We start from the raw sequence: 57,671 nt of genomic DNA, 5'->3' as shown, positions 1-57,671 counted from the left end.
GACCGTTTGCTCACTGTGCAACCACCACAAGCCATCGCCCAGCGGCAACGCGTCGACCTGTTGCAGCACCGCGGAGAAACCGTTGCTCACGCAGTCGGCCTGACGCAATAAACGCGCACCGCGCCAGACCAGCTCTTCGAAATCATCGGCAGACACTCCGAGCCCGATCATCTGCGCATCCAGCGCCAGCTCTTGCGGCGCGCCTTGCAGCAGCTTCAACAAGGCTTCGGCGGAACTGGCGCGGCGCAGTGCCTGGCCCAGGTCGGTCTCGCCGAGGGCACGGGTCAGCAGTTGCAACAGGCGCAGGTGTTCGTCGGATTTGGCAGCAATGCCGATCGCCAGGTAGACGATCTGTCCGTCGCCCCAGTCCACGCCCTCGGGAAATTGCATCAGCCGCACCCCGGTGGAAAACACCTGATCGCGGGTTTCCGGAGTACCGTGGGGGATGGCAATACCTTGACCGAGAAAAGTCGAGCCCTGGGCTTCACGCGCCTGCAAACCGGCGAGATAACCCTCGTCCACCAGGCCATCGGCGACCAGGTGCCGGGCCAGCAAATGCAACGCTGCGCACTTATCCACAGCCGACTGGCCCATGGAAATCTGCTCTATGGTGAGCTCGAGCATGCTTTCTCCTTTTTGGCGTCTGTTGGCGCCAGGTATTGTTTTGAATGATTCCAGTTTAGGCGCTTGATAGCCCCTTTTCAGGAGCAGCTCGGCAGTTTCGCGGCAGAATCGGCCAAGGGCGCCTCAAACGTAGAAAATACGCTTGCTGAAACGATTAATCTAGAATGTTTGGCACGTTACTCGATAATGTCTCATCCTTGAAGTCCAATTGTCGGATGCGTCGAGGCGATGGTCGTCTGCCGAATCGGGTAGGATTGGCGAAAATGTCGAGGCAAGCTCGAAAAAACAAGGAAATACCGGGTTGAAACTCAGTGATATTGCACAGTTGGCCGGTGTGTCCGTCACCACCGCCAGTTATGTCATCAATGGCAAGGCCGAACAGCAACGCATCAGCAGTGCCACCGTCGAACGCGTGCGCGCGGTCGTCGAACAACATGGCTTCACCCCCAACCCCCAGGCCGCCGGATTACGCAGTCGGCACACTCGCACCCTGGGCTTCATTCTGCCGGACCTGGAAAACCCCAGTTACGCACGGATCGCCAAACTGCTGGAACAAGGCGCCCGGGCGCGCGGCTATCAGTTGTTGATCGCCAGCTCCGACGATGCGCCGGACAGCGAACGGCAGTTGCTGCAACTGTTCCGCGCCAGACGCTGCGATGCACTGATCGTCGCCAGCTGCCTGCCGGCCGGCGATGACAGTTACCGTCAGTTGCAAGCCAAAGGCATTCCGATCATCGCCATCGACCGGGTGATGGAACCTGAGCATTTCTGCTCGGTGATCAGCGACGACCGCGAGGCCAGCCTGCAACTCACGCGCAGTCTGCTTGAACCGTTGCCCAAGCAGATCGCGCTGATCGGTGCCCGTCCGGAACTGAGCATCAGCCAGGAGCGGGCGGCCGGTTTCAAACAGGCGTTGGCCGGGTTCGAAGGCGAAATCCTGATCGAACACGGCGAATCGTTCAGCCGCGAGTGCGGCAAACAATTGATGGAGGAATTGCTCCAGCGCCTGGGCCATTTGCCGGATGCGCTGGTCACCACGTCCTATGTGCTGCTTCAGGGCGTGTTCGATGCCTTGCATGACTTCCCGCTGAAATCCCGCCCGCTGCGCCTCGGCACCTTTGGCGACACGCAGTTGCTGGACTTCCTGCCCTTGCCGGTCAATGCCATGGCCCAACAGCATCAACTGATTGCCGACAAGGCCCTGGCGCTGGCGCTGGCCGCCATCGAGCAGTCTGATTATCAACCCGGCGTGCAGGCCATCGCCCGGACGTTCAAGCAGCGTATTCGTCAGGACTGAATCGTGGAGCTGATCGACAGCCACACTCACCTGGATTTTCCGGACTTCGACGAGGACCGTCAGGCGCTGCTGGCCGAGAGCCGCGCCCTCGGTGTGCGGCGGATGGTGGTGTTGGGGGTTTATCAGGACAATTGGCAGCGGGTCTGGGATCTGGTGCAAAGCGATCCCGACCTGCATGCGGCGTTCGGCTTGCACCCGGTGTATCTGGATGATCACCGCCCCGAAGACCTGGCGGAACTCGGCGACTGGCTGACTCGGCTGGCCGGTCATCGGCAGTTGTGCGCGGTGGGTGAGATCGGCCTGGATTACTTCATCGAGACCCTCGACCGTGAGCGTCAGCAGGTGCTGTTCGAGGCACAGCTTGGGCTGGGCAAGGACTTCAATCTGCCAGCGCTGATCCATGTCCGGCGCAGCCACGCAGCGGTGATTGCCACGCTCAAACGGTTCAAGTTGAAACGCGCGGGGATCATCCACGCCTTCGCTGGCAGCAAGGAAGAAGCCCGCGAGTACATCAAGCTCGGTTTCAAACTCGGTCTCGGCGGCGCCGCGACCTGGCCACAGGCATTGCGTATGCACCGTGTCCTCGCCGAACTGCCGCTGGACTCGGTGGTATTGGAAACCGACTCACCGGACATGGCGCCCGCCATGTTCCCCGGTCAACGCAACAGCCCGGCGCATTTGCCGGCGATTTGCGAGGCGCTGGCCGGGATCATGGCGATCAGCCCTGAACAGTTGGCGGCCGCCAGCACTGCCAATGCCTGCGAGTTGTTCAACTGGTAACTCGCTGATTCACACAACACCTGTGGGAGCGGGCTTGCTCGCGAAGACGGACTCACATCCAACATCTACTTTGAATGACAGACCGCTTTCGCGAGCAAGCCCGCTCCCACATTGTCCGCGGTGTGTCATTGAACGCGGAACGGACTGATCAGCTGCTTCAACTCCACCACCTGGGCCGACAACGCACGGCTGGCATTCTCGGTCCGGTGCGCACCAGAGCTACGGCAGGACGGTCCACAACGCAAACCCCGCATACCAGAGCACCGCCGCGCGCAGCAGCAGTTCCCAGATCCGGTCAAGGCTGTTGATGCCATCCGGTCCGACCACCGGCGCCGGAATTTCACCCGCCACCAGTCCGACCTTCTCGATCAACCGGGCGGCGCTGATGTTCCAGTTCAACAGCTCGTGCAACATCACCCGGCTGACCGCGACAAAGTTGCCGACCATTGCAAAACTCGCCGCCAGCAACCGCACCGGCACCCAATCGAACGCGTGACGCAGTTGTGCCGCGCGCTCGACCACCGCCGGGTTCTGCCCGTGCTCTTCGGCCAGCGCCAGCAGTCGATAGCTCAAGGCGGCGACCGGCCCCAGCAGGAAATACCAGAAAATCACCGCAAAGAAGCTCTGGTAGGCCTCCCACAAAAGATGCCCTTGTACTCGTTCCAGCAATTGGTAGGCGCTGTCGGCGCAGATATTCAGATCGCGCTCCGCCACATGGGCGGCGGCCTGCAGGTCTTCCCGACGCCAGGCATCGCGAAACGGGCCGAGGCCGGCCAGCAGGTCGCCGCGACCCAGGCTGTAGATCACCACCAGCAAATGCACCGGCAATGCCAGCAGACCATAGGCCACCGGCTCCAGCACCAGCAACAGCAAGCCCAGCAGCGCCACCGGCAGCAGTACCAGCACCACCAATATCAGCCATGGCCGATTGACCAGACGCCCGCTGACCTCAAGCTTGTTCAGCTCGCGCACCCAACCGCCATCACGTTGGACCCGATGGCGCAGGGCCGAGAATTTCTCGATCCAGACCGCCAACAGCAACACCAGAAAACTCATTGTTGTTCCTCTTTATCCAGAGCGGCACGATAGCGTGCCCAGTCGAACGCCGGCCCCGGATCGGTTTTGCGACCGGGGGCGATGTCGCTATGCCCGCAGATGCGCTGTGCGGTGATGGCCGTGAAGGTGCTTTGCAGCTGCCGGGTCAGGGCCGTCAACGCGTCATATTGCGCGTCGGTGAATGGCAGATCATCCGTGCCTTCGAGCTCGATGCCCACGGAAAAATCGTTACAGGTTTCCCGACCTTCAAAACACGAGACGCCGGCGTGCCAGGCGCGCTCAAGACAAGAGACAAACTGAGTGACAGCGCCGTCACGTTCGATCAAGAAGTGCGCAGACACCCGCAGGTCGGCGATCCCTGCAAAGTAGGGATGCTCCGTGACATCCAGACGATTCTGGAAAAATTCCTGCACCTTGCCGGTGGCGAACTGTGCAGGCGGCAGGCTGATGTTGTGGATCACCAGCAGGGAAATTTCGCCTGGGGGGCGCGCATTGAAGTTGGGCGAGGGGCATAAACGCACGCCCTGGCACCAACCGCTCGCGGGGTCCAACTGCATACAGATTCCTTCAACGACGACTGTGTTGGCGCCCAGTATGCCGCGATAGACCCTCGGGGCGCGATCACTTGCGAGTGTTGATTGATCCGGCGAATCGACCGAATGCAGGTTTCGAGTGATCGGAAGACGCCGATGCCTTGGGTTGCTCCCCGCCATGGCCCTATAATCGAACCACTTTGTTTGTGGAGTCCGTTATGCCGAATCTACGTCTCGCCGATCTGACCGCCGAAATCGAAGCCAACGTGCGCCGTGCGTTGCGCGAAGACATCGGCAGCGGCGACATCACCGCACAGCTGATCCCGGCCGAACGGCTGGCCAAAGCCACCATCATCACTCGCGACGCCGCCGTCATCGCCGGCACCGCGTGGGTCGATGCGGTTTTCCTGCAACTGGACCCACGGGTTGCAGTGCATTGGCAAGTGCGCGATGGCGAACGGGTGAAGCCCAATCAGGCACTGTTCCATCTCGAAGGCCCGGCACGCTCGCTGCTGACCGGCGAACGCAGCGCGTTGAACTTCCTGCAATTGCTTTCGGGGGTTGCCACCCGTGCGCAGGACCTGGCGGATTTCGTTGCCCAAACTCAAGTCAAACTGCTCGACACCCGCAAGACCCTGCCTGGGCTGCGCCTGGCCCAGAAGTACGCCGTGACCTGCGGCGGTTGCCACAATCACCGCATTGGCCTGTATGACGCGTTCCTGATCAAGGAAAACCATATTGCCGCCTGCGGGGGCATCCCTGAGGCCATCAACGCCGCGCACAAGATTGCACCGGGCAAACCAGTGGAGATCGAAGTGGAAAGCCTGGATGAGCTCAAAGAGGCTCTGGCAGCCGGTGCGGATATCATCATGCTCGATGAGTTGAGCCTGGATGACATGCGCGAAGCGGTGCGCCTGAACGGCGGCAAGGCAAAGCTGGAGGCCAGCGGCGGTATCAACGAAAGCACGTTGCTGCCGATTGCGCAGACCGGGGTGGATTACATTTCGATCGGCGCGATGACCAAGGATGTGAAGGCTGTCGATCTGTCGATGCGGCTCAGTCTCTGACTCAAAAACGCACTGCACATGTGGGAGCGGGCTTGCTCGCGAAGGCGTCGTGTCAGGCAACATCAATGTTGGATGTGCCGGCCTCTTCGCGAGCAAGCCCGCTCCCACAGGTCTTGCGTTGATCTGTCAGACCACCAGATTATTCATCTCGCAGTACTCTTCCCATTCGACGCCCAGGACCTCGGCCGCCTCCTTGTGCAGCACCAGGCGCGCAGCCTCGAACTCTTCAGGGCTTGAGGTGTACTTGAGCGTCAGCTCCCAAGGCTGCAAGCCTTGGGATTCCGCTTCATCCTCGAACGCCCACTGGATCTGGTCTTTCTGATCGTCGGCGGGCAAGTCCTTGATCTCTTCGGCTAGCTGGGGGGATTCCAGCAAGTACTTTTTCAGCGCTTCTGCGTGACGGGCTTCTTGAGTCAATTCTTTAACGGTCATGTCGTTCTCTCTGATCTTGGGGAATGGAAGATGGATCTGGATCATCAAGGATCTCTCTGACGCAAAAAACCGCGTAAACCCGGTTTATCTGGCCTTCAGAACCATTCGGGATCATCTGAAAACAAAGTGTCGCTGGTGCCCGAGACAGGAATCGAACCTGCGACCTTCGCGTTACGAGTGCGCTGCTCTACCGGCTGAGCTACACGGGCGGTCGGCTAAACCTAGCACTGACCATGGAGTCAGGCAACTTAACACACCGTTAAAATCAAAAGATCGCAGCCTGCGGCAGCTCCTGCATTGAACGCGCACGCTCTGCCGCAGGCTGCGATCTTTTGATCTTTTTCTACAGCGCAAAAAAATGCCCCGCAGCTTTCACTGCGGGGCATTTCTACAACGTTGGAACGGTCAGGCGTGGGGAGTGATTAAACGCCCGAAGCCTTGGCCGCTGCCACGTCTTTGATGGACAGCTTGATACGGCCGCGGTTGTCCACGTCCAGTACCAGCACTTCCACTTCCTGGCCTTCTTTGAGGATGTCGGTCACTTTCTCAACGCGAGCGTCGCTCAGCATCGAGATGTGAACCAGACCGTCCTTGCCAGGCAGGATGTTGACGAATGCGCCGAAGTCGACGATGCGCTCAACCTTGCCGACGTAGATCTTGCCGATCTCGGCTTCAGCGGTGATGCCCAGAACGCGCTGACGTGCCGCTTCAGCCGCTTCCTTGGTTTCGCCGAAGATCTTGATCGAGCCGTCGTCTTCGATGTCGATCGAAGCCTTGGTCTCTTCACAGATCGCACGAATGGTCGCGCCGCCTTTACCGATGACATCACGGATTTTGTCGGTGTCGATTTTCATCGCGATCATGGTCGGAGCGTTTTCCGACAGCTCGGTACGGGACTGAGCAATGATCTGGTTCATCTGGCCGAGGATGTTCTGGCGCGCTTCCAGGGCTTGGCCCAGAGCGATTTCCATGATTTCTTCGGTGATGCCTTTGATCTTGATGTCCATCTGCAGCGCGGTCACGCCTTTGGCGGTACCGGCTACTTTGAAGTCCATGTCGCCCAGGTGATCTTCGTCACCCAGGATGTCGGTCAGGACGGCGAATTTCTCGCCTTCTTTAACCAGACCCATGGCGATACCGGCAACCGGTGCCTTCATTGGAACGCCAGCGTCCATCAGAGCCAGGGAGGCGCCGCAGACCGAAGCCATGGAGCTCGAACCGTTGGACTCGGTGATTTCCGACACAACACGGATGGTGTACGGGAACACGTCGGCAGCCGGCAGCATGGCCTGGATCGAACGACGGGCCAGACGGCCGTGACCGATTTCGCGACGACCGGCGCCACCCATGCGACCACACTCACCGACCGAGAACGGAGGGAAGTTGTAGTGCAGCATGAACGGGTCTTTTTTCTCGCCTTCCAGGGTGTCCAGCAGCTGTGCGTCACGGGCGGTGCCCAGTGTTGCAACAACCAGGGCCTGGGTTTCGCCACGGGTAAACAGCGCCGAACCGTGGGTCTTTGGCAGAACACCGACCTCGATGTTCAAAGGACGTACGGTCTTGGTGTCGCGGCCGTCGATACGTGGCTTGCCGTTAACGATGTTTTCGCGAACGGTGCGGTATTCGATTTCGCCGAAAGCAGCTTTGACTTCGCTGGAGGAAGGCTGACCTTCTTCACCGGACAGCTTGGCAACCACTTGGTCTTTCAGTTCGCCCAGACGAGCGTAACGGTCGGCCTTGATGGTGATGGTGTAAGCCTGGGAGATCGCGTCGCCGAACTCGGCACGGATAGCGCCCAGCAGAGCGGTAGCTTCTGGTTGTGGAGCCCAGGCCCAGGTTGGCTTGGCAGCTTCGGCAGCCAGTTCTTTAACAGCGTTGATCACAACCTGGAATTCGTCTTGAGCAAACAGTACCGCGCCCAGCATCTGGTCTTCGGTCAGCTCTTTGGCTTCCGATTCAACCATCAGCACGGCATCCGACGTACCGGCAACGACCATGTCCAGGCTCGATGCTTTCAGTTGTTCGTAAGTCGGGTTCAGCAGGTAGCCGGTGCTTTCGTGGAACGCAACGCGGGCAGCGCCGATCGGGCCATCGAAAGGAATGCCGGAGATGGCCAGCGCAGCCGAGGTACCGATCATCGCAGCGATGTCCGGATCGGTCTTCTTGCTGGTGGAAACGACGGTGCAGACAACCTGCACTTCGTTCATGAAGCCTTCAGGGAACAGCGGACGGATCGGACGGTCGATCAGTCGGGAAGTCAGGGTTTCTTTCTCGGAAGGACGGCCTTCACGCTTGAAGAAACCGCCAGGGATCTTACCGGCAGCGTAAGTCTTTTCCTGGTAGTGAACGGACAGAGGGAAGAAGCCCTTGCCTGGATCGGCTTGCTTGGCACCAACGACGGTCACCAATACGCTGACGTCGTCGTCAACGGTGACCAATACTGCGCCGGAGGCCTGACGGGCGATACGGCCAGTCTCGAGGGTAACGGTCGACTGACCGAACTGGAATTTTTTGATTACCGGGTTCACGGTGTCCTACCTTCTTTGTGGCTCTTGGGGAACTTGTCTTCTTGCGAAATTCTTGGGCAATGTCGGGAATCGGCCCAACGCCTGTCCAGGGTAAAACGTGTATCCAGATAAAACTTGAGGCTGGGAGCCTGCCATGTGCCGGCGGGAAACCCGCTGACACACAGCAAACAACCAACCTCTAGCGCAATCGCTTATTAGCGACGCAGACCCAGGCGACCGATCAGAGTCTGATAGCGACCCAGATCCTTGCCTTTCAGGTAGTCCAGCAGCTTGCGACGCTGGTTTACCATGCGGATCAGACCACGACGGGAGTGGTGATCTTTACCGTTGGCCTTGAAGTGACCTTGCAGCTTGTTGATGTTGTGGGTCAGCAGTGCAACTTGCACTTCTGGCGAACCAGTGTCACCAACAGCTTGCTGGTAGTCAGCTACGATTTGAGCTTTTTCTTGAACGTCGAGAGCCATGAGGCAATCCTTTTATCAGGAAACTGTTTCAGAAAAACAGTTTCAACAGGCCAGGGACAAATCCCTGTATCTAAAAATGAGTAGTGACCGTGCCTGTTGACAGCCACCCTCGTCCGGTCATTCTGACCGAATCAGTCGACGCGGCGCGATGCGCCCGTCTTCGCTCACTTCACCGATACCGATGAAGCGACCGTTGTGATCCTGTACGCGTACCATGCCGAACTTCGGTGCATCCGGGGCCCGTACCGGTTGGCCGTTAAGCCAGTAGAACGAGCTGTGCTCCGAGAACTGCAATAGCGGCCAATCCAGCAAGCCACTGTCCGATGGCATCAGGAAGCGGTCGACCGCTTCGTTGCCGCCTTCGGCATGCACGGCTTCCAGCTCTTCCAGTGTGACAGTCTGCGCCAGCGTGAAAGGCCCGGCCTGGGTACGTCGCAATTCAGCAACGTAAGCGCCACAGCCGAGTTGCTCACCGATATCCTCCACCAGGGTGCGGATATAGGTGCCTTTGGTGCAATCCACTGCAAGCCGCGCAGTATCACCTTCAAAAGCCAGTAATTCCAAGCGCGCAATAGTAACAGAACGCGGTTCGCGCTCCACTACCTCACCTGCCCGGGCCAGCTTGTACAGCGGCTGGCCATCACGCTTGAGCGCCGAGTACATGGGCGGTATCTGACTGATTTGCCCACGAAATTTCGGCAGTACCGCTTCGACATCGGCGCGACCAACGGTCACCGGACGCTCCAGCAAAACTTCACCTTCGGCATCGGCCGTGGTGGTGGTCTTGCCCAGTTGCGCCAGGGTTTCATAGGCTTTATCGGAATCGAGCAGGTATTGCGAGAACTTGGTGGCCTCGCCGAAGCACAACGGCAACACGCCGGTGGCCAGCGGATCGAGACTGCCGGTGTGCCCGGCCTTCTCGGCGTTCAGCAGCCAGCGAACCTTCTGCAACGCGGCGTTGGAGGTAAACCCCAGCGGTTTGTCGAGCAGAATGATGCCACTGACGTTACGACGGATGCGTTTGACCTGAGCCACCGATTACTCCTTGGCGTCTTCGGGTTCAGCGGCTACCGGGCGCTGACTGTCTTCAGCCACCGCACGCTCGATCAGGGCCGACAGGTGCGCGCCACGCACGACGCTTTCGTCGTAGTGGAAGTGCAACTGCGGAACGCTGCGCAACTTCATTTCGCGGGCCAACTGCATGCGCAGGAAACCGGCGGCGGAGTTGAGCACCTTGATGCTTTGCGCGATGTCCTCGGCGTTGTCCTGGCCCATCACGGTGATGAAGATCTTGGCGTGACCGACGTCACGGCTGACTTCAACAGCGGTAATGGTGACCAGGCCGACGCGCGGGTCTTTGACTTCACGACGGATCAGCTGTGCCAGCTCACGCTGCATCTGATCGCCGATACGTTGGGTACGGCTGTATTCTTTTGCCATGTCTTGTTACCTGTTACTGCCTCACGGCGAAACCCGCGGGGTCTGAAAGCGGCAAACGCCCGGCCTGACAAAAGCCAGACCGGGCGTTGCGTTTAGAGTCCTGACGCTGTGCCGCGCATCTGCATGCGGCGGCTCACCGTGGCCCTTGAAGTGCGCGAGTCAGAGGCTGCGAGCAACCTGAACCTTCTCGTAGACTTCGATCTTGTCGCCAGCTTTGACGTCGTTGTAGCTCTTGACGCCGATACCGCATTCCATGCCGGCACGTACTTCGGAAGCGTCATCCTTGAAGCGGCGCAGGGATTCCAGCTCGCCTTCGAAGATAACGATGTCTTCACGCAGTACACGGATTGGACGGTTACGGTGAACGACACCTTCGATAACCATGCAACCGGCGATCGCGCCAAACTTCGGCGAACGGAACACGTCACGCACTTCAGCGGTACCCAGGATGTTCTCGCGAACATCGCTGCCCAGCATACCGGTGAGGGCTTTCTTGACGTCTTCGATGATGTCGTAGATCACGTTGTAGTAACGCATATCCAGACCTTCCTGCTCGACGATCTTGCGAGCGCCGGCATCGGCACGCACGTTGAAGCCAAACAGTACAGCGTTGGAGGCCAGTGCCAGGTTGGCGTCGGATTCGGTGATACCACCGACACCGCCACCGACCACGCGCACTTGCACTTCGTCGTTACCCAGGCCGTTCAAGGCACCGTTCAACGCTTCCAGCGAACCACGGACGTCGGATTTGAGGACGATGTTGAGCGTCTTCTTCTCTTCCTGACCCATGTTCTCGAAGATGTTTTCAAGCTTGCCGGCGTGAGCACGGGCCAGTTTGACTTCGCGGAACTTGCCTTGACGGAACAGAGCCACTTCACGGGCTTTCTTCTCGTCAGCCACTACGCTCATCTCGTCGCCAGCGTCCGGGGTACCGTCCAGGCCGAGAATCTCGACAGGGATGGAAGGACCGGCTTCCTTGATTGGCTTGCCGTTCTCGTCGAGCATGGCACGTACACGGCCATAGTTCGAACCGACCAGCACCATGTCGCCTTGGCGCAGGGTACCGTCTTGAACCAGAACGGTTGCAACCGGGCCACGACCTTTGTCGAGACGCGATTCAACCACAACACCACGACCTGGGGCCGAAGGCGTCGCTTTCAGTTCGAGAACTTCAGCTTGCAGCAGGACAGCTTCGAGCAACTCGTCCACGCCAGTACCGACTTTCGCCGACACCGAGACGAACGGGGTGTCGCCGCCCCACTCTTCCGAGGTCACGCCGTGAACCGACAGTTCGCTACGGATGCGATCGAGATCGGCGCCCGGCTTGTCGATTTTGTTCACAGCTACAACCAGCGGAACACCGGCAGCCTTGGCGTGCTGAACGGCTTCAACGGTCTGCGGCATGACGCCGTCGTCCGCTGCAACCACCAGGATCACGATGTCGGTCGCCTTGGCACCACGGGCACGCATGGCGGTAAACGCGGCGTGACCAGGGGTGTCGAGGAAGGTGACCATGCCGCGTTCGGTTTCAACGTGGTACGCACCGATGTGCTGGGTGATACCACCGGCTTCGCCAGCAGCTACCTTGGCACGACGGATGTAGTCGAGCAGCGAGGTCTTACCGTGGTCAACGTGGCCCATTACGGTCACGACCGGTGCACGGGAGAACGCTTCACCTTCAAACTTCAGGGACTCGGCCAGGGAATCTTCCAGGGCGGTGTCGCTGACCAGGGTCACTTTGTGGCCCAGTTCCTCAGCCACGAGCTGGGCAGTTTCCTGATCCAGTACCTGGTTGATGGTCGCTGGAGTACCCAGTTTGAACATGAACTTGATGATTTCAGCAGCCTTGACCGACATCTGCTGGGCGAGATCGCCAACAGTGATGGTCTCGCCGATCTTCACTTCGCGCACTACAGGGCCGGTCGGGCTCTGGAAACCGTGAGCGTTGCGTTTCTTCAGCTTGGCCTTGCCGCGACCACCACGACGGAAGCCATCGCTTTCTTCGTCGGTAGTACGTGGGGCAACGCGTGGAGCAGGCGCTTTTTCCTTGACCGAAGCACGATGCGGAGCGTTTTTGCGCTCGCCATCGCCACTGCCACGACGATTGCTATCGTCGGCGCGTGGTTTGTCCGGACGGCGCTGTTCGTTCTGCTTGTTGCGAACGTCTGCAGACGGTGCTGGTGCAGCCGCCACAACCGGCGCGCTTTCGCGTACGGGTTCGGCCACTGCAGCAGGAGCTGCGACAGCGTTGTTGGTCGCAGGTTGCGCAGCAGCAGGCTGGCGACGCGCTTCTTCTTCGGCGCGACGCTTGGCTTCTTCTTCAGCCTTCTGGCGTGCAGCATTTTCTACTGCGCGACGTTCTTCCTGTTCGCGTTTGCGCTCGGCTTCGATTTCTTCCGGGCTGCGCTGTACGAAGACTTTCTTCTTGCGTACTTCAACGCTGATGCTTTTGCTGCCAGCGACCCGCAGGGTGCTGGTGGTTTTACGCTGCAGCGTGATCTTGCGTGGTTCTTCCACTTTCGCCTTGTGGCTGCTTTTCAAGTGAGTCAGCAAAGATTGCTTCTCACTGTCAGTCACATGTTCTTCGGCGGCGGTGTGCGGCAGACCTGCCTCACGCATCTGCTGCAACAGGCGCTCTACCGGTGTTTTGACCTCATCGGCCAGTTGTTTCACCGTGACTTGCGTCATGCATTTCTCTCCTCAGGCCGCGCCTAATTACTCGAACCAGTGGGCTCGGGCGGCCATGATCAACTTGCCGGCACGATCATCGTCAATGCCGTCGATGTCGAGCAGGTCGTCAATAGACTGCTCGGCCAGGTCTTCGCGGGTAATTACGCCGCGCACCGCCAGTTCCATCGCCAAATCCTTGTCCATACCCTCAAGCGAGAGCAGGTCTTCGGCCGGATGGGCGTCTGCCAGCTTTTCCTCAGTAGCGATGGCTTTGGTCAACAAGCGATCCTTGGCACGAGCGCGAAGCTCGTTGACGGTATCTTCGTCAAAGCCGTCGATGTTGAGCATTTCTTCCAACGGTACGTAGGCAATCTCTTCCAGGCTGGTAAAGCCTTCATCAACCAGCACCTGTGCCAGGTCTTCGTCGACTTCCAGCTCGTCGATGAAGTTGCGCAGGATGTCGCCGGTTTCTGCTTGCTGCTTAGCCTGGATGTCCGATTCGGTCATCACGTTCAGGGTCCAGCCAGTCAACTGGCTGGCCAGACGCACGTTCTGACCTCCGCGACCGATGGCCTGAGCCAGATTGTCTGCGCCAACGGCGATGTCCATGGCATGGGCATCTTCGTCAACGATAATAGCCGCCACTTCAGCCGGCGACATTGCATTGATCACGAACTGAGCCGGGTTGTCGTCCCACAGGACGATGTCCACGCGCTCACCGCCCAACTCTCCCGACACTGCCTGGACGCGCGAACCGCGCATGCCGATGCAAGCGCCTTGCGGGTCGATGCGTTTGTCCTTGGAGCGGACCGCGATCTTGGCACGCGAACCCGGGTCGCGGGACGCAGCCATGACTTCGATCAGGCCTTCAGCGATTTCCGGCACTTCGATGCGGAACAACTCGATCAGCATTTCCGGCGCGGTACGCGACAGGATCAGCTGCGGGCCGCGGTTCTCGGTGCGGATTTCCTTGAGCAGCGCACGCAGGCGCACGCCAACCCGGAAGGTTTCGCGAGAAATGATGTCTTCGCGCGCCAGCAACGCTTCAGCGTTGTTGCCCAGGTCGACGATCACGTTGTCGCGGGTCACTTTTTTCACGGTGCCGGAAATGATCTCTCCCAGGCGCTCGCGATAGGCATCGACGACTTGAGCACGCTCGGCTTCGCGAACTTTCTGCACGATGACTTGCTTGGCAGTCTGTGCAGCAATGCGGCCGAATTCGATGGACTCGATCTTTTCTTCGACCACGTCACCGACCTGAGCTCCAGGATGCGTTTCTGCAACCTTGCTCGGCCAGGTTTCGATGGCCGGATCGTCCAGGTCTGCTTCTTCGACGACCGTCCAGCGACGGAAGGTCTCGTAAGCACCGGTGTGGCGATTGATTTCCACACGCAGATCGACTTCGTCCTCGAAACGTTTTTTGGTAGCAGTGGCCAGGGCCAGCTCCAGCGCTTCAAAAATTACGGTTGCCGGTACGCCCTTTTCATTGGATACCGACTCAACAACCAGCAGTACTTCTTTGCTCATCGTACGCCTCGCCTTTCGCAAGCCATTGGATCCGCGGGATCCGCGTCTCAGTCAAAACTGGGAATAATGTTGGCCTTGTCGATCATATCGATCGGCAACAGGAACTCATGGTCTTCAACCTGCACCACGACGTCCTGCTCTTCTACACCGCGCAGAAGGCCCTGAAAGTTGCGTCGCCCTTCGAAAGGCGAGCGCAGCTTGATCTTCACTTGTTCACCGGCAAATTTTGCAAACTGCTCAATAGTGAACAGTGGGCGTTCCATGCCAGGCGAGGAAACTTCAAGGGTGTATTCAACGGCGATCGGATCTTCAACATCCAGGACACCGCTGATCTGACGGCTGACGATGGCGCAATCGTCGACCAGCACGCCGCCTTCTTTATCAATATAAACGCGCAACATTGAGTGACGACCTTGAGCCGAAAACTCGATACCCCAGCATTCATAGCCCAGGGCCACGACCACCGGGGCCAACAAGGCCTGCAACTCTTCTAGCTTGCTCGACACCTGAACCCCCTCGTGCATGTATGTGCATGCTATGCAAAATAAAAAAATGGGCGAAACGCCCATCCTTGAAACGCCGTCGAACAGCGGCGCAGAAAGTGTCCAGCTAACAAAAAGCCCCTTAAAAGGGGCTCCTGAAACTGGTTGCGGGGGCCGGATTTGAACCGACGACCTTCGGGTTATGAGCCCGACGAGCTACCAGACTGCTCCACCCCGCGACAAAGCTGGGGCGGAAGTATACGACCGATCCCTGACAGGGTCAATCTAACCTTCCACCTACAAGAAAGCCCGCAACAGCGGGCTCTCCTGATAATTGGTACCGAGAAGGGGACTCGAACCCCTACACCCTATGGGCACAACCACCTCAAGGTTGCGTGTCTACCAATTCCACCACCTCGGCAATACTGCGTTTGAAACCCTTCTTACTTTTGCTCTTGAGCTGGAGGCACGTCAGTCGCTGGAGTAGCCGACTTTTGCTCTTGAAGCACCGGAACATCATCAGAAGCCGGTTGTTGCTTTGGAACTTCCAACACTGCCGGGTTTGGCAAACCTACTTGAGTCAGCTGGTGAGCTTTCTCTTTAGCAAAGTAACCTAACCCTAAGCTGGTTATGAAAAAACCTGCGGCAAGTATAGCAGTAAACTTACTAAGAAAGGTAGAGGAACCTTGGCTTCCGAACACAGTATTTGAAGCACCTGCTCCGAAAGACGCACCAGCATCCGCACCTTTACCCTGCTGCAGCAAAACCAGAGCAACTACGCCCAATGCACCCAGCAGATGAAAAACGACTACGACTGTTTCCAGCATTTTTTCAGTTTCCCGCGGCGCGACAAATCGCACCGAACTCATCTGCATTCAGGGAAGCTCCACCAATGAGCCCCCCATCGATATCCGGCATGCCGAACAGTTCGACCGCATTGGCCGCCTTCACGCTGCCGCCGTATAGAAGCCGCACACCTTGTGCGATTTCAGAATTCTCTGCCGCCAACTGGGCGCGAATGGCTGCGTGCACATCCTGCGCCTGTTGCGGCGAAGCAGTCAGCCCGGTGCCAATGGCCCAGACCGGCTCGTAAGCTATGACTGCCTTGGCAAAGACACCAACACCCAGCTCCTCAATGATACTGCCCAGCTGACGCCCGACAACCTCAAGAGTTTTTCCGGCTTCGCGCTGCTCAAGGGTTTCCCCTATGCACAACACCGGAATCAAGCCACATGCCTGTGCCGCTGCGAACTTGCGAATCAGCATACCGTCCTGCTCGCCCATTATCTGGCGGCGTTCGGAGTGCCCGACAAGCACCAGGGAACAACCTGCATCCACCAACTGACTCGGTGCAACTTCACCAGTCAATGCGCCTTGCATGGATTCCACCGCAGAATTCTGCGCGCCGATCGAAATCGACTGGTCTTGCAAGCCATCAATCACTTGATTGATATGCAGGCAAGACGGGAATACCGCAACGTCAACATCGCTCGGCAAGTCCAGACGACGAAGGCCGTCAATCAGCTCAGCGACGCTGGTGCGGGTACCGTGCATCTTCCAGTTACCAGCTACCATAGGGCGACGCATGCTGTACCTCGTCGGTCAAAGTGGGCGCAGATGTTACCCAACACAATCATGGCTGGCAAGCCGAATTCAGGCAGAAACTTCAGTAACCAGGTTTGCCAGCTCTTCGGCATAGCCGCGAACCTGTGTTTCGTCTTCGCCTTCGACCATTACCCGCACCAACGGCTCCGTCCCGGACTTGCGCAACAGCACACGCCCGCGACCAGCCATGGCCTGGGTAACGCGCTCACTGGCCTCTTTGACCTCCGGATGATCCAGGGGGCTTGCACCACCGCCGAAACGCACATTGATCAGCACCTGAGGGCACTTGCGCAATGGCTGACGCGATTGCGCCAGCCCTTCGGAGCGTCTCTTCAGCGCCATCAGCACCTGCAAGGCGGCAATGATCGCGTCACCGGTGGTAGTGTGACTGAAGCAGACAATGTGCCCCGAGTTTTCACCACCCACCAGCCAATCGCGCTCCTGCAACTCGGCGATGACGTAACGGTCGCCGACGTTGGCCCGCACAAAGGGTATGCCCAGGTCCGCCAGGGCCAGCTCCAGCCCCAGGTTACTCATCAGCGTACCGACCACACCGCCCTGCAATTTGCCACGCTCCTGCAGATCGCGAGCAATGATAAACAGCAATTCGTCACCGTCGACGACAGCACCGGTGTGATCGACCATCTGCACCCGGTCGCCATCGCCATCGAAAGCGATGCCCAAATCGGCATTCTCGGCCAATACGGCAGCCTGCAGCGGCTCCATGTGGGTCGAACCGCAATTTTCATTGATGTTCAGGCCGTTGGGATGGGCAGAAAGCACAACGACTTCGGCGCCCAACTCACGAAACACACTAGGCGCCACCTTGTAGGTCGCACCGTGAGCGCAGTCGAGCACGATCTTCAGGCCGGCGAAGCTGGTGCCGGTCGGGACGCTGCTCTTGCAGAATTCGATGTAGCGACCCGAAGCATCGTTGATGCGCGAGACCTTGCCGATCTTGCTCGACTCGACCACGGTCATCGGAGTGTCGAGCAACTCTTCGATCATATGTTCGACTTCATCCGGCAGCTTGGTGCCCTTTCCGGAGAAAAACTTGATGCCGTTGTCGTCGTGGGGATTGTGCGAGGCGCTGATCACGATGCCTGCTTCGGCATGGAAAGTGCGCGTCAGGTAGGCGATGGCCGGCGTCGGCATCGGGCCCAGGAGCATGACATCGGCACCCGCCGACGTCAGCCCGGCCTCGAGCGCCGATTCGAACATGTAGCCAGAGATCCGGGTGTCCTTGCCCACCAGCACCTTGCAGGCGCCCATTTTCCGGAACGCCATACCCGCAGCCCAACCGAGCTTGAGCATGAAATCAGGGGTAATCGGGTATTCGCCGACGCGACCACGAATGCCGTCGGTGCCAAAGTATTTCTTAGTCATAAGCGCTCCATCCTTCTTATTCGGCTGATTCCACTGCGGCGATCATCCGCACGACATCGACTGTTTCGGCCACATCATGGACGCGCAATATACGCGCTCCCTTGAATGAGGCCAGCGCCGCGAGCGCCAGACCGCCATACAGGCGCTCTCCGACCGGGCGATTCAAGGCATGACCTATCATGCTCTTTCGCGAAACTCCGACCAGCAGGGGTCGCCCCAAGCCGTGCAAGACTTCCATATGCTTGAACAAGCTTAGATTGTGTTGCAAGGTTTTGGCGAAGCCGAAGCCCGGATCAAGAATGATCCGCTCGGCGGGAATCCCCGCCGATGCACATTGAGCCATACGCCCGGCAAGAAACTCACCCACTTCCCGGGTCACGTCCTGGTACTGCGGATTGTCCTGCATGTCGCCCGGCTCACCGAGCATATGCATCAGACAGACCGGCAAGCCGGTGGCCGCGGCCGCATCCAGCGCGCCATCGCGCTGCAACGAACGCACGTCATTGATCAACCCCGCCCCAAGCCGGGCGGTTTCGCGCATGACCGACGGGGTAGAGGTATCAACCGAGATAATGACATCCAGTTCGCGATGAATTCGCTCGACGATGGGTGCTACACGCTCGAGCTCCTCCAGCGGTGAAACCGCCCTGGCACCCGGCCGGGTCGATTCGCCACCGACATCGATCAGCGTCGCGCCGGCCGCCACCATGGCTTCGGCGTGGCGAAAGGCCGCATCGAGCTGGCTGTATTGGCCACCATCGGAAAAGGAATCGGGAGTGACATTGAGAATACCCATGACATGCGTCTGGGCCAAATCAAGAACCCGGTTGCCGCAAGGCAACCGGGTCGAGGACTGAACAGAAGTCATTTCAAACCTTAAACGTCAGCAGCAGGACCGCCGATAGGTGTTTCCGGACGCTCGCCCTGCACCACCGGAGGTGTTCCGGAAGTACCGGTGCCACCCGACCAGTCGCGAGGTTCGCGAGGCGTACGACCGGCCATGATGTCATCGATCTGATCGGCATCGATCGTTTCGTACTTCATCAAGGCATCGGCCATGGCGTCGAGCTTGTCACGGTTATCCGTGAGGATCTGCTTCGCGGTGCCGTAGCACTGGTCGATGATGCTGCGCACCTCGGAGTCGATCAGCTTCGCCGTCTCGCCCGAGAAGCTTGTGCCTTGACCGCCGCCACCGCGACCGAGGAACACTTCACCCTCTTCTTCGGCGTACATCAGCGGGCCGAGCTTTTCCGACAGGCCCCACTTGGTCACCATGTTCCGTGCAATCTGGCTGGCACGCATGATGTCGTTGGACGCACCGGTGGTGACACCATCGAAGCCAAGGGTCATTTCTTCAGCGATACGGCCGCCGTACAGCGAGCAGATCTGGCTGATCAACGCCCGCTTGGACAGGCTGTAACGATCTTCTTCCGGCAGGAACATGGTCACACCCAACGCACGACCACGCGGGATGATCGACACCTTGTAGACCGGATCATGCTCGGGCACGACGCGACCGACGATGGCGTGGCCGGCTTCGTGATAAGCAGTGTTCTGCTTCTCTTTCTCGGACATGACCATGGATTTGCGCTCGGCACCCATCATGATCTTGTCTTTGGCCAGTTCGAACTCTTTCATCTCAACGATGCGCTTGCCGGCACGGGCGGCGAACAGCGACGCCTCGTTCACCAGGTTCGCCAGGTCCGCACCGGAGAAACCAGGGGTACCCCGCGCGATCACGGCCGGAGCGACGTCGTCACCCATTGGCACTTTGCGCATGTGGACCTTGAGAATCTGCTCACGGCCACGGATATCCGGCAGACCGACCACCACCTGACGGTCGAAACGGCCCGGACGCAGCAGCGCCGGGTCCAGTACGTCCGGACGGTTGGTGGCGGCAATGACGATGATGCCGTCGTTCATTTCGAAGCCATCCATCTCGACCAGCAACTGGTTGAGTGTCTGTTCGCGCTCGTCGTGACCGCCACCCATGCCGGCGCCACGATGGCGACCGACGGCGTCGATTTCATCGATGAAGATGATGCATGGCGCGTGCTTCTTGGCCTGCTCGAACATGTCGCGAACACGGCTGGCACCGACACCGACGAACATTTCGACGAAATCGGAACCGGAAATGGTGAAGAACGGCACTTTGGCTTCGCCGGCAATCGCCTTGGCGAGCAAGGTTTTACCGGTACCCGGAGGACCGACCATCAGCACGCCGCGGGGAATGCGACCGCCCAGGCGCTGGAACTTGCCCGGATCACGCAGGAACTCGACAAGTTCGCCGACTTCTTCCTTGGCTTCGTCGCAACCGGCAACGTCACCCAGGGTGGTTTTCACCTGGTCTTCGGAGAGCAGGCGCGCCTTGCTCTTGCCGAAGCTCATCGGCCCACCCTTGCCACCTGCACCGCCCTGCATCTGCCGCATGAAGAACATGAACACGGCGATGATCACCAGGATCGGGAAGCTTGCGACCAGGAGTTGAGTCCAGATGCTTTGCTGTTCAGGCTGTTTGCCTTCGACCACGACGTGGTTGTCCACGAGGTCGCCGATCAGACCGTTATCCTGGATTGCCGGACGGATGGTCTTGAAGCTGTCACCATCGTTGCGCTTGCCGGTAATCACATAGCCATCGACGGCTACGCGCTCGACCTTGCCATCCTTGACCTGCTGGATGAAGTCGGAATAGTTGAGGGTCTGCGGCTCGTTAGGGCTGGAGAAGTTGTTCATCACCGTCACCAGGACTGCCGCGATGATCAACCACAGGATCAGATTCTTTGCCATATCGTTCAATTAACTACCCTCTGAAGCAAGCGCCGCTGGTGGCGCGCGCTTCGCATGATATTCACCGGCCTAACTTACTACATTACCTACGACTCTGGCAGGCGCCGTCTGTAACCCTTTGTGAAGCACTTTCTACACAATATTCGCTAATGCTCACGGGGCGAAATACGAAAATCCTATCGACCCGCAAAAAAACCTCGATTTACTCACTACGGCCGCGGTAGCCCCAAGCCAGCATGTATTGCTCGCGGGAACTGCCACGGGAAGAGTCCGGCTTGATCATCTGGACCTTGTCGAATTTCTGACGAGCGTCCTTCACGTAAGCATCAAACCCTTCGCCCTGAAACACCTTGATCACGAAATTACCACCCGGCTTGAGTATCCGAGCCGCCAGATCAAGAGCCAGCTCACATAGAAACATGGCTTTTGGCATGTCCACCTCAGGCGTACCACTCATATTGGGGGCCATATCGGAAATCACAAGGTCCACCTGCGAATTACCCACGGCTTCAAGGATCTGAGCGAGCACTTCGTCCTGGGTGAAGTCACCCTGGATGAAAGTCACGTCCGGAATGCTGTCCATTTCCAGGATGTCCGAGGCGATCAGACGCCCCTGACCACCGATCAGCCGACTAGTGACCTGCGACCAGCCGCCGGGCGCCGCACCCAGGTCGACAACGCTCATACCCGGACGGATCAGCTTGTATTTCTCCTGGACCTCCAGAAGCTTGTAACTCGCACGCGAGCGGTAACCATCCTTCTGCGCCTGCTTCACATAGGGATCATTGACATGTCTTTTCAGCCAACCAAGGCTTGTCTTGGAACGCGCCATTGGGCACCTCGATGATAAGGGTCGTGATTAATTGGGCGGATCCACGAACCCTCGGGTAAAATGGCCGCCATTTTACAGAATCCAGACTAAAGGGTCAGATTATGCCGCTCACTCAAGAGCAGAAGAAACAGTACAAATCCATTGGCCACCATCTGAAACCAGTTTTGATTGTGGCTGACAACGGTTTGACTGAAGGTGTGTTAGCCGAACTTGAACGCGCTTTGGCGGATCACGAGCTGATCAAGATCAAGCTCAACATCCTCGATCGCGAATCGCGCCTGGCGTCCATTGCGGAACTGTGCAAGGTCGGCAAAGCGGATCTGGTTCAGGTCATCGGCAAGATGGCACTGATTTACCGCAAGAACTTCAGCGTCAACAAGCAGCTGTCGAACGTTCATCGCTTCAAGTGATCACAAGGGTCAAGGGTGTGCTTCGCGCACCCTGCCACTCCATCCCGGCACCGGCTGCAATACCAGCACCAACCCGGAAAACCCCAGGACAAGATAGCTGAACACCTGCCAGCGCCCCGCATCCGGCCAGCCGAAGCGTACCGCGAAGTACATCGCACACGCATACAGCGCCGTCATCAGCAGTTGCCCGCGAATATCGCGCCATAGACTGGCAAGGCCCTTGGCCTGAACCAGCACCAAAGCCTGAAAAATCACACACGCTGCGGCGAATCCCACCATCAGCGTATTCAGCATGCCCACAATTTCGTCGATCAGCAGCGGCGCCAGGCCGATATGACCCAGCACCGGCAGCAGACCGATATGCAACAGCCACAGGCCGCCCACCCATAACATCTGGGTCAGCTGCCAAAGCATGGCGCCCGCATGCAGCGGACGCCTTCTTTCAGATGTGACGAACTTCGACAATCTCATACTCGATAACGCCACCAGGCGTTTTGACGGCAACCACATCACCCTCTTCCTTGGCGATCAAGGCGCGGGCCAATGGCGAGCCCACCGAAATCTTGCCGAGCTTGAAGTCAGCCTCATCCTCACCCACGATGTGGTAAGTGACGCGTTCATCAGTCTCGACATTGGCGATTTCAACGGTGGTGCCGAAAATCACTTTGCCGGTATGAGCAATGGACGTGACATCGATGATGACCTGGTTCTGAATCCGGCCCTCGATGTCACGAATCCGCGCCTCGACCATGCCCTGCTGCTCACGGGCAGCGTGGTATTCGGCGTTTTCCTTCAAGTCACCCAACTCGCGGGCCGTACCGATGTCCTGGCTGAGCTTCGGACGGACGACCTTGGTCAGGTGGGCGTGTTCTTCTTCCAGGGCTTTGGCGCCCTGGACGGTCATTGGGTATTTGATCATGCCTTCAATCCTGCGTGTAGATCCTGCAAGCGGCGCACGGTCTTCTCGGGACCGAACTTAAGCGCTTCGCAGATGGCTTCGCCAGCAGCAATAGTCGTGGTGCAGTAGATCTTGTGCTGCAGGGCATTGCGACGAATGGAGTACGAGTCAGCGATCGACTGACGGCCTTCGGTGGTGTTGATGATCAAGGTGACTTCGTCGTTCTTGATCATGTCGACCACGTGCGGACGCCCTTCGGTCACCTTGTTCACACGACGCACTTTCAGGCCTGCGGCTTCGATCAGCCTGGCAGTACCGGCAGTGGCGACCACATCGAAACCCAAGCTGATCAGATCACGGGCCACGCCTGCAACCAGTGGCTTGTCGTCGTCACGTACGCTGATGAACGCGGTACCGCCGGTCGGAAGCACTTCGCTGGCGCCCATCTGAGCCTTGGCGAATGCTTCACCGAAGGTGTCGCCGACGCCCATCACTTCACCGGTGGACTTCATCTCCGGGCCCAGGATCGGGTCCACGCCAGGGAACTTGGCGAATGGGAACACCGCCTCCTTCACGCTGTAGAAGTTCGGGATGATTTCCTTGGTGAAGCCGATTTCCTTCAGGGTTTTACCGGCCATCACGCGAGCCGCGATCATTGCCAGGGAAACACCGATGCACTTGGACACGAACGGTACGGTCCGGGAAGCGCGCGGGTTGACTTCGATGACGTAGATGTCTTCGCCTTGCAGCGCCAACTGAACGTTCATCAGGCCGACCACGCCCAGTTCCAGGGCCATTTTCTTGACCTGTTCACGCATCTCGTCCTGGATGTGCGCAGGCAGCGAGTATGGCGGCAGGGAGCACGCGGAGTCACCGGAGTGAACACCGGCCTGCTCGATGTGCTGCATGATCGCGCCGATCACCACGTCGGTGCCGTCGCAGACCGCATCCACGTCCATTTCGATGGCGCAGTTGAGGAAGTGGTCCAGCAGCACCGGGCTGTCGTTGGACACTTTCACTGCATCGCGCAGGTAGCGCTTGAGTTCTTCTTCTTCGTAGACGATTTCCATCGCACGGCCGCCCAGTACGTAGGACGGACGCACCACCAGCGGGTAACCGATCTTGCTGGCCGCACGGATCGCTTCGTCTTCGCTGCGCACGGTGGCGTTTGGCGGCTGACGCAGGTTCAGGCGCTCGACCATCTGCTGGAAGCGCTCACGGTCTTCGGCACGGTCGATGGCGTCAGGGCTGGTGCCGATGATCGGCACGCCGGCTTCTTCCAGGGCACGGGCCAGTTTCAGCGGGGTTTGGCCGCCGTACTGGACGATCACGCCTTTTGGCTTCTCGACGCGGCAGATTTCCAGCACGTCTTCCAGGGTCACTGGTTCGAAGTACAGGCGATCGGAGGTGTCGTAGTCGGTGGAAACGGTTTCCGGGTTGCAGTTGACCATGATGGTCTCGTAACCGTCTTCGCGCAGGGCCAGTGCCGCGTGTACGCAGCAGTAGTCGAACTCGATGCCCTGGCCGATACGGTTTGGACCGCCGCCGAGGATCATGATCTTGTCGCGGCCCGACGGCGCGGCTTCGCACTCTTCCTCGTAAGTCGAGTACATGTAAGCGGTATCGGTGGCGAACTCGGCCGCGCAGGTGTCAACGCGCTTGTAGACCGGGTATACCTCGAGCTTGTGGCGGTGGCGACGCAGGCTCTTCTCGGTCACGCCCAGCAGCTTGGCCAGACGCATGTCGGAGAAGCCCTTGCGCTTGAGCTTGAACATCATGTCGCGGTCGATGCTGGACAGGCCCAGGGTCTTGACCTTCTCTTCTTCCTTGATCAGATCTTCGATCTGCACCAGGAACCACGGGTCGATCATGTTCATGCCGAAGATGTCTTCGACCGACAGGCCGGCGCGGAAGGCGTCAGCCACGTACCAGATGCGCTCGGCACCCGGCACGGTCAGTTCGCGCTTGAGGATGCTCATGCTTTCCGGGTTGCCCAGGTCGAGCTTCTCGTCCAGGCCGCAAACGCCCACTTCCAGGCCGCGCAGGGCTTTCTGCAGGGATTCCTGGAAAGTCCGGCCGATGGCCATGACTTCACCGACCGACTTCATTTGCGTGGTCAGGCGTGCGTCGGCTTTCGGGAATTTCTCGAAAGCGAAGCGTGGCAGCTTGGTCACGACATAGTCGATCGACGGCTCGAAGGACGCAGGAGTAGCGCCGCCGGTGATTTCGTTCTGCAACTCGTCCAGGGTGTAGCCGATCGCCAGCTTGGCAGCGATACGCGCAATCGGGAAACCAGTGGCTTTCGAAGCCAGTGCCGAAGAGCGGGATACACGCGGGTTCATCTCGATCACGACCATACGGCCAGTGTCCGGGCAGATGCCAAACTGAACGTTGGAGCCGCCGGTTTCAACGCCGATCTCACGCAGTACCGCCAACGAGGCGTTACGCATGATCTGGTATTCCTTGTCCGTCAGGGTCTGTGCCGGAGCAACGGTGATCGAGTCACCGGTGTGCACGCCCATCGGGTCAAAGTTTTCGATCGAGCAAACGATGATGCAGTTGTCCTTCTTATCGCGGACAACCTCCATCTCGTACTCTTTCCAGCCGATCAGCGATTCGTCGATCAGCAGCTCTTTGGTCGGCGACAGGTCCAGACCACGGGCACAGATCTCTTCGAACTCTTCACGGTTGTAAGCAATACCGCCACCGGTGCCGCCCATGGTGAAGGACGGACGAATGATGCACGGGAAGCCGAGCTTTTCGAGGACCGCGTTGGCCTCTTCCATGCTATGGGCGATACCGGAGCGCGGGCAATCCAGGCCGATGGACTTCATCGCCTTGTCGAAGCGCGAACGGTCTTCAGCCTTGTCGATGGTGTCAGCGTTGGCGCCGATCATCTCTACGCCGAACTTCTCCAGAACGCCTTCGCGCTCCAGGTCCAGGGCGCAGTTCAGAGCGGTCTGGCCGCCCATGGTCGGCAGCAGCGCGTCCGGACGCTCTTTCTCGATGATCTTGGCAACGGTCTGCCACTTGATCGGCTCGATGTAGGTGGCGTCGGCCATGTCCGGGTCGGTCATGATGGTGGCCGGGTTGGAGTTCACCAGGATGACGCGGTAACCCTCCTCGCGCAGGGCTTTGCAGGCCTGGGCGCCGGAGTAGTCGAATTCGCAGGCCTGGCCGATCACGATCGGGCCAGCGCCGAGAATCAGGATGCTTTTAATGTCTGTACGTTTTGGCATGGGTTGTCACTCAAATCCGCAGGTCAGTCGGCAAGCCGTCTTGTTCAATCTGTGAAGGCTCGAGGGGGTCACCGGTGCCGGGACCGCCCTCAAGCTTTGCCGCATCAAGGCGAGCGATCAGCGTCGCTTGGCCATTTCGTTGATGAAGCGATCGAACAATGGCGCTACGTCGTTCGGGCCAGGGCTGGCTTCAGGGTGACCCTGGAAGCTGAAGGCGCTCTTGCCGGTAAGCTCGATGCCTTGCAGGGTGCCGTCGAACAGCGATTTGTGGATCGCGCGGACATTGCCTGGCAGGGTGGCCTCGTCTACCGCAAAACCGTGGTTCTGACTGGTGATCATCACTACACCGCTGTCCAGGTCCTGGACCGGGTGGTTGGCGCCGTGGTGGCCGTGCCCCATTTTCAGGGTCTTGGCGCCGGAGGCCAGGGCCAGCAGCTGGTGACCGAGGCAGATACCGAAGACCGGGATATCGGTTTCCAGCACGTCCTTGATCGCCTGGATCGCGTAGTCGCATGGCTCGGGATCGCCAGGGCCGTTGGACAGGAACACGCCATCGGGATTGAGCGCCAATGCGTCAGCCGCTGGCGTTTGCGCTGGCACCACGGTCACGCGGCAACCGCGCGCGACCAGCATGCGCAGGATGTTCAGCTTGACGCCGTAGTCGTAGGCAACCACGTGGTAGGGCAGCTCGGAGGCTTCAATGGTCGCGTGGCTGTCGGTTTTCAGATCCCAGACAGTCGAGCGCCATTCGTATTGCTCTTTGGTGCTGACGACTTTCGCCAGGTCCATGCCTTTCAGGCCAGGGAAGCCTTGCGCTGCGGCAATGGCCGCTTCTTCGGAAATGTTGTCACCGGCCATGATGCAGCCGTTCTGCGCGCCTTTCTCACGCAGGATGCGCGTCAGGCGGCGGGTGTCGATACCGGCGATTGCCACCACATTGTTGGCTTTCAGGTAGTCGGACAGCGACAGCTTGTTACGCCAGTTGCTCGCAACCAGCGGCAGGTCACGGATGACCAGGCCAGCGGACCAGACGCGATCGGACTCGGCGTCTTCCGGCGTGGTGCCGGTATTGCCGATGTGCGGGTAAGTCAGGGTAACGATCTGTTGGGCGTAGGAAGGATCGGTAAGGATTTCCTGATAGCCGGTCATGGCGGTGTTGAACACCACCTCACCAACGGTTTGACCGTCGGCTCCAATGGCTTCGCCGCGAAAAATGCTGCCATCAGCAAGGGCGAGTATGGCTGGCTTAGTCAAGAAGACCTCCCGTAAATAAAGCCTGAAAGGGCGATCGCAGGTTGTAAAAAAGCGGAGTGACGTATGGACACGTCACCCCGCTTTTTCACCGAATAATTCTGCGCGCTTTTAGTGGACACACTAAAGCTGTAGCTTACAGAAAAAGGCATTTTTGGTCTACCGCCAATGAGCCCTAAAGGCCGGAGAATGCGACAGGATGTCGCTTGGCGGGATAAAACCGGGCCCAAACACTTGGCTTGAACCCGATTTCGGGCGCATCTTAACGCAGATCGAGCACGTCTTGCATGTCGTAAAGGCCTGGCCCACGCCCGTCCAGCCACAAAGCCGCACGTACCGCGCCCTTGGCGAAGGTCATGCGACTGGAAGCCTTGTGCGTGATCTCGACTCGCTCACCGTCGGCGGCGAACAGCACGGTGTGATCACCGACGATGTCACCGGCACGCACCGTGGCGAAGCCGATGGTTTCGCGAGCACGGGCTCCGGTCTGACCTTCGCGACCGTACACCGCCACGTCCTTCAGGTTGCGACCCAACGCATCGGCAATCACTTCGCCCATGCGCACGGCAGTCCCCGACGGCGCATCGACTTTATGCCGATGGTGGGCTTCGGTGATTTCGATATCGACGTCATCACCCAGCACACGGGCAGCGGTGTCGAGCAGCTTCAGGCACAGGTTGACGCCGACACTGAAGTTGGCCGCGAAGACGATCGGAATATCCTTGCCCGCTTCGGCCAGCAATTGCTTCTCTTCAACACTGAAGCCAGTGGTGCCGATGATCATCGACTTACCGTGCTTGCGACAGAACGCGAGGTTCTTCAGGGTCACCGTCGGGTGCGTGAAGTCGATCAGCACGTCGAACTCGTCGACCACCCGATCCAGATCACCGGACAGTGGCACGCCGATCCGACCGAGCGCCGCCAGCTCGCCGGCGTCGGCACCGACCAGGGTGCTGTCCGGACGATCCACCGCCGCCGTCAGACCGGCACCCGGCGTGTGCTGCACCGCCTCGATCAGGGTTTTGCCCATGCGCCCGGCGGCGCCCATCACTGCAATACGTCGCATGCCTGTCTCCTTACAAATCGCCGAAGAAGCGCTTTACGCCTTCGAACCAACCAGTGGTTTTCGGCGAATGACTGTTATCGTCCGCCAGCGAGCGACGGAATTCTTCCAGCAGTTCGCGCTGGCGACGCCCCAGGTTGACCGGGGTTTCGACCGCCACGCGACACATCAGGTCACCGGCACCGCCGCCACGCACTGGCGCGACGCCTTTGCCGCGGACACGGAACTGCTTGCCGGTCTGGGTGCCCTCGGGGATCTTCAGCTTGACCCGACCATCGAGGGTCGGAATCTCCAGCTCGCCACCCAGCGCCGCATCGACAAAGCTGATCGGCACTTCGCAGAACAGGTGTTTGCCGTCACGCTGGAAGATGGCGTGCTCGCGCACATTGATCACCACGTAGAGGTCGCCGGTCGGGCCACCCTGCGCACCCGCCTCGCCTTCGCCGGACAGGCGAATGCGGTCACCGGTATCGACGCCGGCCGGCACTTTCACCGAGAGCGTCTTGTACTCTTCGACACGGCCTTCGCCCTGGCAGGAATCGCACGGATCGGAAATGATCTTGCCCTGGCCATGGCAGCGCGGGCAAGCCTGCTGCACCGAGAAGAAGCCCTGCTGCATGCGGACCTGGCCAATACCGCCACAGGTCGGACATGTGACAGGCGCAGAGCCTTTCTTGGCCCCCGAACCGTCGCACGGCTTGCAGTTGACCAGTGTCGGAACGCGGATATTCACGGTAGTACCGCGTACCGCTTCTTCCAGGTTCAGCTCCAGGGTGTAGCGCAGGTCGCTGCCGCGCTGAGCGCCGCCACGGGAACCGCCGCGACCGCCACCGAAGAAGTCACTGAAGACATCACCGAAGATGTCGGAGAAGTTCTGGCCGCCAAACCCGGCACCGCCGCCGCCCATGCTCGGATCGACACCGGCATGGCCGTACTGGTCGTACGCCGCGCGCTTGCTGGAATCGGACAGTACTTCGTAGGCCTCGTTGGCCTCCTTGAACATCTCTTCCGACGCTTTGTCATCGGGATTACGGTCCGGGTGGTGCTTCATCGCCAGGCGACGGTAGGCCTTTTTCAGGTCCGCTTCGCTTGAACCGCGCTCAACACCCAATACTTCGTAATAGTCACGCTTTGCCATAAGTCTTTGCACTCTTAAGGACGTTCGGCAAACCCCTCCTGAGCCTCGCCAAACTCGTTGAGCCCCAATACAGGCCCGGACCCAACTCACGTCAATTCAACGATCCTGGTCTTTGATTCAATACGGTACTTGCGGCTCGAAAAGCAGGAGCATTCCCGGCCATACCCTCAGCACCCGAGCGGTTGTCGCATGCTGTAAAAATTCGCTAACTCCAGACACGCCAACGCGGGAGCAAGCTCCCGCGCGGCGACATCCTACCAGTCACCGCCTGAAGGCAGTCAACCGGGCGACCAACAACTTACTTGTGGTCTTTGACTTCTTCGAACTCGGCATCGACGACGTCGTCGGCTTTTTCAGCTTTTTCGTCTTTCGGTGCCGCGCCTTCAGCCGGCTGAGCCTGTTCGGCGTACATTTTCTGAGCCACTGGCGCGGAGACCTTGGACAGCTCTTCAACCTTGGCGTCGATCGCCGCCTTGTCGTCGCCTTTGATGGCGGTTTCCAGGGCAACGAGTGCAGCTTCGATTGCAGTCTTCTCTTCAGCGCTCACTTTGTCGCCGGCATCAGCGACCATTTTGCGCGTCGAGTGAACCAGGGCGTCGCCCTGGTTGCGGGCGCTGGCCAGCTCTTCGAACTTGCGGTCTTCTTCAGCGTTCACTTCAGCATCACGAACCATCTGCTGAATTTCTTCCTCGGACAGACCGGAGTTGGCCTTGATCACGATCGACTGAGTCTTGCCGGTGGCCTTGTCTTTCGCGCCGACGTGCAAGATGCCGTTGGCGTCGATGTCGAAGGTCACTTCGATTTGTGGCACGCCACGTGGCGCTGGTGGAATCTCGGCCAGGTCGAACTTGCCCAGGGACTTGTTCTGTGCGGCTTGCTTGCGCTCGCCTTGCAGCACGTGAATGGTCACTGCGCCCTGGTTGTCGTCGGCAGTCGAGAACACTTGCGATTTCTTGGTAGGAATCGTGGTGTTTTTCTCGATCAGCGCAGTCATCACGCCACCCATGGTTTCGATACCCAGGGTCAGCGGGCTGACGTCGAGCAGCAGGACGTCTTTCACGTCGCCGGCCAATACGGCGCCCTGGATAGCAGCACCCATGGCAACGGCTTCGTCCGGGTTCACGTCTTTACGTGCTTCTTTACCGAAGAATTCGGTCACCAGCTTTTGAACCAGTGGCATACGGGTCTGGCCGCCGACCAGGATCACGTCATTGATGGCGCCAATGTCGATGCCAGAGTCTTTCAGAGCGATGCGGCAAGGTTCGATGGTGCGTTGAACCAGGTCTTCTACCAGCGCTTCGAGCTTGGCGCGGGAGATTTTCACGTTCAAGTGCTTAGGACCGGTGGCGTCTGCAGTGATGTACGGCAGGTTCACGTCGGTCGACATGCTCGAGGACAGTTCGATCTTGGCTTTTTCAGCGGATTCTTTCAGGCGCTGCATGGCCAGCGGGTCACCCTTGAGGTTCATGCCGCTTTCTTTCTTGAATTCGTCAACGAGGTAGTCGATCAGACGAATGTCAAAGTCTTCACCGCCCAGGAAGGTGTCGCCGTTGGTGGCCAACACTTCGAACTGGTGCTCACCATCGACTTCAGCGATTTCGATCACGGAAACGTCGAAAGTACCGCCGCCCAAGTCGTAAACGATCACGGTGTGATCGCCCTTCGCCTTGTCCATACCGTAAGCCAGAGCGGCTGCGGTTGGTTCGTTGATGATACGTTTTACGTCCAGACCTGCGATGCGGCCGGCGTCTTTGGTGGCTTGACGCTGGCTGTCGTTGAAGTAGGCCGGAACGGTGATCACCGCTTCGGTCACTGGCTCGCCGAGGTAGTCTTCGGCGGTCTTCTTCATTTTCTTCAGAATTTCAGCCGAGATTTGTGGCGGCGACATTTTCTGGCCGTTCACTTCAACCCACGCGTCGCCGTTGTCAGCCTTGGCGATTTTGTACGGGACCATCTGGATGTCTTTCTGTACGACTTCTTCGTCGAAACGACGACCGATCAGACGCTTCACCGCGTACAGGGTGTTGTGCGGATTGGTCACTGCCTGACGCTTGGCGGACTGGCCCACCAGGATTTCGCCATCGTTGGCGTAAGCGATGATCGACGGCGTGGTGCGCGCGCCTTCAGCGTTTTCAATAACTTTGGCCTTGCCGTTTTCCAGCACGGAGACGCAGGAGTTGGTAGTCCCCAGGTCGATACCGATAATTTTGCCCATGTTCACTCTCCCGAAACTTTTGATTTGGATGCCGCAGCAGTGGTGGCTAACTGCGGTAGCACTTAAACGCTTGACTTCTAAATGGGGGCCTTGCGGCTGATTTCAAGCCTGCTCGTCAATAGAAGGCGAAACCGGCGCAGGGGCCTTGCTGACCACAACCATGGCCGGGCGCAGCAGACGACCGTTGAGCTGATAGCCCTTCTGGAACACCTTGAGCACGCTGTTTGGCTCGACGTCCGCGCTTTCCTGCATGGCCATTGCCTGATGTTGCGATGCGTTGAAGGGCTCGCCTTCAGGATCGATCACTTCCAGCTGATAACGCTTCAGGGTGTCCTGGAACATTTTCAGGGTCAGCTCGATCCCTTCGCGCATCGGCCGAATGTTTTCGTCCTCAGGGTTGGACAACTCCAGGCCGCGCTCGAGGCTGTCGATAATCGGCAGCAGGTCACTGGCGAATTTCTCCAGCGCAAACTTGTGGGCTTTTTCCACATCCTGTTCGGCGCGGCGGCGGACGTTCTGCAGATCAGCTGCTACACGCAAGGCCTGATCATGGGCGCCAGCCAATTGCTCTTCGAGCACTTGTACGCGAGCCGCCAGCTCATCACCCTCCTGGGCAGCCTGTTCGGCGTCTAGGTTTTGCGTATCCACTGTCTGTTCGTCAGCCATAGATTTCTCCTTTCAATATCGTCCGCGAGCTCAACTCGCGCTTCTGCCCCGGTATATGGGGCCGCAAAATCGGGCTTCAAGGGGCGCCGATTGATTAACCCCACAAAAAACAGCTGCATTGTCATTCCCCGGCGCACTAAGGATTTCGTCGGATCAAGCAAATAGAGCTAAGGAGGGGCATTGTCAGGCAGAATAAAAACACTGTATAAATAACCAGACCTAAAGCCTGGGAGCGGTCTTTATGCTGGTCCACCTGTCCGTACACAACTACGCCATCGTTGAACATCTCGATCTCGAACTCGATCGCGGGATGAGCGTGATCACAGGGGAAACCGGTGCCGGCAAGTCGATCATGCTCGACGCCCTGGGCCTGACCCTGGGCGATCGCGCCGACAGTGGCGTGGTCCGTCCCGGTGCCGACAAGGCTGATATCCTGGCCACCTTTGACCTGGCCGACATTCCGCAAGCCATTGCCTGGCTGGCCGAACGCGACCTCGAGAGCGATGGTCCATGCATCCTGCGTCGGGTGATCACGGCCGAAGGGCGTTCCCGCGGCTATATCAACGGCACGCCCTGCCCGCTCGGCGATCTCAAGGCCCTGGGCGAGTTGCTGATCGACATCCACAGCCAGCACGAACACCAATCCTTGCTCAAGACCGACACCCACCGCCGCCTGCTCGACGAGTACGCCGGCGCGACGGACCTTGCCCGCCAGGTGCAACTGGCCGCCCAACGCTGGCGCCAGACCCGCCAGGAACTGGATCGCCTGTCCAACTCCGGTGACGAGCAGCGCGCCCGCCACCAGCTGCTCAGTTATCAACTCGAAGAGCTGGAAAACCTGGGCCTCGGTGAAAACGAGCTGGAGCATCTGGAACAGGAGCATAAAAACCTGACCAACGCCGAAACGCTGCTGGGCATCTGCCGGCAAGTGGTCGAACAATGCAGCGAAAGTGATTCCGGCAATGTGCTGAACGCGCTCACCGCCAGCCTCAACCGCCTGTCGAGCGTGAACAACTCGATCGGCGCCCTGGGTGAAGCCAGCGACCTGCTGACCAGTGCGCAGATCCAGGTCGAGGAAGCCGTGGGCGAACTGAACCGCTTCCTCGATAACTTCGATGCCGATCCGGCGCGCCTTCAGTATCTGGAAGAACGTCTCGACGCGATTTACACCATGGCCCGCAAACATCGCATTCAACCGAGCGAGGTCGCGCAGATGCAACAGCGACTGCTGGATGAAATCGAAAACCTGAATGCCAACGACGAATCCATCGAACGGCTGAGCGATGAGCTGGCATCCTACGCCCGTCATTATCAGGAGAAAGCCCGGGAACTGAGCGACCTGCGCCATCAAGCCTCAAACAGCCTGGCAGTCGCCGTGGAGCAGGAAATCCAGCGACTGGGCATGCCGGGTGGTCGCTTCACCATCGAACTGCGCCCCAACAGCAGCGATGAATTGCTGCCCAATGGTCTCGAGCAGGTCGAACTGCTGGTGAGCGCCAACCCCGGGCAACCGCTCAAAGCCCTGGCAAAAGTGGCCTCCGGCGGTGAGCTGTCACGGATCAGCCTGGCGATTCAGGTGATCACCGCGCAAACCTCTCGGGTCCCGACGCTGGTATTCGACGAAGTGGACGTGGGCATCGGCGGCCCAACCGCCGAGATTGTCGGCCAGTTGCTGCGGCGACTGGGGGAGCGTGGGCAGGTTCTGACGGTCACTCACTTGCCACAAGTGGCGGCACAGGGTCATCAGCATCTATTCGTGCACAAGGTGCGCGGCGAAGACGCCACTCGCACTGCCGTTTCGAAATTGAGCATGAATGCTCGTGTCGAAGAAGTGGCGCGGATGCTGGGCGGCATCGACCTCACCCAGGAGTCCTTGGCTCACGCGAAAAAGATGGTCGTTACCGCGAAGATTTAACAAACGGCAGACAGCACGAAGGCGACCCTGGGGTCGCCTTCGTTCGTTTCGCGAACTTCAAGCTCGCGCGACATGCTTACTTTTTCTTGCGCACGTACAGTACAAGGTTGTGATCAACCATCTCGAAGCCATACTTGTCGACGATTGCCTTCTGCAGCCGCTCGATTTCTTCATCGAAGAATTCGATCACTTCGCTTGTCTCGACATTGACCATATGGTCGTGATGCTTGCCGTCATCCAGCTCGAAGACCGCATGGCCTCCGTCGAAGTTGTGCCGCACCACAAGGCCAGCTGCCTCGAACTGGGTCAGAACACGGTAAACCGTGGCCAGACCGACGTCCTCACCAGCTTCCATCAGCGCCTTGTAGACGTCCTCGGCGCTCATGTGGCGTTGCGCGGCGGAGTCGAGCATTTGCAGAATCTTGACCCGTGGAAGGGTCACTTTGAGGCCGGCTTTGCGTAGTTCGCTATTTTCAACCATGGTCAGCTTTCTCGCGATGCTGCTTCGCAGCTTCTCTTAATGCGGGTATGATCGGCGTTTACGTTGTCCCAGCCAAGATAGTGGAAGTCGCCCACCGATGCAAAACACCAAGCTCTTGCTAACCAGTTTCACCTTTGTGGGACTGCTCGCACTCGCCGGTTGTTCATTCCCCGGGGTTTACAAAATCGACATCCAGCAGGGCAATGTCGTCACGCAGGACATGATAGACCAGTTACGCCCGGGAATGACCCGTCGGCAAGTACGGTTTATCATGGGCAACCCTCTGCTGACTGACACGTTCCATGCCGATCGCTGGGATTATCTGTACAGCCTGCAAGCTGGTGGCGGTGAACGCCAACAGGAACGCATTAGCATTATCTTCAACCCAAATGACCAACTTGTCAGCCTCTCTGGTGATTTCATGCCGGGCATGAGCCGAGACGAGGCCATTCTCGGCAAGGACAGCGGCACCAACGTGACCGCGCCGGCAGAACATGTCGAGAAGCCGAAGCCGAAACCGGAAAAACCGGTCAAGCCAGGTTCGTTGCTGGATCAGATCCAGAAGGACGTCGACGGCGTAGAAGCCGTTCCGGTCCCGACTCCGCAGCCTCTGGAAACCTCGCCGCAATAATGTGCGACGCCATAAAAAACCCGGCATGTCCGGGTTTTTTAATGCCTGGCGTTTATTCGCTTCACTGATTGCGCGCCTTGGCCTCGGCTGCCTTGGCGGCGCGCAGCCGCCGAACTTCTTTCGGATCGGCCAGCAGCGGCCGGTAAATCTCGATGCGATCCCCCGCCTGAACCGCCCGACTGTCCGGATCGAGGATCTGCTTCGCGAAAATCCCCACAGGACAATTGGCCAGATCCAGCTCTGCAAACACCTGGCCGATGCCCGATTTCTGCAAAGCCCCGCGCACTGTCGTCCCTGCAGGCACGGCCACAGCGAGAAGCACCTGACGATCAACGGCGGCATACACCACCTCGACCTCGATCACGGCCTCAACCATGTATCTGCTTGGCCCGCTGGCAGAACGCATCCACCAGCGTATTGGCTGCCTGATTGAACAACGGCCCCAAGGTGGCGCGGACGATCGGGCCGGCGTAATCGAACGACAGATCGAGGCTGATCTTGCAGGCCTTCTCGCCCAGCGGCTTGAACTCCCACACGCCGTGCAGCTGGTTGAACGGACCTTTCTCCAGATCCATTTCGATCGACTGACCAGGCACCAGGGTATTGCGCGTCACGAAATGCTGACTGAGCCCGCCCTTCGCTACGCCCACACTGGCACGCATGTGCTCGGGGGAGCTTTCCAGGACTTCGGCCGACGAGCACCACGGCAGGAATTCCGGATAACGCGCCACGTCGTTGACCAGGTCATACAGTGCTTGCGCGGGGTACGGCAGCAGGGCCGAACGTTGAATGTGTGTCGTCATGTCAGCGTCACTTCCACAGCTGGGCGGCAAACACTACAAGAATGCCGATGGGCGCCACATAGCGCATCAAGAACAGGGACAGGGTGAACAACATCGGGCTGCGGATCGACAACTCGTCGCGTACCGTTTCCCGACCCATCACCCATCCCGCAAACACCACGAAACATAAACCACCGAGTGGCAACATGATTCGTGAAGTGAAGAAATCGATCACACCGAAGAAGTCCAGGCCACCGGCCGCACCCCATTGATAGAGATGGAACATTCCGCCTTCGTTCACGAAAAACTTGGCTTGCTTCCAGATATTGAAGGAAAAGACCGTGCCCAGACCGACAAACCAGCAAGTGAATGCCAACAAGAACGTCACCCAGGCGCGACTGACTTTAGTGCGTTCAACCAGGTAAGCCACCATCGGTTCGAGCAGGGAAATCGCCGAACTCCAGGCGGCAATCGCCACCAGCACGAAGAACACTACGCCCATCAATTGGCCAAAGGCTACGTTGCCAAAGGCAAACGGCAAGCTGACGAACATCAGGCCCGGGCCCTCGCTCGGGTTCAGGCCGGCGGCAAACACAATCGGAAACAATGCCAGGCCAGCGACCAGGGAAACGAATGTATCCAGCAGCGCCACGCCGACGACGGTGCCGGAAATCGACGAGTCCTTCGGCATATAGGCACCGTAAATCATGATCGAACCAACGCCCACGCTCAGGGAAAAGAAGGCGTGCCCCATGGCCGGCAGCAAGCCGTCCAGGACTTTTTCCGGGTGGAAGTCGAACATGAAATGCACGCCTTCCATGAAATGGCCGGTGGTCATGCTGTAGCCCAGCAACACCAGAATCATCACGAACAGCAGCGGCATCATGATGCGCAGGCTGCGCTCAAGGCCGGCAACCACACCCTTGGCGATCACTATGGCGGACAGCAGCATGAAAATCGTGTGCCAAAGTGTCAGGCGCCATGGATCGGCAATCACATTGCCGAAATGCGCGCCAACCTGGTCAGCCGTCACACCCTGGAAATCACCTCGCCCCATGTCAATGATGTAGTCCAGCGACCAGCCGCCGACAACACTATAGAACGACAGGATCAGCAGCGCCGTGATCATCCCGGCGAAAGCCCCCCAGGACCACTTCGCCGAATGCCCCGCCTCCAGCGCCAACACCTTCAAGGCATTGGCCGGGCTCTGCCGGGCGCGACGACCGATCAGGGTTTCCGCCAGCATGACCGGCACACCGATCAGCGCGATACAGGCCAGGAACATCAGCACAAAGGCACCGCCGCCGTAGACGCCGACCATGTACGGGAATTTCCAGATACTACCCAGGCCCACGGCCGAACCGGTCGCGGCGAGTATGAAGACCCAGCGGCTAGCCCAACTGCCGTGGACAGAAACCTTGTCTGTCGACATCGTTATCACGCCCAAGCGTTCAAAAAAGAGGCCGCATTGTCCGGGATTCAATCAACCTGCTCAAGCACGTAGCGATACCGTAGCCGACTCGCGTGCAACTCCCTATAATGCCGCCCCTATGGCTAAACAGAAGAAACACCCAACAGGGACCATCGCGCAAAATAAAAAGGCGCGACACGATTACTTCATCGAGCATAAGTTCGAGGCTGGTCTGGTCCTGGCCGGCTGGGAAGTAAAAAGTCTGCGGGCAAGCAAGCTGCAACTGGTTGACAGTTATGTGCTGCTCAAGGATGGCGAAGCCTGGCTGCTTGGCAGCCATATTACGCCGCTGATGACCGCCAGCACCCACGTCATCGCCGATCCGACCCGCACCCGCAAATTGCTGCTCAACCGACGCGAGCTGGAAAAGCTGGCCGCTGCCGTGCAGCAAAAAGGCTACGCCTGCGTGTGCCTGTCCTGGTACTGGAGCAAGCACATGGTCAAGTGCGAGATCGCTCTGGGCAAGGGCAAGAAGGAATACGACAAGCGTGATACCGAACGCGAACGCGACGCCGGGCGCGAGTTGCAGCGTGCGGTGCGCAACAAGGGCAAGGAAGATTAATTTTCTTTCGTCTTGAGGTCCCCTTCGCGGGCAAGCCTCGCTCCTACAGGGTTCCGGGCTTGCCGCAAAAATATCGGCGTACACGGACCTTGTGGGAGCGGGCTTGCCCGCGAAGGCGATCGCACATTCACCACAGAACCCACTGACTACATCCCCTTGCGCCGCTCCGCCCGAGCCACCCGCTGCACTTCCTGACGCACCTCCTCCAGCACCTCCTGCACATACAAAATATGTCGGCTGGAGACTTCCCGCGCCTGCTCCGCCCTGCCTTCGATAATCGCCAGGTACAGCTCCCGATGCTGCGAAATCAGCATGTCGCGAGTTTCGGTGCGCTGCTTGTACATCCCGCCGATGTTGGTCACCACGTTGCGCTTGAGCAGATCGAACAGCCCGCGAATGGTGTGCAGCAACACCGCGTTGTGACTGGCTTCGGCGATCGCCAGGTGGAATTTCGCATCCGCGGCGCCCTCCTCCGCACGGCTCACATCGTCGTGACGCGTGTAGCAGTCCTGCAATTCGTTGAAAGCCGCCGTCAACCGTTCGCGATCAACCTCCGTGGCACGCAACGCCGCGTAATAGGCGCAGGACGCTTCCAGGGTGTGGCGAAACTCCAGCAGGTCGCGCTGGGCTTCAGGGTTGCTTTCCAGCAGATGCAGCAGCGGATCACTGAAGGTCGAGCCCAGCGACTCCACCACATAGTTGCCGCCACCCTGGCGACTGACCAGCAAGCCCTTGGCCGCCAGTTTCTGAATGGCTTCACGCAATGAAGGGCGCGACACGCCAAACTGCTCGGCCAACGTACGTTCGGCCGGCAGACGCTCGCCCGCCTTTAGCGTGCCCTCGAGGATCATCCCCTCGAGCCGCTCGACAATGTCGTCGGACAAACGGCGCTGACGAATCTGATCAAACCCCATAACTCACTTCTCCACGATCCCGGCAGCTCGCCGGGCCCTCTATTCTGGCCCATCAGCCCTGCGCCAGCACCTATCTGATTGCATTGGATCGACTGCGCCCGATGACCTGCGCACCGCGTATTCGACAAAAGTATCAGGGCGACAAATTGACACGCCGCCTACAAGGCTTTTACCCTAGCCAACAGCGATTGTAAATTGGTATTACCAATTAACCAAGACCGCTGACCAGTGCCTGACCAACAACAATTAGGGGTCACCCCATATGCAAACCTGGCAACAGCTCTATAGTCCGCTCGGCAGTCTCGGCCTTTCCGCGCTCGCGGCCGTCATCCCCATCGTGTTTTTCTTCCTGGCCCTGGCCGTGTTCCGCCTCAAAGGCCATGTGGCCGGCAGCATCACGCTGGCCTTGTCCATCGCAGTGGCTATCTTTGCTTTCCAGATGCCGGTCGATATGGCCTTCGCGGCTGCCGGCTACGGCTTCGCCTATGGCCTGTGGCCGATTGCCTGGATCATCGTCGCGGCGGTATTCCTCTACAAACTGACAGTCAAGAGCGGGCAGTTCGAAGTAATCCGCAGCTCGGTGCTGTCGATTACCGATGACCAGCGCCTGCAAGTGCTGTTGATCGGCTTCTGCTTCGGTGCGTTCCTGGAAGGTGCCGCCGGTTTCGGTGCGCCGGTGGCGATTACCGCCGCCCTCCTGGTAGGGCTGGGCTTCAACCCGCTGTACGCCGCCGGCCTGTGCCTGATCGCCAACACCGCACCGGTAGCCTTCGGCGCCCTGGGGATCCCGATCATCGTAGCCGGGCAAGTGACCGGCATCGACGCGTTCAAGATCGGCGCCATGACCGGCCGCCAATTGCCGCTGCTGTCGCTGTTCGTGCCGTTCTGGCTGGTGTTCATGATGGACGGCCTGCGCGGCGTGCGGGAAACCTGGCCGGCAGCGCTGGTCGCCGGCTTGAGCTTCGCCATCACTCAGTACTTCACCTCCAACTTCATTGGCCCGGAACTGCCGGACATCACCTCGGCCCTGGCCAGCCTGATTTCCCTGACCCTGTTCCTGAAAATCTGGCAACCGAAACGTGCCGCCGGCCAACATATCGTCGGTGCCGTCTCCGCTTCCGTGGTGAGCGCCAGCGCCGGCGGCTTCGGCCTGCCGCGCAGCACCGTTGCGTCACCCTACAGCTTCGGTGAAATCCTCAAGGCCTGGTCGCCGTTCCTGATCCTCACCGTGCTGGTCACCATCTGGACCCTGAAACCGTTCAAGGCGATGTTCGCCGCCGGCGGCTCGATGTACAGCTGGGTGTTCAACTTCGCGATCCCGCACCTTGATCAAATGGTGATCAAGGTCGCGCCGATCGTAACCGCCCCGACTGCCCTGCCGGCGGTGTTCAAGCTTGACCCGATTTCCGCGACCGGTACGGCGATCTTCTTCTCCGCGCTGATCTCGATGTGGGTACTGAAGATCAATCTCAGAACTGGTCTGACCACTTTGAAAGAAACCTTCTACGAGCTGCGCTGGCCGATTCTGTCCATCGGCATGGTGCTGGCGTTTGCCTTCGTCACCAACTACTCGGGCATGTCGTCGACCATGGCCCTGGTCCTGGCCGGCACCGGCGCGGCATTCCCGTTCTTCTCGCCGTTTCTCGGCTGGCTGGGCGTGTTCCTGACCGGTTCCGATACCTCGTCCAACGCACTGTTCAGTTCGCTGCAGGCGACCACCGCGCACCAGATCGGCGTGAGCGACACCCTGCTGGTGGCGGCCAACACCAGTGGCGGCGTGACCGGCAAGATGATCTCGCCGCAATCGATCGCCGTGGCATGCGCCGCGACCGGCCTGGTGGGCAAGGAATCGGACCTGTTCCGCTTCACCCTCAAGCACAGCCTGTTCTTCGCAACGATCGTCGGCCTGATCACCCTGGCTCAGGCCTACTGGTTCACCGGCATGCTGGTGCACTAAGCACTGCAACATAAAAAGCAAAAACCGACGCCGGACCAAGATTCCGGTGTCAGTTATTCACCACCCGGTCTGCAAGGCTGCTGAAAGCTTCCCTCTCTATATTCAGCAGCCTCAACGGACGGATAACCGGGACCACCCCGAGACACGCCTGATGAGCGAGCTTTTTTACAACGCTGTGCCGAACGCGACCCGCGTCGCCCCGCCACTGCCCGAGCCTCGGCAATACCCCAGCGAAAAACCGTCACGGGTCTACCTGTTCGGGACCTGCGTGGTGGATCTGTTCTACCCCGAAGCCGGGATGGACGCGATCCACCTGCTGGAACGCGAAGGCATCCGGGTCGAATACCCGCAAGGGCAAAGCTGCTGCGGACAACCGGCCTACACCTCGGGTTACACCGAGCAGGCCCGGACGGTGGCGCGCTCGCAGTTGGCGCTGTTCGCCGGAGACTATCCGGTGGTGGTGCCGTCGGGATCGTGTGCCGGGATGTTGCGTGAGCACTACGCCGACTTGTTCAAGGACGAGCCGCAGACGTTGAAACAGGTTCAGGCCCTGGCTGCCCGGACGTATGAACTGGCCGAATTCCTGTTGTTTGTCTGCAAGGTGCAGCTCAAGGACCGCGGCACACCGGTAAAAGTGGCGTTGCACACCTCGTGTTCGGCGCGGCGTGAAATGAACACCCACTTGCATGGCCGTGAGCTGTTGGCGCAGCTGGGCAACGTGGAGCGAGTCGACCACCGCCACGAAAGCGAATGCTGTGGCTTCGGCGGGACTTTCAGCGTCCGTATGCCAGACATTTCCGGCGCGATGGTGGCTGACAAGACCCGATCGTTGAAGGAATCCGGCGCGCACCAGGTACTCAGTGCCGATTGCGGTTGCTTGATGAACATCAACGGCTCGCTGGAAAAACAGCAGGAAGCGTTGCGCGGCCAACACCTGGCCAGTTTCCTCTGGCAGCGAACCGGAGGTGGCCGATGAACGCCTCCGCGATTATTCCTACGGTTGCCGTAGAAGAAGATTTTCGCACCCGGGCTCACAAGGCTTTGGATGACAAGCAACTGCGAAACAACTTTCGCACGGCGATGGATTCACTGATGACAAAACGGGCAGCGTCCTTCAGCGATGCCCATGAAAGAGAACATCTGCGAGCGCTGGGCAATGCTGTCCGCGCCCGTGCGCTATCCAAGTTGCCCGACCTGCTCGAGCAGCTTGAACAGAACCTGACCCGCAACGGTGTGACAGTGCACTGGGCGGAAACGGTGGACGAGGCCAATGGCATCGTCCTCTCGATCATCCGCGCTCACGAGGGGCGGCAAGTGATCAAGGGCAAATCGATGGTCAGCGAAGAGATGGAGATGAATCACTTCCTCGCTGAACAGGGCATTGAATGCCTGGAATCGGACATGGGCGAGTACATCGTCCAGCTCGACCACGAGAAGCCTTCACACATTATTATGCCGGCGATCCACAAGAATGCCGGTCAGGTCGCGTCCTTGTTCCACGACAAACTTGGCGTGGAATACACCAAGGACGTTGACCAACTCATTCAGATCGGTCGCAAAGTCTTGCGACAGAAATTCTTCGAAGCGGACATCGGCGTCTCCGGCGTCAACTTCGCCGTGGCCGAAACCGGCACCCTGCTGCTGGTGGAAAACGAAGGCAACGGCCGCATGACCACCACCGTGCCGCCGGTACACATCGCGGTCACCGGCATCGAAAAAGTCGTGGAAAACCTGCGCGATGTAGTGCCTCTCTTGTCGTTGCTGACCCGCTCGGCCCTCGGCCAACCGATCACCACTTACGTCAATATGATCTCCGGCCCGCGTAAGGAACATGAACTCGATGGCCCGCAGGAAGTGCATCTGGTATTGCTCGACAACGGTCGCAGCCAGGCCTTCGCCGACAGTGAATTGCGCCAGACCCTGAACTGCATTCGCTGCGGCGCCTGTATGAATCATTGCCCGGTCTACACCCGAATCGGCGGCCACGCCTATGGGGAGGTTTACCCTGGGCCTATCGGAAAAATCATCACCCCGCACATGGTTGGCCTGGCAAAAGTCCCCGACCACCCCAGCGCGTCGTCGCTGTGTGGTGCCTGCGGTGAAGTCTGCCCGGTAAAAATCCCTATCCCGGCATTGCTGCGTCGCCTGCGGGAAGAGAACGTCAAGGCACCGGACAGCCCGCATCAAGTGATGCGCGGCCAAGGCAGCAAGTACTCGCGCAAGGAACGTTTTATCTGGAACGCCTGGGCCAGGCTCAACAGTTCGCCGACGCTGTATCGTCTGTTCGGCTTTTTCGCCACACGGCTGCGCGCCCTGGCACCGAGTAATGTTGGCCCTTGGACACAAAACCACAGCGCACCCAAACCCGCTGCCCGCTCACTGCATGACATGGCCCGCGAGCATCTGGCCAAACAGGGAGATCGTTGATGAGCGCCAAGCAAAACATCCTCGCCAAATTGCGGAAAAGTCTGATCGGCACCACGCCCGTGTCCGACGAGTTCGACGTCGAACTGGTGACTCAGCCCTACACCTACGCGCCCGAACAACGCATTGCGCAATTGCGTAAACTGATGGAAGCGGTGCACACGGAAATCCACCTGACCTCGGGTGAAGACTGGCCGGCTTTGCTGGCAATACTGCTTGCGGATCGTCAATTGCCAAGTCTGTTGATCGCGCCGTCGACGCCTCACGGTCAACGCATCACTCAACACTGGGCGAAAAATCCTGGGCTGCCAGCTCTCAAAGCCTACGATCGGCCAGTTGAAGCATGGAAAGCCGAATTGTTCAACGACACTCCGGCCAGCCTGACCACCACCCTCGGTGCAATCGCCGCCACCGGTAGTCTGATTCTCTGGCCGACGCGGGAAGAACCGCGCCTGATGAGCCTGGTGCCGCCGGTGCATTTCGCCCTGCTCAAGGCCAGTGAAATCCGCGACAACTTCTATCAGGTACAACAGGAATTCAACTGGGCCCAAGGCATGCCCACCAACGCCTTGCTGGTGTCCGGCCCGTCGAAAACCGCTGACATCGAACAAGTCCTGGCCTACGGCGCGCACGGTCCGAAAGACCTGGTGGTTTTGATTCTGGAGGACCAATGAGTCTACCGGCGGCTTTCCTGCGAGATGCGCAGCAACTGATTCCCCAAGAGCGGCGTTTCGATGATTCGCTGTCGACATTGGCCTTCGGTACCGACGCCAGTTTCTATCGGCTGATTCCGAAACTGGTGATCCGTGTCGAGTCCGAAGACGAAGTGGTCGCGCTGCTGAAACTGGCGCAACGGGATCAAATCCCGGTGACCTTCCGCGCAGCCGGTACCAGTCTGTCCGGCCAGGCCATCAGCGATTCGGTGCTGATCGTGCTTGGGGATAACTGGAATGGTCGCGAAATCCGTGATCAGGGCATGCAAATCCGTCTGCAACCGGGCGTGATCGGCGCGCAGGCTAACGCGTGGCTGGCGCCGTTCGGGCGCAAGATCGGCCCGGACCCGGCCTCGATCAACGCCTGCAAAATCGGTGGTATCGTCGCCAACAATGCCAGCGGCATGTGCTGCGGCACGGCGCAAAACACCTACCACACCCTGGCCGGCATTCGCCTGGTGCTGGCCGACGGCAGTCGTCTCGACACCGAAGACGCGGCCAGCGTTACCGCGTTTCGCCAGAGCCACGCTTCGCTGCTTGAGCGCCTGGCGACCTTGGGCCGCGAGACCCGCGCCAATGCCGAACTGGCTGCGAGAATCCGCCACAAATACCGTCTGAAAAATACCACTGGCCTGTCACTCAATGCGCTGGTGGATTTCGACGAGCCTGTGGATATCTTGAGCCACCTGTTGGTGGGTTCCGAAGGCACCCTCGGCTTCATCAGTGCGGTGACCTACGACACGGTGATCGACCACCCGAACAAGGCTTCGGCGCTGATCGTGTTCCCTGACGTGGAAACCTGCTGCAACGCCGTCACCGTGCTGAAAAGCCAACCGGTGTCGGCCGTCGAACTGCTCGACCGTCGCAGCCTGCGTTCGGTACAGGACAAACCCGGCATGCCAGCTTTCGTACAGCACCTGTCGAACAATGCCTGCGCCCTGCTGATCGAATCCCGCGCCGCATCGTCCACCTTGCTGCAGGAACAACTGACGCAAATCATGGCGTCGTTGACCTCGTTCCCCGTGGAGAAGCAAGTCGACTTCACCGAAGACCCGGTGGAAAACGCCCGGCTCTGGGCCATCCGCAAGGACACTTTCCCCGCCGTCGGCGCGGTGCGCAAAACCGGGACCACGGTGATCATCGAAGACGTGACCTTCCCGGTGGAACAACTGGCCGCCGGCGTGAACCGCTTGATCGAACTGTTCGACAAACATCACTACGACGAAGCGATCCTTTTCGGCCACGCCCTGGAAGGCAATCTGCACTTCGTCTTCACCCAGGGCTTCAACAACCCGGAAGAAGTCGCACGCTACCAGGCGTTCATGGACGACGTCGCACAGTTGGTGGCGGTGGAGTTCGGCGGCTCGCTGAAAGCCGAACACGGCACCGGCCGCAACATGGCGCCCTTCGTCGAACTGGAGTGGGGCAGCGACGCTTACCAATTGATGTGGCAACTAAAACGCTTGCTCGACCCCAACGGCATTCTCAACCCGGACGTAGTGCTCAGCGAAGATCCACAGATCCACCTCAAGCATCTGAAGCCGTTGCCGGCCGCCGACGAGATTGTGGATAAGTGCATCGAGTGCGGTTTCTGCGAACCGGTCTGCCCCTCGAAAGGCCTGACCCTGAGCCCGCGCCAGCGCATCGTGATCTGGCGCGACATCCAGGCGAAGAAACGCGCCGGCGTGGACACCACAGAACTGGAAGCCGCTTACGAATACCAGGGCATCGACACCTGCGCCGCGACCGGCCTCTGTGCCCAACGTTGCCCTGTAGGCATCAACACCGGCGAACTGGTGAAAAAGCTCCGCGCTCGTAAGGCGACTCATACGAAAACCGCCAACTGGCTGGAAGGCCATTTCGCCACCGCACTGCAAGGCGCACGCTTCACCCTGCACGTGGCCAACGGCGCGCGGATGCTGTTGGGCGCGCCGCGACTGGCGAAACTCTCGGCCACGCTGACGCGGTTATCCAAAGGCCAGGTCCCGCAATGGACCAACGCCATGCCGCAACCGGAAAAGGCCATTCGCTTCAGCCCGAGCGTGTCGGACGCGCGCCCTCGGGTGGTGTACCTGGCGGCCTGCGTGTCGCGGGTGATGGGGCCCGCGGCCGGTGATAAAGAGCAGATGTCGCTGTACGACAAAACCCGTGGGTTATTGGAGAAAGCCGGTTACCAGGTGGTCTTTCCAGACAACCAGGACAGCCTCTGCTGCGGTCAACCGTTCGCCTCCAAGGGCTACGCCGAGCAGGCCGAACACAAGCGCCAGGAGCTGATCGGCGCGTTGCTGCACGCCAGTCGTGGCGGGCTCGATCCGATCTACTGCGACACCAGCCCCTGCACCTTGCGACTGGTTCAGGACCTGGGCGAAGTTCGACTGGACCTGTACGACCCGGTGCGTTTCATCCGCACGCATCTGATGGATCGCCTGGACTTCACGCCCCAGGAAGCACCGATCGCCGTGCATGTCACCTGCAGCACCCAGCACCTGGGCGAGAGCCAGGCACTGATCGATCTGGCGCGCAAATGCAGCAAGAACGTGGTCATTCCCGAAGGTATTCACTGCTGCGGCTTTGCCGGTGACAAGGGCTTCACCACACCGGAGCTGAACGCCCATTCCCTGCGCACACTCAAGGATGCCGTACAGCAGTGCAGCGAGGGGATTTCGACCAGCCGCACTTGTGAGATCGGTCTGACGCAGCACGGCGGAATTGATTACCACGGGCTAGTCTATTTGGTGGATAGGGTAACGCAGGCGAGGGTGATGCAAGAAAAATAGAACCCTGATGCGCTGCCATAGTCCACAGAATAAGCCCGGACGTTACCGGGCTTTACCCAAACTCGGCAGCCCGCCCTGATGGCCAGCGATGCCTGGACCCTCAGTTCAAGGAGATACACATGAAACGTTCTGTACTGTTAGGTCTATTCGTTACTGCCTCACTGATGGCGTCCACCTCGTTTGCCGCCGAAGACCTCTGCGCGGTCAACTTGAAAACCATCGAAAATGCCAGGACACAGACTCCTCCGGAGATGGCCGATCAGGTAATGGACAGCGTCACGAAAGCCAAAGCCGATCAGGCAAAAGGCACCAAGGAAGGGACTGATGACTGCATCGCCGAGACCGAACAAACTATCCAAGACCTCAAGAACGCGAATAAAGGCGGGAAGTAACCCAGCACAAGGCCAACCTTCGGGTCGGGCTTGTGGCCCCCCGGCACCACCCAATATGAAGCAAACCAAAACCCGCCAATTGCGGGTTTTGTTGCATCTGGGGTTGGCCATGTGGAAGAGGCCGCCAGCAAAAAGAAGCGATCGCGACTGTTTTTGATGCCATTGCTTCTATCAAACAATTTTTTCATAGCCTTTTTGCTAAAACCGAATTCCTGCGCAGCGTCGTGGTCTTTTAAGTAGGCCCCATCAATCATCGCTTGTTTTTCGACCTCGGCCGAGCCGCCCGATCATACGGCAGCACCGAGACCATCAGCACTAGGAGATATCCATGAAACGTACCGCACTCGCCGGTTTGTTCATGTCTGCTGTAACGTTGGCCTCTCCCGTATTTGCAGCGGACAACAACCTTTGTACGAGCAAGCTGCAAGAGCTCAAAAGCAAAGTGAATTCACTGCCGGCGAGCTCCAGCAACACCACAATGGAGATCAAGCGACTGATGTCCAGCGCCGAAGCGTCCCAAGCCTCCGGGGACGACACAAAATGCGTCACCGAGGCCACCCAGGCATCGTCACTCGCTGACCAAGAGCGCAACCAACCCACCCCATAATCTGTGATGATCAACCTTCGGGTTGGCCTTCTCACGCGTGTTGGCGTACACTACGCAGGCTTGTTGCTCACTTTGATTCACAGAGCAACAGGCTCGGGGCCGTTTAGGATTCGACGCCGGTTGCGAAACTTTAGGTGCATGCCGAGTTGGTAACAGAACTCGTAAATCCACTGTTGCAACTTTCTATAGTTGCCAATGACGAAACCTACGGGGAATACGCTCTCGCTGCGTAAGCAGCCTTAGCCCTTCCCTCCTGGTACCTTCGGGTCCAGCAATCATCAGGGGATGTCTGTAAACCCAAAGTGATTGTCATATAGAACAGAATCGCCGTGCAGTACGTTGTGGACGAAGCGGCTAAAACTTACACAACTCGCCCAAAGCACCCTGCCCGTCGGGTCGCTGCGGGTTAACTTAATAGACACGGCTACGCATGTAGTACCGACAGCGGAGTACTGGCGGACGGGGGTTCAAATCCCCCCGGCTCCACCACTTCATCATCTAAAGACGTCCACGGACGTCTTTTTTTGTGCCTGAAATCCAGTGAAATCAAGGGTTTCCAGCTCTTCTGGGGGCCAACGAGGTTTTTGGAGTTCCAGACAGTTTGGTATCCCAGGTGGTATCCCGGGCTACCCGGTGCTATTTTTAGGATACCAAAACGGTGCCCGAGGTAGCTCCCATGCCTACTCAAGCAACCCGTCTCTCCGATCGCCAGCTCAAGGCGGTCAAGGCAACTGGTAAAGACTTCGTCCTTAGCGACGGCGACGGCCTACAGCTTCGAGTACGCACCAGCGGCTCGATGATGTGGAATTTCAATTACCGCGAACCGTTGACCAGAAGCCGTATCAATATGGCACTCGGTCCATACCCCGACCTCTCGTTAGCCAACGCCCGGAAAAAAGCCGCAGAAGCGCGTGAGTTGCTAGCTCTGGGCATTGATCCCAAAGCTCAACGCGATGAGGTAAGGCAAGCCAAACTCGCTGAGACCGAGCACACGTTCGAGAAGGTGGCCACCGCCTGGTTCGAGCTAAAGAAGGACTCCGTGACGCCAGCATATGCCGAAGACATTTGGCGCTCGCTAACGCTGCATGTTTTTCCAGACATGAAAACAACGCCTCTCTCGCAGATCAGCGCCCCGATGGTCATCAAGCTCCTTCGTCCCATCGAAGCCAAAGGCAGTCTCGAGACAGTGAAGCGACTGAGCCAACGGCTCAACGAGATTATGACCTACGGGGTAAACTCCGGGCTGATTTTCTCTAACCCCCTCAGTGGTATTCGAGCGGTATTCAAGAAGCCCAAGAAAGAGAACATGGCCGCGCTACGACCTGATGAGCTTTCTGAGCTCATGATCGAAATCGCGAACGCCAGCATCAAGCGAATCACCCGCTGCCTGATCGAATGGCAACTGCACACCATGACCCGCCCTGCCGAAGCGGCCACCACCCGCTGGGCAGACATCGACTTCGACAAACGCATCTGGACCATCCCGCCGGAGCGCATGAAGAAGCGTCGTCCGCACACCATCCCGCTGACCGAACAGGCACTCGCGCTACTGGAGGCGCTCAAGCCCCACAGTGGTCACAGGGAATACGTATTCCCGGCAGATAGAAACCCCCGCACCCACGCCAACAGTCAGACTGCCAACATGGCGTTGAAACGCATGGGCTTCCAGGACCGCTTGGTCAGTCACGGCATGCGCTCCATGGCCAGCACCATCCTGAACGAGCATGGCTGGGATCCGGAGCTGATCGAAGTCGCGCTGGCGCATGTCGACAAGGACGAAGTACGAAGTGCCTACAACCGAGCTGACTACATCGAGCGCCGGCGTCCGATGATGGCTTGGTGGAGTGAGCACATCCAGAAAGCGGCCACTGGCAACCTGTCGGCATCTGCGATCAATCAAACCAGGGACCACAACGTCGTGCCTATACGGTGAGCGCTCACCGGACGCCGCCGGTAACCGAAAATAACTCCTCAGATGAAGTGATGGTTGATTTGGCGACACCGGCGACACCGGCGACAACCCGCGTAATACCTGGCCTGCAGCATGGCGACAGAAGTGGCGACTGTCGCCGTTGCAAGCCTCACTCTTGGGGCTTTCTCGGCCAAGCCCACGCGAGCGGGAAGGCTCCGCATTCCCACTCGCATGGGCTCTGCGTAATAGCATCTCATTTGACCACCTAATTGCATTGCCACTGACCAGTCATTTGGATTCGCGCTGACCAGCCGTTTGCAGTTGATGAGTGTCAGCGGGTGCCACTCCGTGTGAGTGCGTCAGCCAAGCACTGAAGGACTGCAACAGCCAATAGCTGCCGGTAGCGACAGGCAGAAATCGGCCAAGAGCGGACGTCCATATTCATCGGCCACAGTAAAGGGACAATTCAAAAAACCGATGCCGACAGCCACCAGAGCAGTGCTGTCCGGGGGCTCAGGCTTGCCAGTCCGGTATTACTTGAAGGTCGCGGTCGTTTGTAAAGATTCATCTATGTTATTTTGTAAAAAAGCATATTACAAATCACTATTGGGTACATAACGGTAATTAGGCCACACATGAATAGTCACGTTCGTCTAGTTAATGCCATGCGTAAAGTGCTCATGGCTAACGGTATTGCAGAGGTACCTGCGAGTGGAGAGTTCATTCTCCCTGCGGCTAAGCCCACCTTATTTCCCGGTGCCGTATATGGCTTCGCAGTGTGTCTTTCCGAATCGGAACGGGACGCACTCTTTAGCGAAGCGCAAGCACGCCGCTCGTCCAGGCTCGCGAAAATTTCGAGCTTCAAGCCTATCGAAGATAATCTTTACCCTATCTATTGGGGTAAAGATAAGCAGCTGGGTGCGCGTCCACATCAGCACCTACAAAATCCAACCAAAACGGGTGCAATCCGCCTCTCTACGTATGGGACCCTGAGCGGAAAAGTGTTGGCATGTGCAACGTTAGTAGTATCTGATTACGTTGCTGCCGAGCGCATCATTCAAAGAGCCTTCCCAGATCTACTAAAGACAACGAGCGTAAAACATGTGGCCGAACCCTTCGCTTAAGCGGATGAGCCGGCCCTTAGATCGTAGATGTACAAATATATTCTTCTTACCGATTCTTAACGATGGCGACCGGCAGTAATCGGCCAATAGCGGGCATAGTTTCTGAATAAAACCTGGGACGATTGAGTCTAACTTATTGTTACATCACACCAGTGTGGATCATCTCTCAATGCCTTTTCAATCGCATCAACGTTAGTAAAAGGTTTCAACTTAATGGACACGGTGGTGTTTGATATTGGGTTCCTTTCAAAAATAGTCATGCCATTTCCAAGCGCGCAAACATAATCATCAAAACGTACATATCGGTCGTGTGAGAATTGTTGAAAAACCTTTTTCTCATTTGATATGAGAGTCAATCGCTTTACTTTGGCGGAATAACCGGTGGCCGGTTTGAAAAGCCCAGCGAAATGATTTTCTATTTCAATCTTTTGCTGAGAGTCTATTTTTCCCCCATCAGAAAATATTGTTAAGTAGTAGTCTCCGCTCTCCGCAACAAGAAAGTCGAGGAAGTTTTTTATACTGGTATGGGCCCCGCGAGCTATATCTTCCAAGATTCGTTCAAAAAAGAATCTATCGCATATAGTTATACGCTTGGAGTGTTTGGCTAGCATCTTGAAACGCTCATACCAAACAGTATTAATGTTTGCGGCGCCGGCTATATCTTGCTTGGAAAAGAATATCGATCTTTTAAAATTTTCAGACTGTGTAATTGCTGGGGCGCCGACCACCTCAAAGCTGGTAGTCTTGCAGTGCCTTGAGATGTTTCCATTGCCACATAATACGTACGCTAAGGTATCATCGACAAAAGCCGTATTGAAGTATTGGGAATAACTTTTTAATGCCTCTTCAAAGTCGGTCAGAAGAACGATGTCTTTCCAAGGTATTTCGGTAGCAATTTTTTTGCTATGCGCTAACGCAGCCTTCCATTGAGTCTGGTACTTTACAGGCAGGGCGTTAATAGCAGTGTCATATCTGACCAGATACCCAGGCGGATGAATAAGAACCCCATAATCGATCCAGTTATTTAAAAATATGTCATGCACAACACTAAGGTTTATATCGTGAAGGCAGGCAGAGGAAAAAAATGTATCATCAAAGAAAAATTCGGTAATCATGATTTTTTACCAAACAGTTCTTTGAGCCTTTCTTCAAAAAAACCGTCTGGCCAGTCAACCATGAAGTCTCCATCTTTATCCAATGGTATCTCTAGCACCTTGCTTCCACGACTGGTTGCTTCTACGTATATAACTGAAACATCGTTAGGAGATATGGTTCCGTCTTTTATCTTGTTTTGCAGTCGTAAGATTAAAGATTCGCTATGTGTTTCAATGATCCATTGGTTTTCTTTTGAGGTTTCGATTATGAAGTTTGCGAGAGCCGCTTGGAGCCTTGGATGTAGATGGATTTCAGGTTGTTCAACACATATTGTACTGTTTTTTCTAACTAAGCCTTCAACAAGTATTGGAAGAAGTTGTCCGATACCAAACCCTACATCTGATGGGCCTACTGTAACTCCTGTTCGCAGATCTTTAAGCTGCAAAGAAACTACCGACCCAGTAATGTCATTGCCTATATTTTCCGCAGACAATGAATAAGGGATGTCAAATTCAAGAAACCATCTATTAATTTCATCGCTCATTCCAGGCGATTTCTCATAAATTAACCTTGCAGCATTTTCTCCAGCTTTACCCACGCTTCCACTCTGATCGCCTTTAGGAGCGTAAAGTCTAGCGGGGTGCAGTCGCAAGGGGCCGAGATACGCAACAGTCCCAAATTTATCTTGTAACTCCGTGGCAATCTCGGTGATAGTCTGATTGCATACGGCAAAAGCTACGTTATCCACATCCTTCTGGCTTTCTTTAATGATTATGGAAGATGGCGTGCAGAAGTTAGGATCACTTCTGAATGTTATGTTGTTAATGAGTTTTCGGACGGGGTTGGAATCGAATCCGGTAACGCCTGTTTTGCGAGAAACATAATTACAGAAAGACTCGCTACTATCGGCATCCGCGAAGTCGAAGGTGCGAGCAGCCAAGCTTCGTCGAATAAAGTTGGTTTGTATTTTATCATCTAAGCTTGATTGCATTGAAAGCTTAAAGAGAGACTTGCTATTGCCCTCTGTAACTATTTTTGTGGTTATTTTCTTTAGGTATGTAAACTCTTCGTTTTTGTGATTGCTTTCTCTGCCGGACAAAGAGTATGTGAACTCGTGAATTCTATTGTGAGAGTCTCCGAAGTTGGTTCTTTCAGCTGAAGACTGTCTCTTTAGAGGGCTATACTCAACAGAGAACTCCAAATCGTTCTGAGTGTTGTGGTTGTTCATCATTGATGAAAAAGTACCAAGGTCAATGTACTCGCCAGTTGAAACCAACCCTCCTTTTTCACTTGGCCTAGTTATTGACTGCTTTAACAGCATTAGCGCTTGAATGATTGAACTTTTCCCTGAGGAGTTAGGCCCGTATATCAGTGTAACTGGTGCCAGCCTTATTCTTTGAGGTTGCGAAAACCCTTTAAAATTATTGATCCCTATATTTTTAAACACAATATTACCGTCCCTGAACGAAATTTTATTGATCTTAGCAAGGTTTTGTTTTGTGGTCTACAGGAAGCTTGGTATGTAGGATTTGGTGTCTTGAATGGCCAACTTTAATTTGGGTTGATTACTTTTATAGCATGCTATTTCTTTAGGGGCATTAGTTTGGCTTGTCTATTGCGGGGCCCTTAGTATGGGTCTTTGTCGAGCGTATGATGTATACCATGGTTTGTACCAAAAGAATTTGGTGGGATTTTGCTTGGAGGAACTGCAAGTGAAGACGTGAGTCACTCCTGGTTTTGTACGTAGGCAGGATGACCGCTTTTGGCCGACTCCCGCCCGTCCTGAAGTTAGGGGTCAAAGTTCGTTGGGGTGGCGACTGGAAAGGGAATGGAAGCTCGAAAGACGAGAGGTTTTTAGATCTTGTCCACTTCGAGCTTCGATGAGATCGCTCTGAGCAGTCGCCGTTTCTCATCAAACCGGCGGCCAGCTTGGGCTCGGTGCTCAGTCCCTATGCGTTCTAACACCTTGTTTGCCAACGTGAGCAACTGGCCGATAACGAATGGCATCAGCGGAAGAATCATAGAACGATTGGTAAAATGTGAATTCTTCACGGTTTCTTGTCCGACACATCCTCTCTACCATTTCGATAAGCTTATACTTGTCTGAATCAATGGTTTTTATCCCGAATATAATACCGTCCAGATCATCAAAGGTGTAACGAAGCTTTCTATCATCTTCGTCAATATAGGAGTTAAACTGAGACTTTAGAATAAGCCTGTACTCTTGCTCATTCGACCAGTGCCTTGTTTTTACCGTAAGGCTTTTAAAGTTGTCTCTGTGATAATTAGCATGCCATTGCGGATGATTCTCGAAAACATCCCTTTTTCGCGAGCTTACATTTCCGCTTTTATCGGTATACCATTTATCTATAACTTCTTGAGCGCCATATCCAGCTAGGCTACAAAAGAAATCAAGATCGGGGCTCTTTTCTGTATAGGAGACTTTACTGAAGTGAAATTTGGTTTGAGTCCACCACCTTATGCCCTGCTTTAATCCGGGCTTCATGAGCGAGATTCCAGGCTGCCCTTCATCATTATTCACTTTAAATTTAAGACAGACGCCCTGATGGTTATTGCCATACGTACCCCAGATTGCCGAGTTCTCACAATTCTCCATGAAACAGCTTACAAACCATTCAGAGGTTGTGAGTCTGATCCTTGAGGCCAAAAACTCTTCCGGAAAATCTATGCAAAGCCGTGTCCAATTTTTAGACTCGCCTATTTTCGACCTAGCATAACCTTTTACCAAATCATCACTTCTTAAAAATGCCAATGCAGAACTATCGAATTCAGCGTCTAACAGCTCATCACCTAGCCCTTCGAAATAGTTTAGAAGATTGGTTGAAACTGCCAGCAGCTCCTCATGCGATGCGCCATTTATACCGTAGCCTTTTTCAACAAGTTTGTAGGACACTAATACCTCAGAAATAATATGCATTGCAAAGGACTGAATCGACCGCAGGTGCAGGCTTAGCTCGTTCTGATTTACTTCTCGCTCCTTAAATGCCAAAACTGCGATATGTCTCTTTACATTTGGCGAGTCAAAAAATCTCGATACTAGACCGGCAATCTCTTTGTAATTTTCAGGTGGCACTGCTTGAACTTCATAATTTGGATATATCGGAAAATCTAAAGCTTCAAACTCACCAGTAAAATATTGAGTATTTCGAATGAGTAAGCAGTCCATGAAGTGCTGGAAGAAATTCTCCCATACGACCGAATCCCCTTTCCATATGACCTCTCGGTGCCCTTCCAGTGGGTCGTTGAGCTTTTCCGGTGGCGAGAAATAGATATAGCACCCCTCCAGCTCGCTTTCTCTGTTACCGCCAAGCAGGCTACTGACAGGGCGAAACCTATAAAGATGATTGAGCACTACTGTCACTCCAGGTCTGTTTGAGCTTCCATTTGTCACAATGCCGGGCATCTACGCTTCGATCTGACCCGTCACTGCAAGTCACACCAGCAAGGTTACGTCAGCAAGGTTACGTCAGTTAAGGTCCGCTTCTGGCCGAGGCTGTGTAAAAACGTTTTAGAACACGTTTGACAGTCGGGGCTGGAACAAAAATCGCGCTCCTACGCAAATTTCTGGTCTACTGATTACACATGCACCTGCAGATTTTACGTAGCAACGCAGACTTCAAAACGGCGCATGCGTTTTACACACTCAGGGCCGATTGCTGCCTGACGCTAAGAGCAGTGATCGACCCAAAGAGGCTATTCGCTTCGTTCAGGTTGAGACGAGACCGTGTCATGCAGCCACCCAGTTACAAGTGAACGATTTAGACGTATTCTCAGGAAAACTCAATCCCAGATAAGGTCAATCGCGCAAATGGATCCCCAGATCCAAACACCCAACCTTCAGGCATGGTCGTTTTCCAGCCACGTTGTTTATCCAGCCGATCTTTTTCTTCTTCTGAAATAAGAACAATCGCAAGATGCCTCTCAATCATCTTTTCCACATCTTCAATCATCTTGCCTTCTTGATACATTTTTATGCTTTGGTCACGGATGAGGACACACGGCACAATGTGCTCTCTATACTTCCCTCCGCCTGATGATTTTCCGCATATCAGCCACTCATCAGGTATTACGTGTTCAAAAATTCTGGTGCTACCAACCCTACTTTCTTCCCAATGATCACGAAATATTTCCGCAAGTCTTTTTATAGCTCTCTGCTTCTTTTCTGGTTGCGTATGCTTAGTCATATTAGTTACCATTTTTTGCGTCTAACACACGACTTTTGCATTTTTCTTAATGAGGAGTCGAGCGCAGGCCTATTTTCATTTAGTTATCAAAAACCACCTTTTTTAACCCGCTAATGCTTGGCATGGGGCTCATTCGGTGAATAATTCGATGACAATTTGAGCAAACTACAGCCAGCTCGCTAAGCTTTGTTTTAGTATTGCGATCTGACTTGTGCAGAGGGGTGAGGTGGTGGACTTCACAGAATTTCTCACCATGCTCTCCGTATACCTTTTCAAAGTTGAAGCCACAAACCTCACAGCACAGTGCACCAGTTGCGGCCAAAACCGCTGCTCTCTTCTTTTTGACGATGGTGCTGTTTCTCTCACGGCGGAAATGTGAAACTAGTCGAGGATTTCCCTCTGTTCCAAACGCTTCCGCATCCACGTCTGGCAGTCTATCGGGCTTGGTGTCTCGTTCAATCATGAGAAGGACCTTATCGACTAACTCCGCACTTTCTGGTTTGTCTGCGTACCAGACATTGCTTTGACCAATACCTCCTTTCACCGCGCGCGGGATCATGAACTCGCGTTCGTAAGCAGGCAGTAACCTAGCATCGCCAGCAGATGCTGAAATTCGATAGACTTCTATTTCATTTTTTTTGTGGGTTTTTGATGGCTTACTAATCCGATGGCGCTCGCGATAAACGGTTGCGTTCTTGTACCAACCGACCACTGCTGTGCCGCCACTATCTGGTCCGGCAGTCCATACAACAGTTACGCCATCTACATATTCCTCGCCCTTTTTGGCCCCTAACTTTTCGACACTGATGCGACCGGTAGACTGAACGTATCCATAGACTTTTCCATTTGCATTGGTAAAGTTGCAGACCTCATGCCCAATCGAATCATTATTGTACGACCCGCCTCGCTGGATAGAGTCTCCATCTATGCCGTCGTAGCGTTCCATCCAGCCAATATTGCAGAATATTATCGGCATTAATTTTCCTTGGTATCTAAATTATTGCTAATGAGCAACCCGTGGTGCACGGAACGTCCTGAGAGCCAAAATAGCGGATTTAATCACCGTTTAAGCAGTCTTTGACCATTTTCTTGGGGAGCTCAACGCATAGTAGTGCGCTGTTTGCAAAGGTACGGCAGTTGTATGCCATAGCGGAAAGTCCCTTTTGCGTGGTGGATCAACCAAGCATTGAGACTAGTGGCATGAGCGGTTAATTCATTTATTTATATTTTGGTCAGGAATATACTAAGCGCCCAATATTATGGCTTGGTTATGCGCATGGCCCGACCGACTTCCCCCTTCGCTTTAACGCCTTCTGATC

51 protein-coding genes, 3 tRNA genes and 1 other RNA gene (1 of these 55 running past the window's edge) are annotated in these 57,671 nt (G+C 57.1%); 17 read left to right on the top strand and 38 right to left on the bottom strand.

Annotated elements, in window-relative coordinates; genetic code table 11:
• Positions 1 to 624 carry the beginning of a phosphoenolpyruvate--protein phosphotransferase gene (ptsP, locus tag F8N80_RS22040; protein ID WP_150784693.1) on the bottom strand. It extends 2,238 nt beyond the left edge of the window, so only the first 624 of its 2,862 coding nucleotides appear in the window; the start codon lies at positions 622 to 624; the stop codon falls past the left edge of the window.
• A 301-nt stretch (positions 625 to 925) separates the two neighbouring features.
• On the opposite strand from ptsP, the gene cra reads away from it, so the two are divergent.
• Together cra and F8N80_RS22030 are read left to right on the top strand one after the other, a co-directional pair.
• Entirely contained in the window at positions 926 to 1,921 is a 996-nt protein-coding gene (cra, locus tag F8N80_RS22035) for a catabolite repressor/activator (protein WP_150745463.1), read from the top strand.
• 3 nt (positions 1,922 to 1,924) lie between these two features.
• Positions 1,925 to 2,701, top strand: coding sequence for a TatD family hydrolase (locus F8N80_RS22030; RefSeq protein WP_150745462.1), 777 nt, complete (start codon positions 1,925 to 1,927; stop codon positions 2,699 to 2,701).
• Between the two features lie 219 nt (positions 2,702 to 2,920).
• Here the strand turns inward: F8N80_RS22030 and ampE are convergent, their stop codons facing one another.
• Both ampE and ampD read right to left on the bottom strand, forming a co-directional pair.
• Complete coding sequence (ampE, locus tag F8N80_RS22025; RefSeq protein ID WP_150745461.1) at positions 2,921 to 3,757, bottom strand: regulatory signaling modulator protein AmpE; 837 nt, start codon at positions 3,755 to 3,757, stop codon at positions 2,921 to 2,923.
• Entirely contained in the window at positions 3,754 to 4,314 is a 561-nt protein-coding gene (gene ampD / locus F8N80_RS22020; RefSeq protein ID WP_150745460.1) for a 1,6-anhydro-N-acetylmuramyl-L-alanine amidase AmpD, read from the bottom strand. The genes ampE and ampD overlap by 4 nt, the downstream gene beginning before the upstream one ends.
• A gap of 194 nt (positions 4,315 to 4,508) precedes the next feature.
• Between ampD and nadC the strand changes: the two genes are divergently transcribed.
• The gene (gene nadC, locus F8N80_RS22015) at positions 4,509 to 5,357 is read left to right on the top strand and encodes a carboxylating nicotinate-nucleotide diphosphorylase (RefSeq protein ID WP_150745459.1); all 849 of its coding nucleotides are present in this window, start codon (positions 4,509 to 4,511) and stop codon (positions 5,355 to 5,357) included.
• Positions 5,358 to 5,483: 126 nt separating this feature from the next.
• On the opposite strand, the gene F8N80_RS22010 is transcribed toward nadC, so the two are convergent.
• From F8N80_RS22010 to rlmE, 17 genes are all read right to left on the bottom strand, one after another.
• On the bottom strand, positions 5,484 to 5,789 hold the full coding sequence (locus tag F8N80_RS22010) for a DUF6388 family protein (protein ID WP_150745458.1): 306 nt from the start codon (positions 5,787 to 5,789) through the stop codon (positions 5,484 to 5,486).
• A 133-nt stretch (positions 5,790 to 5,922) separates the two neighbouring features.
• A tRNA-Thr gene (locus F8N80_RS22005) sits at positions 5,923 to 5,998 on the bottom strand.
• A gap of 213 nt (positions 5,999 to 6,211) precedes the next feature.
• Positions 6,212 to 8,317, bottom strand: coding sequence for a polyribonucleotide nucleotidyltransferase (pnp, locus tag F8N80_RS22000; RefSeq protein WP_095129497.1), 2,106 nt, complete (start codon positions 8,315 to 8,317; stop codon positions 6,212 to 6,214).
• A gap of 194 nt (positions 8,318 to 8,511) precedes the next feature.
• Positions 8,512 to 8,781, bottom strand: coding sequence for a 30S ribosomal protein S15 (gene rpsO, locus F8N80_RS21995; RefSeq protein WP_003177875.1), 270 nt, complete (start codon positions 8,779 to 8,781; stop codon positions 8,512 to 8,514).
• A gap of 117 nt (positions 8,782 to 8,898) precedes the next feature.
• Positions 8,899 to 9,816 (bottom strand): tRNA pseudouridine(55) synthase TruB, encoded by a 918-nt coding sequence (truB, locus tag F8N80_RS21990; protein ID WP_150745457.1) that lies wholly within the window; start codon positions 9,814 to 9,816, stop codon positions 8,899 to 8,901.
• 3 nt (positions 9,817 to 9,819) lie between these two features.
• The gene (gene rbfA, locus F8N80_RS21985) at positions 9,820 to 10,221 is read right to left on the bottom strand and encodes a 30S ribosome-binding factor RbfA (RefSeq protein ID WP_045060039.1); all 402 of its coding nucleotides are present in this window, start codon (positions 10,219 to 10,221) and stop codon (positions 9,820 to 9,822) included.
• 159 nt (positions 10,222 to 10,380) lie between these two features.
• Positions 10,381 to 12,909, bottom strand: a complete 2,529-nt coding sequence (infB, locus tag F8N80_RS21980) for a translation initiation factor IF-2 (RefSeq protein WP_150745456.1) — start codon at positions 12,907 to 12,909, stop codon at positions 10,381 to 10,383.
• Positions 12,910 to 12,936: 27 nt separating this feature from the next.
• Positions 12,937 to 14,418 carry a transcription termination factor NusA gene (gene nusA, locus F8N80_RS21975; protein WP_150745455.1) on the bottom strand — a complete coding sequence of 494 codons (1,482 nt, stop codon included), beginning with the start codon at positions 14,416 to 14,418 and terminating at the stop codon, positions 12,937 to 12,939.
• Positions 14,419 to 14,465: 47 nt separating this feature from the next.
• The gene (gene rimP / locus F8N80_RS21970; RefSeq protein ID WP_010463487.1) at positions 14,466 to 14,924 is read right to left on the bottom strand and encodes a ribosome maturation factor RimP; all 459 of its coding nucleotides are present in this window, start codon (positions 14,922 to 14,924) and stop codon (positions 14,466 to 14,468) included.
• Between the two features lie 138 nt (positions 14,925 to 15,062).
• A tRNA-Met gene (locus tag F8N80_RS21965) sits at positions 15,063 to 15,139 on the bottom strand.
• Positions 15,140 to 15,235: 96 nt separating this feature from the next.
• Positions 15,236 to 15,321 (bottom strand) — tRNA-Leu (locus F8N80_RS21960).
• 22 nt (positions 15,322 to 15,343) lie between these two features.
• Positions 15,344 to 15,727: a preprotein translocase subunit SecG gene (gene secG / locus F8N80_RS21955; RefSeq protein ID WP_017336473.1), complete on the bottom strand. Its 384-nt coding sequence runs from the start codon at positions 15,725 to 15,727 to the stop codon at positions 15,344 to 15,346.
• Between the two features lie 4 nt (positions 15,728 to 15,731).
• Positions 15,732 to 16,487, bottom strand: a complete 756-nt coding sequence (tpiA, locus tag F8N80_RS21950; RefSeq protein ID WP_150784692.1) for a triose-phosphate isomerase — start codon at positions 16,485 to 16,487, stop codon at positions 15,732 to 15,734.
• A gap of 66 nt (positions 16,488 to 16,553) precedes the next feature.
• Complete coding sequence (gene glmM, locus F8N80_RS21945; RefSeq protein WP_150745453.1) at positions 16,554 to 17,891, bottom strand: phosphoglucosamine mutase; 1,338 nt, start codon at positions 17,889 to 17,891, stop codon at positions 16,554 to 16,556.
• Between the two features lie 16 nt (positions 17,892 to 17,907).
• Positions 17,908 to 18,759 (bottom strand): dihydropteroate synthase, encoded by an 852-nt coding sequence (folP, locus tag F8N80_RS21940; RefSeq protein ID WP_150784691.1) that lies wholly within the window; start codon positions 18,757 to 18,759, stop codon positions 17,908 to 17,910.
• 8 nt (positions 18,760 to 18,767) lie between these two features.
• Complete coding sequence (gene ftsH, locus F8N80_RS21935) at positions 18,768 to 20,678, bottom strand: ATP-dependent zinc metalloprotease FtsH (protein ID WP_150766389.1); 1,911 nt, start codon at positions 20,676 to 20,678, stop codon at positions 18,768 to 18,770.
• 202 nt (positions 20,679 to 20,880) lie between these two features.
• Positions 20,881 to 21,510 (bottom strand): 23S rRNA (uridine(2552)-2'-O)-methyltransferase RlmE, encoded by a 630-nt coding sequence (rlmE, locus tag F8N80_RS21930; RefSeq protein ID WP_007900501.1) that lies wholly within the window; start codon positions 21,508 to 21,510, stop codon positions 20,881 to 20,883.
• A gap of 101 nt (positions 21,511 to 21,611) precedes the next feature.
• Here rlmE and F8N80_RS21925 point away from each other — a divergent pair, with 101 nt between their 5' ends.
• Positions 21,612 to 21,920 (top strand): YhbY family RNA-binding protein, encoded by a 309-nt coding sequence (locus F8N80_RS21925; RefSeq protein WP_007942889.1) that lies wholly within the window; start codon positions 21,612 to 21,614, stop codon positions 21,918 to 21,920.
• 9 nt (positions 21,921 to 21,929) lie between these two features.
• On the opposite strand, the gene F8N80_RS21920 is transcribed toward F8N80_RS21925, so the two are convergent.
• From F8N80_RS21920 to grpE, 8 genes are all read right to left on the bottom strand, one after another.
• A complete protein-coding gene (locus F8N80_RS21920) occupies positions 21,930 to 22,334 on the bottom strand; it encodes an MFS transporter (RefSeq protein ID WP_150745499.1) in 405 nt (134 codons plus the stop codon).
• A gap of 28 nt (positions 22,335 to 22,362) precedes the next feature.
• Positions 22,363 to 22,839: a transcription elongation factor GreA gene (greA, locus tag F8N80_RS21915; RefSeq protein WP_150745450.1), complete on the bottom strand. Its 477-nt coding sequence runs from the start codon at positions 22,837 to 22,839 to the stop codon at positions 22,363 to 22,365.
• Positions 22,836 to 26,057: a carbamoyl-phosphate synthase large subunit gene (gene carB / locus F8N80_RS21910; protein ID WP_150745449.1), complete on the bottom strand. Its 3,222-nt coding sequence runs from the start codon at positions 26,055 to 26,057 to the stop codon at positions 22,836 to 22,838. The genes greA and carB overlap by 4 nt, the downstream gene beginning before the upstream one ends.
• A gap of 117 nt (positions 26,058 to 26,174) precedes the next feature.
• On the bottom strand, positions 26,175 to 27,311 hold the full coding sequence (gene carA / locus F8N80_RS21905) for a glutamine-hydrolyzing carbamoyl-phosphate synthase small subunit (RefSeq protein ID WP_150745448.1): 1,137 nt from the start codon (positions 27,309 to 27,311) through the stop codon (positions 26,175 to 26,177).
• A gap of 259 nt (positions 27,312 to 27,570) precedes the next feature.
• Positions 27,571 to 28,374, bottom strand: coding sequence for a 4-hydroxy-tetrahydrodipicolinate reductase (dapB, locus tag F8N80_RS21900; RefSeq protein ID WP_150784690.1), 804 nt, complete (start codon positions 28,372 to 28,374; stop codon positions 27,571 to 27,573).
• Positions 28,375 to 28,384: 10 nt separating this feature from the next.
• Positions 28,385 to 29,509 carry a molecular chaperone DnaJ gene (dnaJ, locus tag F8N80_RS21895; protein ID WP_150745446.1) on the bottom strand — a complete coding sequence of 375 codons (1,125 nt, stop codon included), beginning with the start codon at positions 29,507 to 29,509 and terminating at the stop codon, positions 28,385 to 28,387.
• 298 nt (positions 29,510 to 29,807) lie between these two features.
• Complete coding sequence (dnaK, locus tag F8N80_RS21890) at positions 29,808 to 31,724, bottom strand: molecular chaperone DnaK (RefSeq protein ID WP_150745445.1); 1,917 nt, start codon at positions 31,722 to 31,724, stop codon at positions 29,808 to 29,810.
• Positions 31,725 to 31,826: 102 nt separating this feature from the next.
• The gene (gene grpE / locus F8N80_RS21885; RefSeq protein WP_150745444.1) at positions 31,827 to 32,390 is read right to left on the bottom strand and encodes a nucleotide exchange factor GrpE; all 564 of its coding nucleotides are present in this window, start codon (positions 32,388 to 32,390) and stop codon (positions 31,827 to 31,829) included.
• A gap of 241 nt (positions 32,391 to 32,631) precedes the next feature.
• Here grpE and recN point away from each other — a divergent pair, with 241 nt between their 5' ends.
• Positions 32,632 to 34,305, top strand: coding sequence for a DNA repair protein RecN (recN, locus tag F8N80_RS21880; RefSeq protein ID WP_150784689.1), 1,674 nt, complete (start codon positions 32,632 to 32,634; stop codon positions 34,303 to 34,305).
• Positions 34,306 to 34,381: 76 nt separating this feature from the next.
• Here the strand turns inward: recN and fur are convergent, their stop codons facing one another.
• The gene (gene fur / locus F8N80_RS21875; RefSeq protein ID WP_064679800.1) at positions 34,382 to 34,786 is read right to left on the bottom strand and encodes a ferric iron uptake transcriptional regulator; all 405 of its coding nucleotides are present in this window, start codon (positions 34,784 to 34,786) and stop codon (positions 34,382 to 34,384) included.
• A gap of 97 nt (positions 34,787 to 34,883) precedes the next feature.
• On the opposite strand from fur, the gene F8N80_RS21870 reads away from it, so the two are divergent.
• Complete coding sequence (locus tag F8N80_RS21870) at positions 34,884 to 35,417, top strand: outer membrane protein assembly factor BamE (RefSeq protein WP_150784688.1); 534 nt, start codon at positions 34,884 to 34,886, stop codon at positions 35,415 to 35,417.
• A gap of 61 nt (positions 35,418 to 35,478) precedes the next feature.
• Here F8N80_RS21870 and F8N80_RS21865 read toward each other — a convergent pair whose 3' ends face one another.
• From F8N80_RS21865 to F8N80_RS21855, 3 genes are read right to left on the bottom strand one after another with little or no spacing between them, the layout of a single operon-like run.
• Complete coding sequence (locus F8N80_RS21865; protein WP_150745441.1) at positions 35,479 to 35,793, bottom strand: RnfH family protein; 315 nt, start codon at positions 35,791 to 35,793, stop codon at positions 35,479 to 35,481.
• Positions 35,786 to 36,220: a type II toxin-antitoxin system RatA family toxin gene (locus F8N80_RS21860; RefSeq protein ID WP_150745440.1), complete on the bottom strand. Its 435-nt coding sequence runs from the start codon at positions 36,218 to 36,220 to the stop codon at positions 35,786 to 35,788. The genes F8N80_RS21865 and F8N80_RS21860 overlap by 8 nt, the downstream gene beginning before the upstream one ends.
• A 7-nt stretch (positions 36,221 to 36,227) precedes the next feature.
• Positions 36,228 to 37,631 carry a sodium-dependent transporter gene (locus F8N80_RS21855; protein ID WP_150784687.1) on the bottom strand — a complete coding sequence of 468 codons (1,404 nt, stop codon included), beginning with the start codon at positions 37,629 to 37,631 and terminating at the stop codon, positions 36,228 to 36,230.
• A gap of 118 nt (positions 37,632 to 37,749) precedes the next feature.
• Between F8N80_RS21855 and smpB the strand changes: the two genes are divergently transcribed.
• A complete protein-coding gene (smpB, locus tag F8N80_RS21850) occupies positions 37,750 to 38,232 on the top strand; it encodes an SsrA-binding protein SmpB (RefSeq protein ID WP_007900551.1) in 483 nt (160 codons plus the stop codon).
• A gap of 146 nt (positions 38,233 to 38,378) precedes the next feature.
• On the opposite strand, the gene F8N80_RS21845 is transcribed toward smpB, so the two are convergent.
• Positions 38,379 to 39,146 carry a GntR family transcriptional regulator gene (locus F8N80_RS21845; protein WP_150784686.1) on the bottom strand — a complete coding sequence of 256 codons (768 nt, stop codon included), beginning with the start codon at positions 39,144 to 39,146 and terminating at the stop codon, positions 38,379 to 38,381.
• Positions 39,147 to 39,408: 262 nt separating this feature from the next.
• Here F8N80_RS21845 and F8N80_RS21840 point away from each other — a divergent pair, with 262 nt between their 5' ends.
• The 10 genes from F8N80_RS21840 to F8N80_RS21795 all read left to right on the top strand — a co-directional run bounded on the left by F8N80_RS21840 (position 39,409) and on the right by F8N80_RS21795 (position 51,052).
• The gene (locus F8N80_RS21840) at positions 39,409 to 41,103 is read left to right on the top strand and encodes a lactate permease LctP family transporter (RefSeq protein WP_150745437.1); all 1,695 of its coding nucleotides are present in this window, start codon (positions 39,409 to 39,411) and stop codon (positions 41,101 to 41,103) included.
• A 151-nt stretch (positions 41,104 to 41,254) separates the two neighbouring features.
• Complete coding sequence (locus tag F8N80_RS21835) at positions 41,255 to 42,079, top strand: (Fe-S)-binding protein (RefSeq protein WP_150784685.1); 825 nt, start codon at positions 41,255 to 41,257, stop codon at positions 42,077 to 42,079.
• On the top strand, positions 42,076 to 43,530 hold the full coding sequence (locus F8N80_RS21830; RefSeq protein WP_150784684.1) for a LutB/LldF family L-lactate oxidation iron-sulfur protein: 1,455 nt from the start codon (positions 42,076 to 42,078) through the stop codon (positions 43,528 to 43,530). Before F8N80_RS21835 ends, F8N80_RS21830 begins: the two co-directional genes overlap by 4 nt.
• A complete protein-coding gene (locus F8N80_RS21825; protein WP_150745434.1) occupies positions 43,530 to 44,201 on the top strand; it encodes a LutC/YkgG family protein in 672 nt (223 codons plus the stop codon). The genes F8N80_RS21830 and F8N80_RS21825 overlap by 1 nt, the downstream gene beginning before the upstream one ends.
• Positions 44,198 to 47,017 (top strand): FAD-binding and (Fe-S)-binding domain-containing protein, encoded by a 2,820-nt coding sequence (locus F8N80_RS21820; protein ID WP_150784683.1) that lies wholly within the window; start codon positions 44,198 to 44,200, stop codon positions 47,015 to 47,017. Before F8N80_RS21825 ends, F8N80_RS21820 begins: the two co-directional genes overlap by 4 nt.
• A 119-nt stretch (positions 47,018 to 47,136) precedes the next feature.
• Positions 47,137 to 47,409 carry a hypothetical protein gene (locus F8N80_RS21815; RefSeq protein ID WP_150745432.1) on the top strand — a complete coding sequence of 91 codons (273 nt, stop codon included), beginning with the start codon at positions 47,137 to 47,139 and terminating at the stop codon, positions 47,407 to 47,409.
• Between the two features lie 328 nt (positions 47,410 to 47,737).
• Complete coding sequence (locus F8N80_RS21810) at positions 47,738 to 48,016, top strand: hypothetical protein (RefSeq protein WP_150784682.1); 279 nt, start codon at positions 47,738 to 47,740, stop codon at positions 48,014 to 48,016.
• 95 nt (positions 48,017 to 48,111) lie between these two features.
• Positions 48,112 to 48,505: a transfer-messenger RNA gene (ssrA, locus tag F8N80_RS21805) on the top strand.
• 187 nt (positions 48,506 to 48,692) lie between these two features.
• Positions 48,693 to 49,949: an integrase domain-containing protein gene (locus F8N80_RS21800; protein ID WP_150784681.1), complete on the top strand. Its 1,257-nt coding sequence runs from the start codon at positions 48,693 to 48,695 to the stop codon at positions 49,947 to 49,949.
• Between the two features lie 644 nt (positions 49,950 to 50,593).
• Complete coding sequence (locus F8N80_RS21795) at positions 50,594 to 51,052, top strand: hypothetical protein (RefSeq protein ID WP_191632964.1); 459 nt, start codon at positions 50,594 to 50,596, stop codon at positions 51,050 to 51,052.
• Positions 51,053 to 51,180: 128 nt separating this feature from the next.
• Here F8N80_RS21795 and F8N80_RS21790 read toward each other — a convergent pair whose 3' ends face one another.
• From F8N80_RS21790 to F8N80_RS21765, 5 genes are all read right to left on the bottom strand, one after another.
• On the bottom strand, positions 51,181 to 52,167 hold the full coding sequence (locus F8N80_RS21790) for a hypothetical protein (protein WP_150784679.1): 987 nt from the start codon (positions 52,165 to 52,167) through the stop codon (positions 51,181 to 51,183).
• Positions 52,164 to 53,594 (bottom strand): AAA family ATPase, encoded by a 1,431-nt coding sequence (locus F8N80_RS21785; RefSeq protein WP_150752664.1) that lies wholly within the window; start codon positions 53,592 to 53,594, stop codon positions 52,164 to 52,166. The genes F8N80_RS21790 and F8N80_RS21785 overlap by 4 nt, the downstream gene beginning before the upstream one ends.
• A gap of 495 nt (positions 53,595 to 54,089) precedes the next feature.
• A complete protein-coding gene (locus tag F8N80_RS21775; protein WP_150784678.1) occupies positions 54,090 to 55,520 on the bottom strand; it encodes a DUF2971 domain-containing protein in 1,431 nt (476 codons plus the stop codon).
• Positions 55,521 to 55,938: 418 nt separating this feature from the next.
• On the bottom strand, positions 55,939 to 56,352 hold the full coding sequence (locus tag F8N80_RS21770) for a hypothetical protein (RefSeq protein WP_150784677.1): 414 nt from the start codon (positions 56,350 to 56,352) through the stop codon (positions 55,939 to 55,941).
• Between the two features lie 79 nt (positions 56,353 to 56,431).
• Positions 56,432 to 57,328, bottom strand: coding sequence for an HNH endonuclease (locus F8N80_RS21765; RefSeq protein WP_150784676.1), 897 nt, complete (start codon positions 57,326 to 57,328; stop codon positions 56,432 to 56,434).
• Between the last annotated feature and the right edge of the window lie 343 nt (positions 57,329 to 57,671).

Origin of the sequence: Pseudomonas fluorescens (assembly GCF_902497995.1) — a bacterium.
Classification (GTDB): domain Bacteria; phylum Pseudomonadota; class Gammaproteobacteria; order Pseudomonadales; family Pseudomonadaceae; genus Aquipseudomonas; species Aquipseudomonas fluorescens_BK.
Note: the sequence above shows the minus strand (reverse complement) of the source record. Positions and strands in the feature narration are given on the sequence as shown.

Coding starts and splice junctions, on each gene's coding strand:
- ampE (WP_150745461.1), bottom strand. CDS start 3,757: ATGAGTTTTCTGGTGTTGCTGTTGGCGGTCTGGATCGAGAAATTCTCG.
- ampD (WP_150745460.1), bottom strand. CDS start 4,314: ATGCAGTTGGACCCCGCGAGCGGTTGGTGCCAGGGCGTGCGTTTATGC.
- nadC (WP_150745459.1), top strand. CDS start 4,509: ATGCCGAATCTACGTCTCGCCGATCTGACCGCCGAAATCGAAGCCAAC.
- F8N80_RS22010 (WP_150745458.1), bottom strand. CDS start 5,789: ATGACCGTTAAAGAATTGACTCAAGAAGCCCGTCACGCAGAAGCGCTG.
- rpsO (WP_003177875.1), bottom strand. CDS start 8,781: ATGGCTCTCGACGTTCAAGAAAAAGCTCAAATCGTAGCTGACTACCAG.
- rbfA (WP_045060039.1), bottom strand. CDS start 10,221: ATGGCAAAAGAATACAGCCGTACCCAACGTATCGGCGATCAGATGCAG.
- infB (WP_150745456.1), bottom strand. CDS start 12,909: ATGACGCAAGTCACGGTGAAACAACTGGCCGATGAGGTCAAAACACCG.
- nusA (WP_150745455.1), bottom strand. CDS start 14,418: ATGAGCAAAGAAGTACTGCTGGTTGTTGAGTCGGTATCCAATGAAAAG.
- secG (WP_017336473.1), bottom strand. CDS start 15,727: ATGCTGGAAACAGTCGTAGTCGTTTTTCATCTGCTGGGTGCATTGGGC.
- tpiA (WP_150784692.1), bottom strand. CDS start 16,487: ATGCGTCGCCCTATGGTAGCTGGTAACTGGAAGATGCACGGTACCCGC.
- glmM (WP_150745453.1), bottom strand. CDS start 17,891: ATGACTAAGAAATACTTTGGCACCGACGGCATTCGTGGTCGCGTCGGC.
- folP (WP_150784691.1), bottom strand. CDS start 18,759: ATGACTTCTGTTCAGTCCTCGACCCGGTTGCCTTGCGGCAACCGGGTT.
- ftsH (WP_150766389.1), bottom strand. CDS start 20,678: ATGGCAAAGAATCTGATCCTGTGGTTGATCATCGCGGCAGTCCTGGTG.
- rlmE (WP_007900501.1), bottom strand. CDS start 21,510: ATGGCGCGTTCCAAGACAAGCCTTGGTTGGCTGAAAAGACATGTCAAT.
- F8N80_RS21925 (WP_007942889.1), top strand. CDS start 21,612: ATGCCGCTCACTCAAGAGCAGAAGAAACAGTACAAATCCATTGGCCAC.
- F8N80_RS21920 (WP_150745499.1), bottom strand. CDS start 22,334: ATGCTTTGGCAGCTGACCCAGATGTTATGGGTGGGCGGCCTGTGGCTG.
- greA (WP_150745450.1), bottom strand. CDS start 22,839: ATGATCAAATACCCAATGACCGTCCAGGGCGCCAAAGCCCTGGAAGAA.
- carB (WP_150745449.1), bottom strand. CDS start 26,057: ATGCCAAAACGTACAGACATTAAAAGCATCCTGATTCTCGGCGCTGGC.
- dapB (WP_150784690.1), bottom strand. CDS start 28,374: ATGCGACGTATTGCAGTGATGGGCGCCGCCGGGCGCATGGGCAAAACC.
- dnaJ (WP_150745446.1), bottom strand. CDS start 29,509: ATGGCAAAGCGTGACTATTACGAAGTATTGGGTGTTGAGCGCGGTTCA.
- dnaK (WP_150745445.1), bottom strand. CDS start 31,724: ATGGGCAAAATTATCGGTATCGACCTGGGGACTACCAACTCCTGCGTC.
- grpE (WP_150745444.1), bottom strand. CDS start 32,390: ATGGCTGACGAACAGACAGTGGATACGCAAAACCTAGACGCCGAACAG.
- recN (WP_150784689.1), top strand. CDS start 32,632: ATGCTGGTCCACCTGTCCGTACACAACTACGCCATCGTTGAACATCTC.
- fur (WP_064679800.1), bottom strand. CDS start 34,786: ATGGTTGAAAATAGCGAACTACGCAAAGCCGGCCTCAAAGTGACCCTT.
- F8N80_RS21870 (WP_150784688.1), top strand. CDS start 34,884: ATGCAAAACACCAAGCTCTTGCTAACCAGTTTCACCTTTGTGGGACTG.
- F8N80_RS21865 (WP_150745441.1), bottom strand. CDS start 35,793: ATGGTTGAGGCCGTGATCGAGGTCGAGGTGGTGTATGCCGCCGTTGAT.
- F8N80_RS21860 (WP_150745440.1), bottom strand. CDS start 36,220: ATGACGACACACATTCAACGTTCGGCCCTGCTGCCGTACCCCGCGCAA.
- F8N80_RS21855 (WP_150784687.1), bottom strand. CDS start 37,631: ATGTCGACAGACAAGGTTTCTGTCCACGGCAGTTGGGCTAGCCGCTGG.
- smpB (WP_007900551.1), top strand. CDS start 37,750: ATGGCTAAACAGAAGAAACACCCAACAGGGACCATCGCGCAAAATAAA.
- F8N80_RS21845 (WP_150784686.1), bottom strand. CDS start 39,146: ATGGGGTTTGATCAGATTCGTCAGCGCCGTTTGTCCGACGACATTGTC.
- F8N80_RS21840 (WP_150745437.1), top strand. CDS start 39,409: ATGCAAACCTGGCAACAGCTCTATAGTCCGCTCGGCAGTCTCGGCCTT.
- F8N80_RS21835 (WP_150784685.1), top strand. CDS start 41,255: ATGAGCGAGCTTTTTTACAACGCTGTGCCGAACGCGACCCGCGTCGCC.
- F8N80_RS21830 (WP_150784684.1), top strand. CDS start 42,076: ATGAACGCCTCCGCGATTATTCCTACGGTTGCCGTAGAAGAAGATTTT.
- F8N80_RS21825 (WP_150745434.1), top strand. CDS start 43,530: ATGAGCGCCAAGCAAAACATCCTCGCCAAATTGCGGAAAAGTCTGATC.
- F8N80_RS21820 (WP_150784683.1), top strand. CDS start 44,198: ATGAGTCTACCGGCGGCTTTCCTGCGAGATGCGCAGCAACTGATTCCC.
- F8N80_RS21815 (WP_150745432.1), top strand. CDS start 47,137: ATGAAACGTTCTGTACTGTTAGGTCTATTCGTTACTGCCTCACTGATG.
- F8N80_RS21810 (WP_150784682.1), top strand. CDS start 47,738: ATGAAACGTACCGCACTCGCCGGTTTGTTCATGTCTGCTGTAACGTTG.
- F8N80_RS21800 (WP_150784681.1), top strand. CDS start 48,693: ATGCCTACTCAAGCAACCCGTCTCTCCGATCGCCAGCTCAAGGCGGTC.
- F8N80_RS21795 (WP_191632964.1), top strand. CDS start 50,594: ATGCGTAAAGTGCTCATGGCTAACGGTATTGCAGAGGTACCTGCGAGT.
- F8N80_RS21790 (WP_150784679.1), bottom strand. CDS start 52,167: ATGATTACCGAATTTTTCTTTGATGATACATTTTTTTCCTCTGCCTGC.
- F8N80_RS21770 (WP_150784677.1), bottom strand. CDS start 56,352: ATGACTAAGCATACGCAACCAGAAAAGAAGCAGAGAGCTATAAAAAGA.
- F8N80_RS21765 (WP_150784676.1), bottom strand. CDS start 57,328: ATGCCGATAATATTCTGCAATATTGGCTGGATGGAACGCTACGACGGC.